The sequence below is a fragment of the Glycocaulis sp. genome, assembly GCF_051859565.1.
Classification (GTDB): domain Bacteria; phylum Pseudomonadota; class Alphaproteobacteria; order Caulobacterales; family Maricaulaceae; genus Glycocaulis.
Genome location: NZ_JBHYFK010000005.1, coordinates 114,801 through 170,926, shown reverse-complemented (window position 1 = coordinate 170,926; position 56,126 = coordinate 114,801). Strand labels below are relative to the sequence as shown.

At 64.0% G+C, this 56,126-nt stretch carries 50 protein-coding genes, 1 tRNA gene and 1 other RNA gene (1 of these 52 only partly in view); 21 read left to right on the top strand and 31 right to left on the bottom strand.

What is annotated here, in order from left to right; genetic code table 11:
- Nucleotides 1-1,067, bottom strand: partial view of a DUF2254 domain-containing protein gene (locus tag ACTIGC_RS08995; RefSeq protein ID WP_439634075.1) — the 5' portion only. The gene continues 163 nt to the left of window position 1, outside the view; 1,067 of the gene's 1,230 nt are visible here — the first part of the coding sequence; the start codon lies at nt 1,065-1,067; its stop codon lies beyond the left edge, outside the window.
- A 138-nt stretch (nt 1,068-1,205) separates the two neighbouring features.
- On the opposite strand from ACTIGC_RS08995, the gene ACTIGC_RS08990 reads away from it, so the two are divergent.
- Together ACTIGC_RS08990 and ACTIGC_RS08985 are read left to right on the top strand one after the other, a co-directional pair.
- Nucleotides 1,206-2,075: an SDR family NAD(P)-dependent oxidoreductase gene (locus ACTIGC_RS08990; RefSeq protein WP_439634074.1), complete on the top strand. Its 870-nt coding sequence runs from the start codon at nt 1,206-1,208 to the stop codon at nt 2,073-2,075.
- A gap of 107 nt (nt 2,076-2,182) precedes the next feature.
- The gene (locus tag ACTIGC_RS08985; RefSeq protein ID WP_439634073.1) at nt 2,183-3,325 is read left to right on the top strand and encodes a GNAT family N-acetyltransferase; all 1,143 of its coding nucleotides are present in this window, start codon (nt 2,183-2,185) and stop codon (nt 3,323-3,325) included.
- A gap of 80 nt (nt 3,326-3,405) precedes the next feature.
- Here ACTIGC_RS08985 and ACTIGC_RS08980 read toward each other — a convergent pair whose 3' ends face one another.
- The 3 genes from ACTIGC_RS08980 to rmuC are packed head-to-tail and all read right to left on the bottom strand — an operon-like array spanning nt 3,406 to nt 6,067.
- Entirely contained in the window at nt 3,406-4,152 is a 747-nt protein-coding gene (locus ACTIGC_RS08980) for a hypothetical protein (protein WP_439634072.1), read from the bottom strand.
- A complete protein-coding gene (gene def, locus ACTIGC_RS08975) occupies nt 4,149-4,667 on the bottom strand; it encodes a peptide deformylase (RefSeq protein WP_439634071.1) in 519 nt (172 codons plus the stop codon). The genes ACTIGC_RS08980 and def overlap by 4 nt, the downstream gene beginning before the upstream one ends.
- 32 nt (nt 4,668-4,699) lie before the next feature.
- A complete protein-coding gene (gene rmuC, locus ACTIGC_RS08970) occupies nt 4,700-6,067 on the bottom strand; it encodes a DNA recombination protein RmuC (RefSeq protein WP_439634070.1) in 1,368 nt (455 codons plus the stop codon).
- Between the two features lie 186 nt (nt 6,068-6,253).
- Here rmuC and ACTIGC_RS08965 point away from each other — a divergent pair, with 186 nt between their 5' ends.
- Nucleotides 6,254-7,399 carry a PQQ-dependent sugar dehydrogenase gene (locus tag ACTIGC_RS08965; protein ID WP_439634069.1) on the top strand — a complete coding sequence of 382 codons (1,146 nt, stop codon included), beginning with the start codon at nt 6,254-6,256 and terminating at the stop codon, nt 7,397-7,399.
- 10 nt (nt 7,400-7,409) lie between these two features.
- On the opposite strand, the gene recR is transcribed toward ACTIGC_RS08965, so the two are convergent.
- The 6 genes from recR to ACTIGC_RS08935 all read right to left on the bottom strand — a co-directional run bounded on the left by recR (nt 7,410) and on the right by ACTIGC_RS08935 (nt 11,350).
- Nucleotides 7,410-8,012: a recombination mediator RecR gene (gene recR / locus ACTIGC_RS08960; RefSeq protein ID WP_429912214.1), complete on the bottom strand. Its 603-nt coding sequence runs from the start codon at nt 8,010-8,012 to the stop codon at nt 7,410-7,412.
- Between the two features lie 99 nt (nt 8,013-8,111).
- The gene (locus ACTIGC_RS08955; RefSeq protein WP_439634068.1) at nt 8,112-8,447 is read right to left on the bottom strand and encodes a YbaB/EbfC family nucleoid-associated protein; all 336 of its coding nucleotides are present in this window, start codon (nt 8,445-8,447) and stop codon (nt 8,112-8,114) included.
- On the bottom strand, nt 8,444-10,222 hold the full coding sequence (locus tag ACTIGC_RS08950; protein WP_439634067.1) for a DNA polymerase III subunit gamma/tau: 1,779 nt from the start codon (nt 10,220-10,222) through the stop codon (nt 8,444-8,446). The genes ACTIGC_RS08955 and ACTIGC_RS08950 overlap by 4 nt, the downstream gene beginning before the upstream one ends.
- An 88-nt stretch (nt 10,223-10,310) precedes the next feature.
- Nucleotides 10,311-10,407: signal recognition particle sRNA small type (gene ffs / locus ACTIGC_RS08945), an RNA gene on the bottom strand.
- Between the two features lie 46 nt (nt 10,408-10,453).
- Nucleotides 10,454-10,687, bottom strand: a complete 234-nt coding sequence (locus ACTIGC_RS08940; protein ID WP_439634066.1) for a hypothetical protein — start codon at nt 10,685-10,687, stop codon at nt 10,454-10,456.
- Between the two features lie 144 nt (nt 10,688-10,831).
- Nucleotides 10,832-11,350, bottom strand: a complete 519-nt coding sequence (locus ACTIGC_RS08935; RefSeq protein ID WP_439634065.1) for a porin family protein — start codon at nt 11,348-11,350, stop codon at nt 10,832-10,834.
- A gap of 301 nt (nt 11,351-11,651) precedes the next feature.
- Here ACTIGC_RS08935 and nudC point away from each other — a divergent pair, with 301 nt between their 5' ends.
- Both nudC and ACTIGC_RS08925 read left to right on the top strand, forming a co-directional pair.
- The gene (gene nudC, locus ACTIGC_RS08930) at nt 11,652-12,518 is read left to right on the top strand and encodes an NAD(+) diphosphatase (RefSeq protein ID WP_439634064.1); all 867 of its coding nucleotides are present in this window, start codon (nt 11,652-11,654) and stop codon (nt 12,516-12,518) included.
- Between the two features lie 171 nt (nt 12,519-12,689).
- Nucleotides 12,690-13,427 (top strand): c-type cytochrome, encoded by a 738-nt coding sequence (locus tag ACTIGC_RS08925; RefSeq protein ID WP_439634063.1) that lies wholly within the window; start codon nt 12,690-12,692, stop codon nt 13,425-13,427.
- A gap of 75 nt (nt 13,428-13,502) precedes the next feature.
- On the opposite strand, the gene ACTIGC_RS08920 is transcribed toward ACTIGC_RS08925, so the two are convergent.
- Together ACTIGC_RS08920 and ACTIGC_RS08915 are read right to left on the bottom strand one after the other, a co-directional pair.
- Nucleotides 13,503-14,285 (bottom strand): C40 family peptidase, encoded by a 783-nt coding sequence (locus ACTIGC_RS08920; protein WP_439634062.1) that lies wholly within the window; start codon nt 14,283-14,285, stop codon nt 13,503-13,505.
- Nucleotides 14,278-15,648 carry a leucyl aminopeptidase family protein gene (locus ACTIGC_RS08915; RefSeq protein WP_439634061.1) on the bottom strand — a complete coding sequence of 457 codons (1,371 nt, stop codon included), beginning with the start codon at nt 15,646-15,648 and terminating at the stop codon, nt 14,278-14,280. The genes ACTIGC_RS08920 and ACTIGC_RS08915 overlap by 8 nt, the downstream gene beginning before the upstream one ends.
- Nucleotides 15,649-15,763: 115 nt before the next feature.
- Between ACTIGC_RS08915 and ACTIGC_RS08910 the strand changes: the two genes are divergently transcribed.
- Nucleotides 15,764-16,594, top strand: coding sequence for a tetratricopeptide repeat protein (locus ACTIGC_RS08910; protein WP_439634060.1), 831 nt, complete (start codon nt 15,764-15,766; stop codon nt 16,592-16,594).
- Nucleotides 16,595-16,610: 16 nt separating this feature from the next.
- Here ACTIGC_RS08910 and ACTIGC_RS08905 read toward each other — a convergent pair whose 3' ends face one another.
- Nucleotides 16,611-17,123, bottom strand: a complete 513-nt coding sequence (locus ACTIGC_RS08905) for a hypothetical protein (protein WP_127565663.1) — start codon at nt 17,121-17,123, stop codon at nt 16,611-16,613.
- A 233-nt stretch (nt 17,124-17,356) separates the two neighbouring features.
- On the opposite strand from ACTIGC_RS08905, the gene ACTIGC_RS08900 reads away from it, so the two are divergent.
- Both ACTIGC_RS08900 and ACTIGC_RS08895 read left to right on the top strand, forming a co-directional pair.
- Entirely contained in the window at nt 17,357-19,150 is a 1,794-nt protein-coding gene (locus ACTIGC_RS08900; RefSeq protein ID WP_439634059.1) for an SLC13 family permease, read from the top strand.
- A 148-nt stretch (nt 19,151-19,298) separates the two neighbouring features.
- The gene (locus ACTIGC_RS08895) at nt 19,299-21,224 is read left to right on the top strand and encodes an acetyl-CoA hydrolase/transferase C-terminal domain-containing protein (RefSeq protein ID WP_439634058.1); all 1,926 of its coding nucleotides are present in this window, start codon (nt 19,299-19,301) and stop codon (nt 21,222-21,224) included.
- 94 nt (nt 21,225-21,318) lie between these two features.
- Here the strand turns inward: ACTIGC_RS08895 and ACTIGC_RS08890 are convergent, their stop codons facing one another.
- From ACTIGC_RS08890 to ACTIGC_RS08850, 9 genes are all read right to left on the bottom strand, one after another.
- Entirely contained in the window at nt 21,319-21,816 is a 498-nt protein-coding gene (locus tag ACTIGC_RS08890) for a hypothetical protein (protein ID WP_439634057.1), read from the bottom strand.
- 87 nt (nt 21,817-21,903) lie between these two features.
- Nucleotides 21,904-21,980: transfer RNA gene (locus ACTIGC_RS08885), tRNA-Met, on the bottom strand.
- A gap of 115 nt (nt 21,981-22,095) precedes the next feature.
- Nucleotides 22,096-24,132, bottom strand: coding sequence for a methyl-accepting chemotaxis protein (locus tag ACTIGC_RS08880; protein WP_439634056.1), 2,037 nt, complete (start codon nt 24,130-24,132; stop codon nt 22,096-22,098).
- An 85-nt stretch (nt 24,133-24,217) separates the two neighbouring features.
- Nucleotides 24,218-24,526 carry an energy transducer TonB gene (locus ACTIGC_RS08875; protein WP_439634055.1) on the bottom strand — a complete coding sequence of 103 codons (309 nt, stop codon included), beginning with the start codon at nt 24,524-24,526 and terminating at the stop codon, nt 24,218-24,220.
- Nucleotides 24,527-24,692: 166 nt separating this feature from the next.
- Nucleotides 24,693-25,520, bottom strand: coding sequence for a tetratricopeptide repeat protein (locus ACTIGC_RS08870; RefSeq protein WP_439634054.1), 828 nt, complete (start codon nt 25,518-25,520; stop codon nt 24,693-24,695).
- A gap of 41 nt (nt 25,521-25,561) precedes the next feature.
- The gene (locus tag ACTIGC_RS08865) at nt 25,562-26,416 is read right to left on the bottom strand and encodes a hypothetical protein (RefSeq protein WP_439634053.1); all 855 of its coding nucleotides are present in this window, start codon (nt 26,414-26,416) and stop codon (nt 25,562-25,564) included.
- Between the two features lie 27 nt (nt 26,417-26,443).
- A complete protein-coding gene (locus tag ACTIGC_RS08860) occupies nt 26,444-27,646 on the bottom strand; it encodes an acetyl-CoA C-acyltransferase (protein WP_439634052.1) in 1,203 nt (400 codons plus the stop codon).
- Between the two features lie 27 nt (nt 27,647-27,673).
- Entirely contained in the window at nt 27,674-28,597 is a 924-nt protein-coding gene (locus ACTIGC_RS08855) for an SDR family NAD(P)-dependent oxidoreductase (RefSeq protein ID WP_439634051.1), read from the bottom strand.
- A 147-nt stretch (nt 28,598-28,744) separates the two neighbouring features.
- On the bottom strand, nt 28,745-29,527 hold the full coding sequence (locus ACTIGC_RS08850; protein WP_439634050.1) for an enoyl-CoA hydratase/isomerase family protein: 783 nt from the start codon (nt 29,525-29,527) through the stop codon (nt 28,745-28,747).
- 195 nt (nt 29,528-29,722) lie between these two features.
- On the opposite strand from ACTIGC_RS08850, the gene ACTIGC_RS08845 reads away from it, so the two are divergent.
- Nucleotides 29,723-30,367 (top strand): MarC family protein, encoded by a 645-nt coding sequence (locus ACTIGC_RS08845; protein WP_439634049.1) that lies wholly within the window; start codon nt 29,723-29,725, stop codon nt 30,365-30,367.
- Nucleotides 30,368-30,375: 8 nt separating this feature from the next.
- On the opposite strand, the gene ACTIGC_RS08840 is transcribed toward ACTIGC_RS08845, so the two are convergent.
- Complete coding sequence (locus ACTIGC_RS08840; protein ID WP_439634048.1) at nt 30,376-32,949, bottom strand: bifunctional aspartate kinase/diaminopimelate decarboxylase; 2,574 nt, start codon at nt 32,947-32,949, stop codon at nt 30,376-30,378.
- 171 nt (nt 32,950-33,120) lie between these two features.
- Between ACTIGC_RS08840 and ACTIGC_RS08835 the strand changes: the two genes are divergently transcribed.
- The 4 genes from ACTIGC_RS08835 (at nt 33,121) to ACTIGC_RS08820 (ending at nt 37,534) form a co-directional block, all read left to right on the top strand.
- Nucleotides 33,121-34,404 (top strand): ectonucleotide pyrophosphatase/phosphodiesterase, encoded by a 1,284-nt coding sequence (locus ACTIGC_RS08835; RefSeq protein ID WP_439634047.1) that lies wholly within the window; start codon nt 33,121-33,123, stop codon nt 34,402-34,404.
- 105 nt (nt 34,405-34,509) lie between these two features.
- Nucleotides 34,510-34,725: an AMP nucleosidase gene (locus ACTIGC_RS08830; RefSeq protein WP_127565643.1), complete on the top strand. Its 216-nt coding sequence runs from the start codon at nt 34,510-34,512 to the stop codon at nt 34,723-34,725.
- A gap of 16 nt (nt 34,726-34,741) precedes the next feature.
- The gene (locus ACTIGC_RS08825) at nt 34,742-36,241 is read left to right on the top strand and encodes an AMP nucleosidase (protein WP_439634046.1); all 1,500 of its coding nucleotides are present in this window, start codon (nt 34,742-34,744) and stop codon (nt 36,239-36,241) included.
- Between the two features lie 30 nt (nt 36,242-36,271).
- Entirely contained in the window at nt 36,272-37,534 is a 1,263-nt protein-coding gene (locus ACTIGC_RS08820) for a SulP family inorganic anion transporter (RefSeq protein ID WP_439634045.1), read from the top strand.
- Here the strand turns inward: ACTIGC_RS08820 and ACTIGC_RS08815 are convergent.
- Complete coding sequence (locus ACTIGC_RS08815) at nt 37,531-39,600, bottom strand: putative bifunctional diguanylate cyclase/phosphodiesterase (protein ID WP_439634044.1); 2,070 nt, start codon at nt 39,598-39,600, stop codon at nt 37,531-37,533. The two genes, ACTIGC_RS08820 and ACTIGC_RS08815, sit on opposite strands and share 4 nt — an antisense overlap.
- Before the next feature lie 127 nt (nt 39,601-39,727).
- On the opposite strand from ACTIGC_RS08815, the gene ACTIGC_RS08810 reads away from it, so the two are divergent.
- The 4 genes from ACTIGC_RS08810 to ACTIGC_RS08795 all read left to right on the top strand — a co-directional run bounded on the left by ACTIGC_RS08810 (nt 39,728) and on the right by ACTIGC_RS08795 (nt 43,589).
- The gene (locus ACTIGC_RS08810) at nt 39,728-40,498 is read left to right on the top strand and encodes a tyrosine-protein phosphatase (RefSeq protein ID WP_439634043.1); all 771 of its coding nucleotides are present in this window, start codon (nt 39,728-39,730) and stop codon (nt 40,496-40,498) included.
- Between the two features lie 6 nt (nt 40,499-40,504).
- On the top strand, nt 40,505-41,827 hold the full coding sequence (locus ACTIGC_RS08805) for an anthranilate synthase component I family protein (RefSeq protein WP_439634042.1): 1,323 nt from the start codon (nt 40,505-40,507) through the stop codon (nt 41,825-41,827).
- Nucleotides 41,824-42,639, top strand: coding sequence for an aminotransferase class IV (locus ACTIGC_RS08800; protein ID WP_439634041.1), 816 nt, complete (start codon nt 41,824-41,826; stop codon nt 42,637-42,639). Before ACTIGC_RS08805 ends, ACTIGC_RS08800 begins: the two co-directional genes overlap by 4 nt.
- Before the next feature lie 74 nt (nt 42,640-42,713).
- Nucleotides 42,714-43,589 (top strand): alpha/beta fold hydrolase, encoded by an 876-nt coding sequence (locus ACTIGC_RS08795; RefSeq protein ID WP_439634040.1) that lies wholly within the window; start codon nt 42,714-42,716, stop codon nt 43,587-43,589.
- A 162-nt stretch (nt 43,590-43,751) separates the two neighbouring features.
- Here ACTIGC_RS08795 and ACTIGC_RS08790 read toward each other — a convergent pair whose 3' ends face one another.
- Entirely contained in the window at nt 43,752-43,943 is a 192-nt protein-coding gene (locus tag ACTIGC_RS08790; RefSeq protein ID WP_439634039.1) for a DUF1289 domain-containing protein, read from the bottom strand.
- Between the two features lie 135 nt (nt 43,944-44,078).
- Here ACTIGC_RS08790 and ACTIGC_RS08785 point away from each other — a divergent pair, with 135 nt between their 5' ends.
- The gene (locus tag ACTIGC_RS08785) at nt 44,079-45,359 is read left to right on the top strand and encodes a NupC/NupG family nucleoside CNT transporter (RefSeq protein WP_439634038.1); all 1,281 of its coding nucleotides are present in this window, start codon (nt 44,079-44,081) and stop codon (nt 45,357-45,359) included.
- A gap of 111 nt (nt 45,360-45,470) precedes the next feature.
- Here the strand turns inward: ACTIGC_RS08785 and ACTIGC_RS08780 are convergent, their stop codons facing one another.
- A complete protein-coding gene (locus ACTIGC_RS08780; protein WP_439634037.1) occupies nt 45,471-46,193 on the bottom strand; it encodes an acyltransferase in 723 nt (240 codons plus the stop codon).
- 21 nt (nt 46,194-46,214) lie between these two features.
- On the opposite strand from ACTIGC_RS08780, the gene ACTIGC_RS08775 reads away from it, so the two are divergent.
- The 3 genes from ACTIGC_RS08775 (at nt 46,215) to ACTIGC_RS08765 (ending at nt 48,348) form a co-directional block, all read left to right on the top strand.
- On the top strand, nt 46,215-46,502 hold the full coding sequence (locus ACTIGC_RS08775) for a DUF3253 domain-containing protein (protein WP_439634036.1): 288 nt from the start codon (nt 46,215-46,217) through the stop codon (nt 46,500-46,502).
- Nucleotides 46,465-47,091, top strand: a complete 627-nt coding sequence (locus tag ACTIGC_RS08770; RefSeq protein ID WP_439634035.1) for a uracil-DNA glycosylase family protein — start codon at nt 46,465-46,467, stop codon at nt 47,089-47,091. Before ACTIGC_RS08775 ends, ACTIGC_RS08770 begins: the two co-directional genes overlap by 38 nt.
- A 180-nt stretch (nt 47,092-47,271) precedes the next feature.
- On the top strand, nt 47,272-48,348 hold the full coding sequence (locus ACTIGC_RS08765) for a Leu/Phe/Val dehydrogenase (RefSeq protein ID WP_439634034.1): 1,077 nt from the start codon (nt 47,272-47,274) through the stop codon (nt 48,346-48,348).
- Nucleotides 48,349-48,471: 123 nt separating this feature from the next.
- Here the strand turns inward: ACTIGC_RS08765 and ligA are convergent, their stop codons facing one another.
- From ligA to ftsZ, 5 genes are all read right to left on the bottom strand, one after another.
- Nucleotides 48,472-50,607 carry an NAD-dependent DNA ligase LigA gene (gene ligA, locus ACTIGC_RS08760; RefSeq protein WP_439634033.1) on the bottom strand — a complete coding sequence of 712 codons (2,136 nt, stop codon included), beginning with the start codon at nt 50,605-50,607 and terminating at the stop codon, nt 48,472-48,474.
- Nucleotides 50,604-52,307 (bottom strand): DNA repair protein RecN, encoded by a 1,704-nt coding sequence (gene recN / locus ACTIGC_RS08755; protein ID WP_439634032.1) that lies wholly within the window; start codon nt 52,305-52,307, stop codon nt 50,604-50,606. Before recN ends, ligA begins: the two co-directional genes overlap by 4 nt.
- A gap of 27 nt (nt 52,308-52,334) precedes the next feature.
- A complete protein-coding gene (locus ACTIGC_RS08750) occupies nt 52,335-53,192 on the bottom strand; it encodes an outer membrane protein assembly factor BamD (protein ID WP_439634031.1) in 858 nt (285 codons plus the stop codon).
- Nucleotides 53,193-53,287: 95 nt separating this feature from the next.
- Nucleotides 53,288-54,193, bottom strand: coding sequence for a UDP-3-O-acyl-N-acetylglucosamine deacetylase (gene lpxC / locus ACTIGC_RS08745; protein ID WP_439634030.1), 906 nt, complete (start codon nt 54,191-54,193; stop codon nt 53,288-53,290).
- A gap of 233 nt (nt 54,194-54,426) precedes the next feature.
- A complete protein-coding gene (gene ftsZ, locus ACTIGC_RS08740) occupies nt 54,427-56,025 on the bottom strand; it encodes a cell division protein FtsZ (RefSeq protein WP_439634029.1) in 1,599 nt (532 codons plus the stop codon).
- Nucleotides 56,026-56,126 lie beyond the last annotated feature (101 nt).

The following is a 56,126-nucleotide window of genomic DNA, read 5'->3' as shown; positions in this document are numbered from 1 at the left end:
TCCAGCTGGCCCGCCCCGTCACGCGCCAGCGCGATCACTGGTTCGCGCAAGGCTTCGGCTGCATCAAGGCCGGGATAGACGACGCGGGACAGAGCTTCGCGGTCTGCAGCATCGCTCAACACCTCGCACCATCCGGCAAAGCAGCGCTCCAGCGCTCGAACCGCGGAGATGGCCGTACCGGGATCATTGACGCCCGGCGACAGGGCACGTGACCCGATCTCGCTCAGGGCCGTCAGCCCAAGGCGCGGGTCAGCCTCCAGAGTGCGCACACTGCCCCGCACAAAACAGGGAAGGAGCTTTTGCGCGGTTTCAGCGCTGTCCGCGCCATACACGCGTGCAAGCTCCAGAGCCGGTCCGCACCTGTCCCCCGGAACGGCGAGTACTTCTACGTGCACATCCAGCCTCTTTGCCGTGTGGTCCAGTGCACGCAGATCGATCATCTGCACATAGGCGGGCCGCTCAGCGCGCAACGCATAAGCCCCGCCCTTGCCCAGCACAGACTGCCCGGCGGACGGCGGAAGGCAGGCAAGCGCCCTGAAAGCATCCTGCGTCGCCGCTTCGACCTTCGAGATCGCATCCTCGACATCGCCGAGCGTTGAAAGCTGGCGGATCCACTGGATGAGCACGATCACCACCATCAGGGTAGCCAGTACGGTCAGTGCGAACAGCATGGCCTCGCCGCCTTCGGCCAGTAGCCCGCTATTGAGCGCCACCAGCCCGATCATGCTGAAAATGAATGCTCCCAGGAATGTGGCAATGGCGCTCTGTGCGCCGCCGCCTTGAATGAGGATCGGCCTTGCGCGCGGTGTGGCCGCATCGCTGACAGCCTTCAGGGACGTAGCCATCGTCGTCAGCGAAAAGATCGTTACGGCCAGCAGGCTGGACGACAGAACATTGAGGATGGTGCGTATGGCGTCCTGCTCGATCGCGTCGGCCAGTACATCCGGAACGATGAATTCGGCCAGCGGAGCCGCAAAAACCAGCGCCATGGCACCGCCCGCATACAAAGCCGGCAAAAACCAGAGCGAGCCGGTGATCCGGCCTATGAGTAGTTTGATACGTTCCATGAAAACCCGCCCGATATCCCGTCTGATAACCCCTGCACGCCGTAACCGTTCCCAAACATCGTTGGCAAAGGGCTTGCCGCGATTGCCGAATGCGCCCCAGTGTACCCCCCGAATTCACTGACAAGGGACACAGCGAATATGATCGGGCGTCTGGACGGCAAGGTGGCAGTAATCACAGGCGGCGCGAGCGGCATCGGCAAAGCCAGCGTGGAGCGTTTCATCGCAGAAGGCGCCTATGTGGTAATGGGTGATCTGGAAACCGCGCGCGGCGAAGCCATCGCGCAGTTTCACGGGCCAAAACTCGCCTTCCGCACCACCGACGTGAAGAGCGCGGCCGACATCAAGGCGCTGATCAATCTGGCCATCGAACGTCACGGGCGGCTGGACGTGCTGTTCAACAATGCGGGCTCCGCCGAGCCGGACTATCCGGTGGAGAAGATCGAGGCCGGCGCATTCGATCATGTAATGCACCTGCATTTGCGCGCCGCCCTGTTCGGCATCAAGCACGCTTTGCCCCACATGCAGGCCGCTGGCGGGGGATCGATCATCTCCACCTCCAGCGTTGCCGGAATTGGTGTGAATTACGGACCCCTGCTTTACTCGGTTGCCAAGGCCGCGCTGATTCATCTGACTAAGGCAACCGCCGTCCGGCTGGCCCCGCACAAGATACGCGTGAACTGCATCAATCCGGGCATGATCGCGACGGCCGTGTTCGGCCGCGCCTTCGGGCTGGATCAGGACGCGGCAGAGGCAGCCCAGCCCAAGCTGGAAGAGCTCGGAGCCTTCGCCCAGCCCCTTCCCGTAGGCGGCAACCCGGTCGATATCGCCAATGCGGCCGTGTATCTGGCCAGTGACGAGGCGCGCTTCGTGACGGGGCAGGCACTGGTGGTTGATGGCGGCCTGACCACAGGCACCGTGCCTGATCCCAATGGCGGCACCGCGGCGATCCTTGCAGACCTGCTGGGCGTGGACCTGGCGGCATGGAAAGCAGAGCACGGCATAGGGTGATGCCGTTAACCTGCGGCTAACCTTGCGGGCAAGGCAGAGGCGGTTCAGCTCGCCTCTGGCACGATAACTGCGAGTCACCACCCGAACTGAACGTGGAGGCCCATGTCATGTTGCGCTGTGAGACGATCAAGGCAGACGCCCTGAGCAGACAAGACCGTCAGGCATGGGCCAGAATGGCGCAGGCCACCGGACTGGCCTCGCCCCTGCTCCATCCTGAGTTTGCCGAAGCGGTGGCCACGACCCGCAACGATGTGGAAATCGCCCTGTTCCGCGACGCGAATGGTCTTGCGGCGGTGTTTGCCTATCATCGCCGGCCAGGTGGCTTCGCCCGCCCGATCGGATCGGCATTCTCCGACATTCATGCCATTTTGCGCCGCGCTGACGTTTGCGCGCGCGATGAGGACTTGCTGGCACTGGCAGGCCTGTCACGGGCCCGTTTCGCCGCCCTGTTCACACCGGACAAGCCACCGGCCGCCGGGCTTGAGCCGGTGGGCCCGTCGCGGGCCGCTGTGAAACGTACGACATCGCAGGCGCTGGTGGCCGAGCTGCAGGCAGAGCACCCGAAACGTTACAAGGATTTCCGGCGCCGCCTGCGCAAGCTGGAGGCAGAGCACGGCAAGATCAGCCTCGAAGTATCCACCGATCCGGCAACGCTTGATGAGCTGATAGGCTGGAAACGCCTGCAGTATCGCCAGACGGGTCGGCATGACGTGCTGGCACCGCGCTGGACCGCGAAAATGATGCATACCCTGTTCGCCAGACAGGCCGGACCGGTCAGGGGACGGCTTTACACCCTGCGCGCCGGAGAGCGCCTGATAGCAGCGGAATACGGGCCGGAAGGCCACGGCACATTCCATCCCTGGCTGGCCGCCTACGATCCCGAGATGTCGGCCTACTCACCGGGTCATCTTCTGGTCTTTCTACTCCTGTCGCGCATGGAGGAGTTCGGCCTCACCCGCTACGAGATGGGTACCGGGCATGAGGACTATAAAAAGTACTTCACCAATCACCGCTCCGAGCTCTTCAGCGGAGTGGCGCGCGCGCCGCACCTGGAAGAACGGTTGCGCGAGGCGGCTGCGCAACTGATACGCGCAAGTCTGGCACTGTGTGGTGAACGCGTGCGTGGCTTTGGCGAGCGTATCCACAGCCGGATCGACCATATCGCGGCCGCCGAAATCAGCACAGCAGGGCGCTGGGCCGGGCTTACCCGGGCAGCCAGCACGTTGCTAGCCGGTCAACGGGGCAACTGACCCCCGCCTGCAAAGCCGCACAGAAAAAAGGCGCGGTCCAATGGGCCGCGCCTTTCTCATAGCGTCAGATGTGCGGAGGGCTACTCTTCATCCTCCCAGCCCCAGGGCGTGGGCGGCGTATCAACCGGATTGGTGAGATCAAACGTCACCTCGAACAGGCGGTTCGGACGCGTCAGCGTGTAAACGAATGTGGTATCGGTGACTTCCATGATCCAGATATTGTCCATGGAAACCGGGATACCCTCCCGCTCGAACAGATCCTTTGAGAACTGGTCAGCGGGAAATTCCACACGCGCCGATACCGGCGGGAAGACGCTCTCGCCGCCATACTGGGTGAGCGTATCTTCTGATCCATCTTCATGGCGGTGGTCATGCTTCAGCCGCAGGCGGCCATCGTCCAGACGGGTGATCAGCCATGTGCGTGAATGGTTATTGCCGACATGGAACGGTACGCGCACCTCGTCTTCGAAGCACTCGCGCACGTGCATGACGAGGCGCTGACCGGCAAAGTCTCCGTCCATTTCGACCGGCGGGCTGGTGATCTCGCCCTCGAACGACTGACCACAATACTGGGACAGGCCTTCAATCAAACCATCCGCCGCCGGGGCGGCATCGGCGCTTGCATCCAGCGGCTCAGCCGGATCACGGGCCAGCTCAGGAATGGGCTCATCATTAACAGCCCCAACGCCGTCGGACGCAGTGTGCGGCTGTGTAGCCGGATCGGGCACGGGCTGCGGATCAGGAACGGTATCGGCGGGATCACAAGCGGCTAGCAGCGCAGCCAGCGCGACTGAGCCCCCCAGAGTAGCATAGCGGGACAGGGTCATTCGGCAGCCTCCAGTCGCGACTTAACGAGCTTCTGGACCTTTTTCACCGCCCGGTCGCGTTTCAGGCGCGAGAGGTAATCGATGAAGAGCACCCCTTCGAGATGGTCCATTTCGTGCTGTATGCACACCGCGAACAGATCCTCTGCGATCTCTTCACGTTCATTGCCATCATAGTCGAGATACTTAACGCTCACCCGCGCCGGGCGTTCCACCTCGTCATAAACATCCGGGATGGACAGGCAGCCCTCGCTATAAGGCTTTGTTTCTTCTGTCAGCGGTGTGACGACCGGGTTGACGAAATAGCGCGGAGAGTCGCGCTTTTCGGACAAATCCATCACGATCACACGCTTGTCGACGCCGATCTGGATGGCTGCAAGGCCGATGCCATCGGCCTCGTACATGGTTTCCACCATGTCATCCATCAGGTCACGAAGCGCATCATCCACGCGCTCCACCGGCTTTGAAACCAGTTTCAGGCGCGGATCGGGAACAGTCAGTATAGGGTGTACAGCCATGGTCTTAGAGGTAATGGGCAAAAGGGTTTCGATCAAGCATCGCTGCCTTCACTTTCAGCCGGTGCAGCCAGCGAACGCGGCGTTTCATCGACCTGTGCGGGGCCTTCCAGCGCTTTTGAGCCGGACGCCGCGTTGAGTTCGGCCATCTTGCGCGCCGAGACCAGAACCCTCCCCTCAAGCGAGGCTACCGCGCTGTTATAATTAGTGGTTGCAGATTTGAGACCCGAACCCACACGGCCAAGATGGCCGGTAAAGGTCTGCAGCCGGTCATGAATCTCGCTGCCGAGCGCGGCAATCTTGCGTGCATTGTCTTCCAGCGCCTGCTGGCGCCAGCCATAGGCCACCGCCTTGGCCAGAGCCAACAGAGTGGAGGGCGTGACGATAATCACGTCCTGCGCGATCGCCTCATCAAACAGGCCCGGCTCTTCCTCCATCGCGGCGGAGTAGAAACTCTCGCCAGGGATGAAGAGCGCCACGAAGTCGATCGCCCCCTCCACCGACTTTGCGTATTCCTTGCTGGCGAGCTGGCGAATATGGGTTTTCACCTGCATGGCATGACGGCGCAGATGCTGCTTTCGGCTGACCTCGTCAGGCGCTTCAACCGCATCGAGATAGGCCGTCAGCGCCACCTTGGAATCGATGACGAAACGCCCGCCGCCAGGCAGGCGCACCACGAAATCCGGGCGCAGGGAAGCCCCTTCGCTATCGCGCGCCTGATACTGGCTTTCATAGTCGATGCCTTTGGTAAGCCCGGCCAGCTCCAGCACGTTCGCCACGGTACGCTCGCCCCACTGGCCGCGCGTGGTGGAGGAGCGCTGCAACGCGTTGACGAGCTTTGAGGTCTCCTGCTGCTGACCGGCGAGGCCCTGGCGCAGGGCGTTGATCTGCTCGCCCAGCTCGCCGCGATGGGCGGCGCGCTCTTTCTCGATATGGTCAACCGTCGCCTTGAACTGGTCGAGCTTCTCGCGGATTGGCGTCACCAGCTCCTTCACGCTGCCTTCGGCTTTTTCCTGGTTCTGCTTGAAGGTCTCGGCGGCGCGATCGAGGAAAGCTTTCTGGGATTTATCCAGCGCCTCGTTGGCGAGCAGCTGGAACTTCTCCTGCACGGCATTGGAAAGCTGGGTCAGGCTCTCGCGCTCGCGCTTCACCGCCTCGGCCTCGGCTTCGATTCTCGCGTTCAGGGCAGCGGCAGCCTGCTCGGCCTCGCGCCGGGCCGCGCGTTCCCCCTCCAGTTCAGCCTGGCGCTGCGCGCGTTCGGTGTCATGGCGCCGCTCGGTCTCGGCCAGACGTTCCTGCAGGGATGCGGCGCGGGCAGCGGCGCCGCGCAACCAGAGAAAGGTCAGCACGGCGCCGGCCAGAAGGCCGCCTGCAGCGATAAGGGCGATGTTCAGCATGTCCATGACGTCACTCTGACTGCAATTTTTGCGAATCGAAAGCGCAGCCTAGACCAGTGCGCCTCTGTTGCAGCCCGCCGACTTGCCAGTGTTCACATCTATGTCAGCAGGGCAACGAAGGGTGGCCAGACGCGTTGCCATCCCTATCTGAGCGTGTGAACGCTAACCGCAACAGTTTGGGGAGACCTGCCTATGTTCCGCACCACCCTTGCCGCCAGCCTTCTTCTGACCGTCAGTGCAGGCGCGCTGTCAGCACAGGACGTATATGAGACCGAGCAGGCGAACTTCCGCGTCGAAACTGTCGCTGAGGGCCTGAACATCCCGTGGTCCATCGGCTTTCTGCCGGATGGCGCGATGATCGTCACCGAACGCGATGGCGGCTCGCAAGGCCTGCGCATTATTGACGCTGACGGGCATTTGCGCGCCGAACCCGTGACCGGCATGCCGGAAGATGTTGTGGTCAATCGCCAGGGCGGGCTGTTTGATGCCATCCCGCACCCGGATTTTGCTGAGAACCGCCTTGTCTACATTTCCTATGCGCAAGGCACCCGCGAAGCCCACCGCACCGCGCTGATCCGCGCCCGGCTGAGCGATGACCTGACCGCTCTGGAGGACGTGGAAGAGCTGTTTGCCGTCAATTACGACATCGCGACCAACCGGCACCATGGCGGCAAGATTCTCTTTGACCGGAACGGTTATCTCTGGCTCTCGCTCGGCGATGGCGGCAACCACTATGACGAGGCGCAGAACCCGGAAAATCATATCGGCACGCTGATTCGCCTGAACGACGATGGCTCGGTGCCGTCAGACAATCCCTTTGCCGATGGCGATGGCGGCGCGCCGGAAGTGTGGAGCTACGGCCATCGCAACATTCAGGGGCTGGTCCAGCATCCGGAAACCGGCACGATCTGGAGCCATGAGCACGGCCCGCGCGGCGGTGACGAGGTCAACATCCACCGGGAGTCCGGCCTCAATTACGGCTGGCCGGAAATCACCTACGGCATCGAGTATGATGGCTCGATCATCACCGAGGACCGTGAACGCGAAGGCATGGAGCAGCCCATATGGTACTGGACGCCCTCCATCGCCAATTCGGGCGCCGCATTCTACACCGGCGATGCCTTCCCGCACTGGCAGAACGACCTGTTCGTGGGCGCTCTGGCCGGCATGCACGTCGCCCGGCTGGAGACCGACGGTGACCGGGTGATCGGGCAGGAACGTCTTCTGGAAGACCTTGAAGAGCGTATCCGCGATGTCCGCACCGGCCCGGATGGCTATATCTACATCACCACCGACAGCGATGAGGGCCGCGTGCTGCGGCTGGTGCCGGCGGAGTAACCTTCGACGCTTACGCTGGCCGCCGTGACCTGAACGCGGCGGCCAGCGTGCCGTCATCAAGATAATCAAGCTCGCCGCCTACCGGCACGCCACGCGCCAGCGAGGTGATCGATACGCCGGTATGGGCGAGCCTGTCCGCGATGACATGGGCCGTCGTCTGGCCATCCACCGTGGCATTGAGCGCCAGGATCACCTCGCTGACCGATCCATTGCCCGCACGTTCGATCAGGCTGGCAAGATTGAGATCGTCAGGACCGACGCCATCCAGCGCAGACAGGACCCCGCCCAGCACATGGTATTTGCCGGCAAAGGCTCCTGCCCGCTCCAGCGCCCAGAGATCACCTACCGTCTCGACCACGCAGATCACGCTGTCGCCGCGCTTGGGATCGCGGCAGACCGTGCAAGGGTCTGATACGTCCAGATTGCCGCAAATACTGCAGGGGCGGATTTTCTCCGCTGCCTCGGCCATCGCGGCGGCCAGCGGCTCCATGAGTGCCTCACGCTTCTTCATCAGATGCAGGGCAGCCCGGCGCGCAGAACGCGGCCCCAGCCCCGGGAGCTTGGCCAGAAGCTGGATGAGCCTCTCGATTTCCGGGCCTGCCGTACCTGCCATCTTGCTCTCTCGCGCGCAGCGGGCGCGAATCACGCACCCGTAATGATGGCAAGACTAGCGGTGGCTACGCCCCGCAACAGCCCCGGGATTTCAGCGCACTCAGGGCTTGATGCCGAACGGCATGTCGAAGCCCGGCGGCAGGCCGAGCCCGCCTGCAGCTTCGCGCAGAACCTTGGCTTGTGCCTCATCGGCCTTGCGGCGCGCATCGGACAGTGCCGCCAGCATGAGGTCTTCGAGAATTTCCGGTTCTGACGGGTCAATGAGCGACGGGTCGATGGAGACCTTGCGCGGTTCGCCCTTGGCTGTGGTGGTAATTTTCACCAGACCGGCACCCGCCTCACCTGTCACCTCCACGGCGTCTAGCCGGGCCTGTGCCTCGCCCATTTTCTTTTGCATTTCCTGGGCCTGTTTCATCAGGCCGGCGAAATCTTTCATGGTTTGCGCTCCTGACGCTGGGTTTCTGCGTCCGTCATCTGGGAAGGCGGGTTCTCCGGCTCAACCGTCGTCACTGCTTCCAGCTCGGCGCCGGGAAACAGCGTCATGGCGCGCACTACCATCGGATCGCGGAGCGCGCGTTCGCGCAAGGCCTCGGCCTCACGGCGGCGGCGCTCGCGCATGGTCTCACCGCCCAGCGCGCGGCCCTGACTGTCCACCAGCCAGCGTGCGCCGGTCTGCGCATGCAGGAAGCCCGCAAGACGGCTGGCGAGGTCTTCGGGCGCGCCCTTGGCCGCTTCAAATACGAGCTTGCCCTGCCCGATGGACACAAGGCGCACAAAGCGCTCCACCTGATCGCGCAGCAAGGCTTCACGCTCGCGGTCCAGAAGGGCGATCACGTCTTCCAGGCTGGATGGGTCGGAATTCGTGGCCGGCTCAGGCTCCGCGTCTGCGGGCTGGTATTCGGCTTGCGGACCTGCTGGGCCATGTCCGCCACTGGCCTGCCCTGCTGGCGCGGGCACAGGCGCGCCCGCCTCCAGCGCCGCAATCAGCCGGGCAGCGTCTTCCGGGCCGGGCAGGCTGGCGGCCGCCATCAGGCGGATTACGCTCATCTCTACGGCCGCCATCGGATCGGGCGCCGAGCGCACATCCTCAAGCCCCGAGAGCGCTGTTTTCCAGAGGCGGGTGAGGCTGGCCAGCGAATGCGTATCGGCCAGCTCACGCAGGCGCGCGGCAGTTTCCGGCGCCTCGGCAAGGTCCGCCTTGCCGTCTGTTGCCTTCACCCGGCTCATCGCGTGCAGATAATCCAGCAGGTCACGCATCAGCACTTGCGGATCAGCGCCGGCGGCGTACTGGCTTTCCAGCTCTGCGAGCGCCGCTTCGCCCTTGCCCGTCAGGGCAGCGTCAAGAAGATCGAGCACGCGTGAGCGGTCCACCAGGCCCAGCATCTCGCGCACCTGCGAGGCGGGAACCGGGCCCGTCTCACTGCCCTGAACTATCGCCTGATCGAGCAGGGAGAGCGCGTCGCGCACCGAGCCTTCGGCAGCGCGGGCGATCGCGTCGAGGCCGCCATCTTCAACCTGCGCGCCCTCAAGATCGCATATCCGCTTCAGATGGGCGCTGAGCGCATCGCGCGGCACGCGGCGCAGATCAAAGCGCTGACAGCGGCTAAGCACTGTGACCGGGACTTTGCGTATCTCGGTCGTCGCGAAGATGAACTTCACATGCGGCGGCGGCTCTTCGAGCGTTTTCAGCAATGCGTTGAACGCATTGTTGGACAGCATGTGCACTTCGTCGATGATGTAGACCTTGTAGGGTGCCGACACGGGCGCGTAGCGCACCCCGTCCAGAATTTCACGTATATCGCCGACGCCAGTGCGCGAGGCGGCGTCCATCTCCAGCACATCGACATGGGCCGAGCGGGCAATGGCATCGCAATGACGGCCCGGTGGATCAATATCCACGCTGGGGCCGGAGCGCTCGTCCGATTCGTAGTTCAGTGCGCGGGCGATGAGGCGCGCGGTCGTCGTCTTGCCGACACCGCGCACGCCGGTGAGCATATAGGCCTGCGCAATACGGCCCGACTGGAAGGCATGGGACAGCGTACGCACCATGGCGTCCTGCCCGATGAGATCGGAAAAGCGCTGCGGGCGGTATTTGCGGGCCAGAACCTGATAGGCGGCACTGGCAGGCGGCGGCTCGAAGCCCGGCAGGGCCGGTCCCGGCTCATCGGCCTCCAGCGCAGGGGCGCCGCTATCTGGATCCTGATCATCCATGGACGGGCAAGGCCCCTTCTTGCGGCGTGCTGCCCAGAGCGCCGGCATGGCGCAGCCGGGCCCTTCAGGCGAAAGCGGGTGGAAGGCGGCGGAAGACCGGACGGCGACCCGAACCGAAACTCGTTACGGCTGCTTCCTTCCGGACCTGACCGGGTTGGCGAGGGGCTCGTCCGCCGCCGGCCTTCCTGCTCCCTAGTATCGGGATCGCGGACAGGTTTCGCAAGCGCGGTGTCAGCCTTCTTCCAGCGTGTCGCGCAGGAAGGCGGCGTGCTGGCATAACACTCCGACCAGGCGTTCATCGCCATTGGCCGCGACCAGCTGGTTCAGCCAGTCCTCCACGATGACTGACTGCGTCGCCAGCCAGTCGCGCACACGCGGCTCGAGGGCACTCACAGGCTCACCACTGCGCCTGCCGCCATGGCGGGATGGTTCAAGATTGATGACCTTGCAGATTGCCGGGCTCATGGGTTGATTCCCCTGTTGCACACCCAACTTGCGAGTCATTCTCATTCGCGTCAACAGGTGGATATGAAAAAGCCCCCGCGGCCAAATGACCACGGGGGCTCTTGTAAGGCCCCGCTACAGCGGAGCCGTCACATTCATGCCAGACTAGAAGCGGCGGACGTAGGAAATGCCGAACGCGTCAGCATTGCCATTGCCGTTCACGAAGTCATAGCGGGTGTAGTCGACGCGGATGGCGTTCGGGCCGGCGAAAGCCCATTCTGCACCACCACCGAACGCCCAGCCGTCCACATCGCCGCTAAAGGCAATGCCAGCCGCCGAAGCGCTAACGTCGAAGTAGGTGTAGCCACCGCGCGCGAAGACCGAGAACTGGTCGTTCAGCGGCAGACGGGCAACGCCATAGATGCCGACGCCATAGTCGATCTCGGACGTGATGGTGGTCGCACCGAACGTGGTGGACTCATCGCCCAGACCGAACAGCAGATCACCTTCCACCGAGAACATCGGGGTGATGTCGTAGCTGCCGCGCAGGGTCAGCGTGTCATACGTAGCACCGTCGGTGTCGATGGCCTGGTAGCCAGCACCCAGACGGAACGGGCCTTCCTGAGCGGAAGCGGCACCAGCGAGAACAGCAATGGAAGACACTGCGATAAGGAGAGATTTCATCTGATTCGACCTTTCGTCTTTTTGGGACCCCCCGGGCCCGTGCGACGAGAGATGAGGGTGCCTCTCATGCATCCGCAAGAGGCCGCCAGCTGTTAATGACGCAGTGCAATACACTCCTGTGTCTTTCCGGATACGGACTAAGGCGCAAGCAAGGCAATTAAGGCAATAATGCCTTGATCTCAAACCTTTATACAGGATCCAGTAAGGTTTCTGTAATGTTCGCAGATGCGATATCCCTACGGGCTTGCCAGCCCGGCCGCATCAGGGCGCAATGAGCCGTTCGAAGAAACGAGGATGGCTGATGCATCTGACATTCACCCGTTCGCCGCTGGACCATTCCGGCGTGCAGCGGACCAATCCCGCCTTTATCGAAGCCTGCCTGTCCCACCCTGCGGCGAGAGCGATTCTGCTCACCGGCGGCGATGTGGTGCTCTCGCCAGAGGGAGAGCCCGAGATACTGCACCCGGCACAGACCAGCACCCTTGCTCTGGAGCGCCCGGGCCTCGTGTTTCTCGGGCTGGAAGGTGAGACACCCTGGTTTGCGGCGAGCATTCAGCCGGGCACGATCCCTCCCGGCCTCGACTTCCGGCGCGCCACCATGATCGCCGAACCGGACCTGGCCGCCATACTGGGAAGGGCGCGGGCCATATTGAGCTGGCACGGCCGCAGGCATTACTGCTCCAATTGCGGCGCGGAGAACGCACCCGCTGAAGGCGGCACCAAGCTGGTTTGCCCCTCCTGCGGGACCGAACACTTCCCGCGCACGGACCCCTCGGTCATCATGCTGCCCTATAGCGGGGACCGCTGCGTCATGGGCCGTCAGCCAGCCTGGCCGCCGGGCCTGTTTGCCACGCTGGCAGGCTTCATGGAGCCGGGTGAAACGATAGAGGAGGCTTGCGCACGCGAGGTCGCCGAGGAAACCGGGCTGAAGGTCATGTCTGCACGATATGTAGCCAGTCAGCCCTGGCCCTTCCCGTCCACGCTGATGATCGGCCTGTTGGCCGAGATAGAGCCGGGCGAGCCGGTGGCTGCCGACGACATTGAGGAGGCGCGCTGGTTTACCCGCGCAGAAGTGCGTGAGCTCTATGAAGGGCCCATGATGCGCTGGGGACCGCCCCACTACTCAATTTCACGCCTGCTGATTGAGACGTGGCTGAACGGCGGCTAAGGCAGGCGCGACGACCTGCCCCATGGGCAGGCTGTCACCGCATTGGTACTGCTCAAGCGTCACCAACCCTGCTATTTGCAGGGGTGCTAATCGCGTCAAGCGGTTGCACAGGGCGGCGGAGCGTGCCAAACACCGGCGCAATTACAGTCATGTCTGGTCGAGAGGACGTCGATGGGCGATCTGTTCTGGAACAAGGTAGCGGGCGCGGTTCTGGCCATCCTGCTTGTTGTCATGGGTCTACGCGAAATTGGCGATATCGCCTTCACCACGCGTGCGCCTGAAACACTGGGCTTCCCGGTGGACCCGGCTCTGCTGGAGGGGCCTGCCGGTGCCCAAGAGGAAGTGTCCGGGCCGGTTGATTTCGGCAGCCTGCTTGCCACCGCCAGCGTTGATGCGGGTGAGCGCGTCGCACGGCGCTGCGTAGCCTGCCATACGTTTGAGCAAGGCGGCGCCAACGGCACCGGCCCCAACATGTGGGGTGTGCTTGGCCGTGCTGTCGCCAGCGTCTCCAGCTTCAACTATTCCAGTGCCATGCGCGATTATGGCGCCGATGGCACCCAGTGGCTCTACCAGAACATGTACGACTATCTGGAAGCGCCGCGGCGCTATGTGCCTGGCACCTCGATGGCTTTTGCAGGCCTTCGCAGCCAGGAAGACCGTATAAACCTGATCGCCTACATGCACTCCATGGGCAGCTCCGGCCTTCCCTTCCCCGAACCGCTCCCCGAGGAGCCGGCCATTGAGGAAGAAGGCGAAACGCCCCAGGTTGCAGCAACGGAAACGCCTGGCGCACCGGATACAGCCACCGAAGCTGGCGAGGATATGGGCGAGCTGGCCCAGCCGGCTCAGGATCTGCCGGACACCGAGCCCGCCGACGATGCTGCGGAGCGTCCTGAAGGCGAGGAGTAACGCTTTCCCGCCGCCACACATTGAAAAGGGCGCTTCGATCGAAGCGCCCTTTTTGTTTGCCGAGCCTGCAGCGGCCTAACCTCTGGCGTTGGGAGCGCGGAAAATACCGCTGATCGGCGCATGATGGCGGGCAATGCGATCCACTGCGAGATGGAGCGGCTCAACCGCCGCCGCCATGTGAAATGCGTTGGCGTGCAGCAGGTGCACCGCATCCGTCATGATGCCGACATGGCCCGGCCAGAACACCAGATCTCCGCGCTGCAGCCCGGCCAGCGAATCTGCCACAGGCACCTTGCTCCAGCGCTCCTGCGCCCAGGCCTCCTGATCACCGCTATCGCGCGGGATGCGTATGCCTGCCGCCTCCATGCTCACCTGGATCAGGCCGGAGCAGTCCAGCCCCAGGCTTTCCTTGCCCCCCCACAGATAGGGTGAGTGCAGGAAGCGCTCGGCAACGGCCACCCAGTCAGGCTCGCTGGCATCCAGTGCCGTGAGATGCCCGGTGAAGACCCAGCCCTGACGCTGGCTTTCGATAAACTTCCCCTCCCGGCGGCCGGCCGCGATCTTGGCATTGAGCGAGAGCAGGAAACGCGGGGGCGATTTCAGATCCGGCTCGCTGAACACATAGGTGCGCACCGCGCTGACACGGTGGGTCGGAATCAGCACTGGCGCCGACAGCGCGGCCATATCGACATAGCCGCGATAGCCATCATGGCGCGACATGCCCCGCGCCCAGCCATCCGATTCGTCTTCGACGCAAAACACCTCTCCAGCCAGCAGCTGGCTGTCCATCATGGCGTCGTCACGCGGCTCGCGCCGGATGGCGGTTACGCCTGCGGTCACCTGGAAGTCTTCAGCCATGGGGCGCTCCATAACGGGCCTTGAGAGCCTCATAGAGAGCACGCCCCGCCAGCATCTCGCCGCCCAGCGGACGGCCCGGGCGGGCCTTGGGATTCCAGCCATAAATATCGAGATGCACCCAGGCCTTCGTATCGACGAAGCGGCGCAGGAACAATGCCGCGGTGATGGAACCTGCCATAGGTCCTGACCCAGTATTGGAGAGATCGGATATCTCGCCTTCAAGCTGGCTGTCATATCCGCTCCAGAGCGGCATGCGCCAGACCGGATCATCCACTTGGCTGGCGGCTGCGGCGATGTCTGCAGCAAGCGCCTCATCGTCGGTGTAGACCGGGGCCAGCTCCGGCCCGAGCGCGATACGCGCGGCGCCCGTCAGCGTCGCCATGTCGATGACGAGCTCCGGCTTGTCCTCGCATGCGCGCGTCAGTGCGTCGCCGAGCACCAGACGCCCTTCGGCATCGGTATTGCCGATCTCGACCGTCAGGCCTTTGCGCGACGGTAAAACATCGCCGGGACGGAAGGCATTCCCGGAAATGGCGTTCTCCACGGCTGGTACCAGCACCTGAAGGTGAACCGGCAGGCCCGCATCCATGATCATGGTGGCAAGGCCAAGAACGTTGGCCGCGCCGCCCATATCCTTCTTCATCAGCAGCATATTGCTGCCGCCCTTGATATTGAGGCCGCCAGAATCAAAACACACGCCCTTGCCGACCAGTGCGACGCGTGGATGGGACGGGTCTCCCCAGACCAGCTCGATCAGGCGCGGCGCATCGGTGGATGCGCGGCCAACAGCATGGATCATCGGATAGTTCTGCTTGAGCAGGTCGTCGCCGACAATGCTCGTCACCTTGGCACCAAAGGGCTTTGCGATGGTGCGGGCCGCATCTTCCAGATGGCTCGGCAGCATATCGCCTGCTGGCGTGTTGATCAGGTCGCGGCAAACTGTAACGCCGGCGATGATACGCAAGGCGTCCGCTTCATCAGCGCCTGCAGGCAGATGAAAGCGTGCAGGCGCACGCTGCGCGGCGCGGTAGCGGGTGAACTGGTAGCTGCCGAGGCCGAGTGCCGTGGCAAGCACTGTCGGATCCCAGTTGCGCGGCATGCCGCCAATGCGCCAGTCGCCCTCGGGCAGGCTCAGCGCGGCATTGCCTGCGTCAAACGGAGTGAGCGCGTCACCGACGCCGTAAAGCGCATCGCCGTCGCCAGGAAGGACGACCATCTCACCCAGCTTGCCGGAAAAACCGGCGGCGCGGGCGTGGCCAGCAGCCTCCTCGCCCACCCCGGACAGCACCGAATCAAGGTCAGCGCGCGCGGTGAGGTGAACGGTACGGGCCGTATCGGCGGCATCGGCGAATGCAAAACTCATCAAACTCTCCAGACAACTCACAAGGACGAACCGGCAAAGCGAAGCGTTAACGGCTTCTTGACCGGCCCACCCGAAAGATAGGGACCATAACGGTCCGCGTTAACAGGGTTAGATCATGTCCATGCGTTTGTCCGCTGCAGCCTTCACCGCCGCCAGCGCGCTGGCCCTTGGAGCATGTGCGACCACGGCCGCCCCTCCCTCTGCGCAGGAAGCCGCGCTGGTTCTGGACATGGAATCGCGCTCAATCGTGCCAGCCACAGCCGCCGAACGCCGGTCCATCGCCAATCAGGATCTGCTGACGCAGGCTGCGTTCTGGGCCGAGGCCTATGAGCTCAACCCCGCCGACCGGGAAGCCGCCACGCAGCTGGCGGGCGTTCTACGCCAGCTCGGCAGCACCCAGCGGTCCATGGAAGTCGCGCGTCAGGCGCTGGCCCTGTTTCCCGAGGATGCCGCGCTTCTGGGCGCCTACGGGCTGGCATTGGCAGCTGAAGGGCGAGGCCAGCAAGCCATCGAGCCACTGACACGGGCGGCTCAGGCAGAGCCTGGAAACTGGCGCCTCATCAATGCGCTGGGTGTCTCGCTGGAACAGGCCGGGCGCACCAGTGCGGCACGTGCCCGGTTCCAGGAAGCCATGACAATCGCGCCCGATGAACCTTCAATCCTGTCCAACCTGGCATTGTCACATGCCTTGGCAGGCGAACCGGAGCAGGCCGAAACGCTGTTGCGCCGGGCCATGGACAATGATCTTGCCTCGGCGCAAATCCGCCAGAACCTGGCGCTTGTGCTTGCCCTGCAGGGACGGTTTGATGAGGCTGAGCGCATTGCCACCATCGACACCACGCCGCAGATGGCGGCCGCCAACATGGCCTATGTCCGGGCGATGATGACCAGCCCGCGCCGCTGGGACAGCCTGAACGACGCTGCGCTACGCGGCAGTCATCCGTAAGAAGCCGCCGCTCCAGCTATTGCTCGAACGGGTCGTCTGCTCCGGCATTGGCAGGCCGGGCCATGGGCGGCGGAGCGGGCACCGCTTCTTCGGTCTTCTTGAGAGGAAATCCGACTTTCAGCTCCGGCGAAACCAGCGTGTGGTCGAATCGGAAATCTTCCACCAGGTCGCGCAATTCCTGCGGGGCCTTGCCATCCCTGGAGGCCTCGATCGCGCGGTAGAGCGCGAACAGCCGCAGATAGCCCTTGTCATCGCGTGACAGATCCGTTTCGTCGAGACGCGCGCAGATGACCGTGAGCCGGGTTGTGGCAGGCTTGCGCCGCCCTGCAGCCAGATCAAGCACGGCAGCGGTAAGTTCGACCTTCCAGCCTATGTCCGCAAAATCGACTTTCTTCGGCACAGCGGCCAGCTCCGCGCGCGCCTTGGCGACATTGCCGGCGCGCAAGGCCTCAAGCGCATTGCTGCACGCAGCCTGGGCCAGACGAATCTCGTCACGCCGACGTTCCTCGGCCTTACGTCCACCAAACATGACTTTAGCCCCTGATGGCTGGAGCAGCCCAGCCTATAGCATGCCGCCGCGCAGAAGAACCCTTGCCGCCCGCGCGCGCGGCGCACCCTCGACGCGATTGTTTACGCCATCACCTGTATCCAGAAAGAGGTTTAAGCAGTCCATTGCGGGATTTACGTATCCGCCCCTCCGTTGAAGCATTTACAGCACAGGCCAGCAGTGAATAAATCGTTCGCTGGCATGGGAGCATATCGATGATTGAATGGCTTGGCCCGAATGCGGGATGGCTGGCGCTCGCCCTTCTGGGTGTGATGCTGGCGGTGTTCGCGTCCGAGCGCTTCCCGCCGGAAATGGTGGCCATCGGGGCGGTGGCCGTGTTTCTCCTCCTCGGCTTGCTCGACAGCGCCAGCATGGTGGGGGCCCTGGCCAATGCTGCGCCGCTGACTATTGCCTGCATGTTTGTCATTTCGGCTGCGCTGGTGCGAACAGGCGCCATCCTTGAGGTCAGCCGCTTCATCCAGCGAAAGGCCGGATCCAGCAAGATTATCGTTATTGGATCGACCTTCCTGCTGACCGTCGTCGTATCTGCCTTCATGAACAACATTCCGGTTGTGATGATCCTGATCCCGGTCATCACCGGGATTGCCCGCGACCTGAACCTTGCCCCGTCAAAACTACTTCTTCCCCTGTCCTATTGCGCGATCATGGGCGGCACCTGCACGCTGATCGGCACGTCGACCAATCTCGTCGTGGACGGCGCGGCCCGCCAGGCAGGCCTGGAACCCTTCGGTATTTTCGAAATAAGCGCAGTAGGTCTGGCTGTGGCCGCCACAGGCCTCATCTATCTCGCCATTGTGGCACCGCGCATCCTGCCTGACCGCAAGGATTTCTCCCTGCTGGACGGTGCGGGTGAATCCCGCTTCATCACCGATGCCCGCATCCCGGAAGGATCGTCGCTGATCGGACGCCGCCCCGAAGACGTGCCTTTCCTGAAGCTGCGCGATCTGCGCCTCCTCGATGTGGTGCGCCACTCCCAGACCCTGCGCCACGACATCGATCAGATCGAATTGCAGGCCGGAGACCGCCTCGTCCTTGAATCGCCCATGAGCGAGGTTCTATCCCTGCACCGCGACGGAGAGGTGCGTGTCGGTTCCGACGATCTTGAAGACGTCAGTGAAAGCAGGGCGGTGCTGGTGGAGGCCGTGGTCGGGCCAGGCAGCCGGCTCACCGGCGCGCCGCTTAAGTCCTACCGTCTGCGCCGCCGGTTCGGGGTCTATGTCGTCGCGGTGCACCGCCATGGAGGCGAGATCAGCGACCATGTGGGCCGTATCCGGCTCAATCCGGGTGACAGTGTGCTGCTGGAAGGCGCGCCAGAGGATATAGAGCGCATGTCACGCGAGCTGGGCCTTGTTGATCTGGCCCGGCCCGAGGACCAGGCCTTCCGGCGGGAACGCGCACCGATTGCGATTGCGACCCTGATAGGCGTCGTAGTTCTGGCCGCTCTGAATATCATGCCAATTGTCGGCCTGGCTGTTATCGGGGTGGCCATCGTCCTGTTTTCAGGCTGCCTTGACCCTGAGGAGGCTTTTGACAGCATTGACTGGCGCATTCTGGCGCTCATCGTCGCAATGCTGGCAATCGGGGCCGCGCTGGACCGTACCGGTTCGATCGATCTACTCGTAGGGGCAGCCCGTCCGCTTCTGGCAGTGGCATCCCCGCTCGTTCTGCTCGCCCTGGTCTATGCGGTTACATCTTTCCTGACGGAGACGGTTACCAACAACGCCGTCGCCATCGTCATAACCCCGGTTGCCGCCGCCTTGGCCGTCGCGGCAGGCCTCGACCCGCGGCCCTTCGTGGTCGCCGTGATGTTTGCTGCAAGCGCCAGCTTCGCAACGCCAATCGGGTACCAGACCAACACACTCGTGTATGGGCCGGGGCATTATCGGTTTATGGATTTTGTGAAGATCGGCGTGCCGCTGAACTTCATCATGCTGATTGTGGCCGTCGTGATGATCCCGATGATCTGGCCGCTGGAAGGTGCCGGATAGAAAAAAGCGGGCCATCTGTGTGTACGATGTATGGGAGGCGGGCCGGCCTGCCCCGTATACTGGCAACAGAATTTTTGAACGATTACGCTGACCGGACGTAGCCTTTCCCATAAGGTAGAAAGGAGTTTCCACCCTGCCCGGATCCAATGTGAATACGCCCCGCCCCGCCACCGCCGAGGCCTGCGTAGACCTCGCCATTCAACGCGTCGGTAAGCGCGTCGTACTCGGCCTGCCTCTGGGCCTGGGCAAGGCCAACCATCTCGCCAACGCCTTTTATGCCCGCGCCAAGGCCGACCCGGGCATTGAGCTGACAATCTTTACCGCCCTGACGCTGGAGCGGCCCGCAGCGCCCAACGCGCTCGCTGCGCGTCTGCTCGATCCGATTTCGGAGCGTCTTTACGACGGTTATCCCGACCTTGAATATGCGCTCGACCGGCGCCGTAACGCCCTGCCCGCCAATGTGCGGGTGAAGGAGTTTTTCCTGCCGCCGGGAGGCTTGCTGAACAACGCGTCAGCGCAACGCGATTATGTCAGCGCCAACTACACCCATGCGGGACGAGCCATCCTGGAAGCCGGCGTCAACGTCGTGGCCCAGATGGTGGCCCCCGGACCGCCGGGCCGGTTAAGCCTGTCGTGCAATTCCGACCTGTCGCTGGACATGATCCCGGCCCTGCATGAGAGGCGCAAGAACGGCGCGCCGGCGGTGGTTCTGGGCGAAATCAATACCGCCCTGCCCTTCCTCGGCAAGGGCGCGGACATACCCGAAGACTGGTTCGACGCGCTTCATGATGCGGGCACGTACACGCTGTTTCCCATTCCGCGCGAGGCCGTCGGCCCGCCCGCTTGGTCCATCGGGCTGCATGTCAGCACGCTGGTGCGCGATGGCGGCACCCTGCAGACCGGTATCGGGGCGCTCTCTGACGCCGTAGCCGCAGCCCTGAAATTGCGCCATCTCGACAATGGCGCGTGGCGCACCGCAGTGGGCGCCATTGGCGCGGACATGACACTGGCCGGGCGGTGCGGCGGTCTGGACCCCTTCAAGGACGGGCTTTACGGCTGCAGCGAAATGCTCACGCTTGGCCTGCTGGACCTCTTCCAGAGCGGGCTGCTGGGGCGGCGGGTGAGCGATGATATCACCCGCCAGCAGGCATTGCTGACGGACCCGGCAAGCCTTCGTGAGGACGAGGGCATCGCGCTGCATGGCGGCTTCTTTGCCGGGCCGGGCGAGCTCTATGACCGTCTGCGCAAGCTGGGCGATACTGAACGCGCGCGCATCGACATGACGTCTGTGGCACGCGTGAACGATCTGTACGGTCACGAGGAACTGGCCCGGCTGCAGCGCCAGCACGCGCGCTTCATCAATACAGCCATGATGGTCAACGGGCGCGGAGCGGCAATATCCGACACGCTGGCAGACGGGCGCGTAGTGAGCGGTGTGGGCGGGCAGTACAATTTCTCCGCCATGGCGCACGAGCTGGAAGGAGCGAGGTCCATCATTCTGGTGCGCGCAACGCGTCAGACTGGTGGCGAGACACGATCCAACATCGTCTGGACGGGCGGCGAAGTGACCGTACCGCGCCATCTGCGCGACATTGTCGTCACCGAATACGGCGTGGCAGACCTGCGCGGGCGCACCGACCGTGAAGTCGCCATCGCCTTGGCGCAGATTGCCGACAGCCGCTTCCAGGAAGCGTTCCTGGATGAGGCGAAGTCAGCCGGCAAGGTGGATAAGGATTATGCCCTGCCGGAGCGCGCGCGGCAGAACACCCCCGAACACCTCACCGAACAGCTTCAGCCCGCCATGTCGCGCGGGACGCTGGTAAAATTCCCCTTCGGGAGCGATCTGAGCGAAACCGAGCAGGCCCTGCGCGAAGCGCTGGAATGGCTGGCGCAGCGCAATGCGGGCTGGAAGGCGCGCGCGGGCCTGATTGCGTCGGCTCTCCTGCGGGGACCTGAGCCACACCGCTTTGCCACCGAGCTCAAACGCATGAACCTGATGCAGCCTGCCGGTCTCAAGGAACGGCTGGAGCAGAAGCTGGTCTGTCTGGCACTGAGCCGCACTGCAAACAGCTGATCTTGAGAGTGTAAGGGTCCGCGCTTTTTGGCACCTGGGACGAGGCTGCGGCATGTTTGGACATTGAGGCCGATGACCCGTTTGTGCAGGCTGGCTAAGGGGCGCTGGATTCTCGCGCGGCTGACTGCAGACAGGTCATTGCGGCCCGAAGCTGAACGTTCCTCGCGTCGCCCTCACCGAATAGCGCTGTCTGTACGTCGACGTCCACCTGCTGGTCTGCAGTTGGCTGGCGGTACGTGCCCGAACCCACGCAGCTGAAAGCCAGACCACCGCCCGGCCCCGCCGCCTCGACCCGGACAATGACTGGCGCTGGCTCCTGCCAGTGCTCCCGAGCGGGCACCAGCGAACGCGCGCAGGCAGCAAAATCGGCCTCTGCAAGGCACGCCCGAAGCGGCCCGTGCTGAACCGTCAGAGGATGGCGGGAGAACGCACCCGCCGCGCTCATATACTGGATAAGCGCATCACCGATCGCGCGGGCTTCATCATCAGCAGAGACGACCAGCAAGGCATAGCGGGGCGGGATAGACGCGTGGGACAGGCTGGCGAACAAGAGGGCGGCAGCGGCAGTAAGGACAGCGGTTTTCATAGACATGACCAATCCTCCCGTGCCCCGGCAATCGACAGGCACCAGACAGCAAAGCGGAGCATACACCGCCCCAGCATTTTTCAGGAAACGTTTTGGTAGCGGGAGAGAGACTTGAACTCTCGACCTCAGGATTATGAGTCCTGCGCTCTAACCAGCTGAGCTATCCCGCCACGAGGGGGCTACCCGTTGCCGTGAACCGGCGGTTCACGGCAGAGGCAGCGGATATACGCAAAGGCCGGGGCAGAGGCAAGCGCGCGCACTCACCTGCTTTCAGCACCCTTCAGATCACGCCGCGCGAACGCCTTCCAGGAAGCGGGCGACCGCAGTGCGCAGCGTGCCTGCCTCCTGCGTGAGCCCGTGGGAGGCCTCGTTGACCTGTGCGGCGCACTGGCCGGTTTCGGACGCCGCAGCATCGACGCCCTGAATGGCCTGCGAGACCCGGCGCGCACCGCCGGCCGCTTCCTGCGCGGAGCGGGTGATCTCCTCGGCTGCGGCCCGCTGTTCTTCCATCGCCGCCGCAATCGCGGTGGAAATCTCGTTCATCTCGCGGATGACCGTGCCGATGGCGGTGATGGCGCTGACGGCCTTGCCGGTAGCACTCTGAATGCCATTGACCTGTTCGGAGATGGAGCCGGTTGCCCGCGCGGTCTGCTCGGCGAGCGTCTTCACTTCGGACGCCACCACCGCAAAGCCCTTGCCGGCCTCCCCCGCTCGCGCCGCCTCGATCGTGGCGTTGAGAGCCAGCAGATTGGTCTTCTCCGCGATATCATTGATCAGGCGCACGACGCCATCAATCCGGCCCGCCGCCTCGCTAAGCGCGGTCACATCCGCGCTGGCACCAGAGACTTCATCTGCCGCGCTGCGCGCAATGGAGGAGGAGCGCGAGATCTGCTGGGCGATCTCGGCAATCGAGGAGGTCATTTCCTCGGCTGCCGCGGCAACCGTGTCGACATTCTGGGCGGCCAGCACGCCGGCCTCGTTGACCTCGGCGGTCTGACCGGCCGCACTGTGCGAGCTTTCGGTCAGCGCGTTGGCCGCCATTTCCATCTCTCCGGCGGCCTGCGATACAGCCTCGAGAGCACGCCCGGAGGTGGATTCAAACTCCTGCACCAGAGCCTCGATCGCCTTCGTGCGCTGTTCCCTCGCGGCGCGCTCAGCCTCACTCTCGCTGGCCAGACGCAAGCGCTCGATCTCGTTCTCGCGCAGGACGGCAACGGCGCGCGCCATGTCGGCAATCTCGTCCTGGCCCTCATCGTCAAGCGCCTGTCCGGTATCGCCTGAGGCGAGCGCGGTGGTGGTGCGCGAAATACGCGTCAGCCGGCGCAGCAGATTGCCATTCACGTAGACCCAGCCGATGACGCCAGCGATGGCCACTGCGCCGATCGCCATGACGATGAGCAGGATCTGGCCCGACAGAACGGCGCTGTAACCGTTGGAACGGGCGGATTCGGCCAGCGCGTTGGCATCGGCGACAACCTGTTCGATATCGGCGGCCAGCATCGCGTGTGCGACGCGCGCATCTTCCACGGCGTTCGCTGCCGCGATCTCGGACGCGATTTCGGTCCGACGCAGCGCGAACACCCCTTGCGGGCCCTCGCCGCGCGAAATCAGTGCCTCACTGGTCTGCGTGATCTGAGGCGTTGCTGCATCGCCCAGAATGGCGAGATTGACGAGAAGCTCATCCATGGCGAGCTCGTAGCGCGCCTCCACGTCGGCCACTTCATCGGCCGACAGGGCGCCATCCAGCTCGGCATACTGGGTCAGTATCAGGTTCAGATCGATGATGAGGCGCAAGAATGTCTCAAGCTCGGCCTGACCGGCGCTCTCAAGCGCTTCCTCCAGAGCGGAGACAGCCCGGGCGCGTTCGCTGATAGCCGCGGCAATAGCGTCGAGGCGGGCATTGCGCGCATCAAGATTGGCAGCCGTCGGCGCATTCGCCGCTTCAACGCCGGCCGCAAGATCATCAAGCAGTTCGGTAAGGCTGGCCGTGCGGGCATTGTCCAGCCCCGCCCGGGAGAGCCTGGTGACAGCATCGCCTGCCTGCTGGGTAAGGGTGCGAAGGCGCGCCTCGGATGCGGCCATATCGACGGTATCAACCGAGCGCGCGAACGCGGCCAGCTCGCCCGTTATCGCACTGCTGGCTGCCTCCAGCGCACCCGCCGCCGCCGCCATCGGCGCCGCTTCGTCCACCACTTCGCTCAGCGCGCTACGTGTACTCTGCAGGGCAATGACACCAGCCAGCGCCGCCGCAACCCCCACCAGTGCTACAAGGGCAAAAGCCCCGTTCAGCCGTGTCTGCACCGAGTGAAAGTTGACCTTCATTTTTAGCCCCCGTTAAGGTTAACGCCGCAGGCGCGAATAAAGGCGGCCGGGAATCATCCCTGACGCCGCCTTTTCGTCTTAGGCGCTAGCCTGCAAACGCAAAGTTAAAGACCTGCTCCACGCCCTCGGTCGTCTCGTCAGCGGGCGCATACTGCCATTGCTCAAGCGCGCGCAGCACAGCGCGGTCGAAGACGCCGGCCGGCGTGGCCTGCACGATTTCGACATCGGCAACAGCCCCCTCCGGCGTGACGTTGTAGCGAACCGAAACTGCGCCCTCGAGATTGCGGCGCTCGGCACCACGCGGATATTCGGGAGCCACCACATTGACGGTCTCACGCTCGTTCATTGCCAGTGCGGGAGCAACAAACAGACCCGACGCCAGTACAGCAGCCATGCATACAGATTTCACGATTTTCATGATTTCACCCAACCCGTTAGTGAGCCGCTTGGATGCGGCTTTTGATGAACACCCAGCCAGGTCTGTGCCCGGCAGGACGTGTTCTAGCAGGAAGGGGTTTCTGTCAGTTTAACCGCTCAGACAAAAACGGCGCTGCCCTGGGCTAGCGTTCTTCGAGGCTTTGCGCGGCGCTGCGCGCGGCCAGTGCTTCGCCGTCTGTGCGGGCACTATCGGCTGCTGTCTGGAACAAGGCGGCAGCGGCAGCGGTATCACCTTGCGCAGCACGCAGGCGGGCCAGCCCCAGCGCCGCGCCATAATGGCCCGGCTCGAAGGCCAGCACACGCTCGTAGAGCGTTTCAGCATCGGCCGTTCTGCCGGAAGCGGCCAGACAATCACCGTGACCGGACATGGCCGCAAGATCCCAGGGGGTGTCGTCCAGCCGCGCCGCGCTCTGCTCACACGCGCCGCCCGCCGCCGTCACCACCGCCGGAGACGTGGCGGGCGTATTGGGGGCACTGGCCGTGCCTTGCGCCGTTTCCGGCGTACCTTCAGTAGCGGGCGACGCTGCCACACTCGTGTCAGGAGCCGTTCGGGCCGCGCCGGCAACCGGGCTGAGGGGGACAGGGCTGAACGCCACACCGTCAAGCGACACCAGAATGCCGCCCTCACCGAGAAAGGCCTGCGCGGCGCTCCACTGTCCTTCCAACCGGATGATACAGTCGCCTTGCCCGTTGGCTGCCATGTTCAGGCGGCTTACGGGGCGTCCGGCAGGGGGAAGGATTTCGCGGCTAGCGCAGGCAAAGCCGTGCAGCGTCAACTCCAGCGCGCCATCATCTGCCGCGGCAGAATTCATGGCCAGAGGCTGCCCCTCAAGAGCCAGCCAGAGGTCTGCCGAGCCTTCACCAGCACTGACAAGCCACGCGTCAGCGAGGCCGGCCTGCTCCGGCTCAGCCTGTGTCAGCGCGAAAAGGGCAAGGGCCAGCATCACCATGGAAAGTAAAATGGCGTGAGTCGGTCAATCAGCGCGAGCGTTCAACCGACGGGCGTGACAGCACACGCATCGTGGGCGAGCGCGCCCAGCGTCTCGCCGCGTGCATCACGGACACGTTCGTAGAGATAGCATCCTTCATTGCCAGCGGGCATCCGGCCCGGCAGGAAATAGGGATCACGTTCGCCGGGCAGGGCCGGTTCGAGGTCGGAAACCGCGCGCCAGCGCACCGCTTCATGCGCGTAGGTGCAGTCAAACCGGCCATTGCCCGGATATTCAAAGCGCACGATCTGGCTGTCGCCATCGCGGTAGGCAAGGCTCACCCGGCGCTCGCCTGCCCCGCGCACATGAGCAAGGGCGGATACGGCGCTGTCTGCGCGGCACGCCTCGATAGCGGGCAGGAACTCGCCGATCTCGTGCGTCCAGCGCACATGCGGGCCGGTTTCGCGCGCACATCCCTCATAGGCGCGTCCGCCTGCCTGCAGGCTGGCAAACAGCCCATAGCGGATATCGCCGATGGCGCACGGGCCTGCTTCCAGCGTCAGCGTAACCTCGCCATGTCGGTCCAGCCGCCCTTCATAGCGTTGCGCCCCATCTGCCAGCCAGGACTCTGCCATGGTCAGGCGGGGCATCAGAAGCGCGGCCGCGCCAGTATCAATGATGGTATCGATCTCCACCCCGCCATCGGGGGCTTCGTCGAACAGCATCTCGAGCATGAAGCCCGGCCCTTCAGCGATATAGCCGGAGAGTTCGGGGCGTGATGGCTGGCGCGGGGAGAAGTCCGAACCAGGCTGGATGGGTGAAAATGCGCTTTGCAGGCCGCCGGAAGTGGTAGGAGCGCAGGCGGACAGGCCCGCCAGCAGGCACAACGTACCTGCAAATGCCGAAATGAACCGCATGCGCCCCTCCCCGTGTTTGCCGATGGGCTAGTATACCTCGAACAGGCCCGCTGCGCCCATGCCGCCGCCCACACACATGGTGACGACAACGTATTTGGCACCGCGGCGCTTGCCCTCGATCAGCGCGTGGCCGGTCATGCGCGCACCGCTCATGCCATAGGGGTGGCCGATGGAGATGGCCCCACCATTGACGTTCAGCCGGTCATTCGGGATGCCCAGCTTGTCGCGGCAATAGAGCACCTGCACCGCGAAAGCCTCATTGAGCTCCCACAGGCCGATATCGTCCATCTTCAGCCCGTTGGCTTTCAGGAGTTTCGGCACGGCATAGACCGGGCCAATGCCCATCTCGTCCGGATCAAGACCTGCCACCGCGATACCGCGATAGGCACCGAGGGGGGTGAGGCCCCGGCGCTCGGCTTCTTTCGCTTCCATCAGCACGCTGGCCGATGCGCCATCGGACAGCTGGGAGGCGTTACCGGCGGTGATGAACTTGCCTTCCTTCACCTTCTGGCCGTTCGCGTGAACGGTGCGCAGGCCCTGCAGCCCTTCCAACGTGGTGTCGGCGCGATTGCCCTCGTCCTTCTCCAGCTTGGTGTCGACGATGGAAATCTGGCCCGTGGCCTTGTCCATCACGCCCATTTTGGAAGCGAGCGGCACGATCTCGTCATCGAACTTGCCAGCGGCTTGCGCGGCGGCGGTGCGCTGCTGGGACTGGAGCGCGTATTCGTCCTGCGCATCGCGGGAGATGTTGTAGCGCTCGGCCACGATCTCGGCGGTTTCCAGCATGGACATGTAGAGATCAGGGCGGTGTTCGTTGATCCACGGATCAAACGCGCGGTGGATGTTCATGTGCTCGTTTTGGACCAGCGAAATGGATTCCAGACCACCGCCAACCGTGACCGTCATGCCGTCAGAAATGATCTGCTTGGCGGCCATCGAGATCGCCATCAGGCCGGAGGCGCACTGACGGTCCACCGTCTGGCCGGAGACGGTCGTGGGCAGCCCGCCGCGGATGAGGCACTGGCGCGCCGTGTTCTGGAAGGTGGAGCCCTGCTGCATGGCAGCGCCCATCACCACATCGTCGACTTCCTTCGGATCGACGCCGGAACGCTTCACCGCCTCGGCGATGACATGGCCGCCCAGCTCCTGGGCCTGTGTATTGTTGAACGCGCCGCGATAGGCGCGGCCAATGGGTGTACGCGCAGTCGATACGATGACGGCTTCACGCATGATATGTCTCCTCCGGATCGCGTCGGTCTAGCCGAGCTTTACGCCGGCAGCTTCAGCCGCCTTGGCAATGAATTTCATGGTCTGCTGTCCGCCCTGTTCATAGGGCTCCTGACCTTTCGGGTCGAGGATTTGCGCAAAATGCTTTGCGACATTTTCCGGCGTCTGCTCAGCAGGCGGCAGGAAGATGCCGTCTGTCTCGTAGATGCGCGTGGCGGCATACCCGCCAGCCCCGGCGCACAGCACCGTGCGGCTCGGCGCGTCTTCGCTGACGAGATAGACCAGACCCGCCGTGACACTCTCCACCGTCATCAGCTTGAGCGCCTCTTCCGGGATCAGACCCTCGGTCATGCGGGTGCGCGCGGTGGGCGAGAGCGCGTTGACGCGGATATTGTTCTTCGCCCCTTCCAGATGCAGCACGTTCATGAAGCCAACCAGGCCCATCTTCGCCGCGCCATAGTTGGACTGGCCGAAATTGCCGTAAATGCCCGACGACGAACTGGTCATCACCACGCGGCCATAATTGGCCTCACGCATGATCTCCCATACCGCCTTGGTGCAGGTCGCCGCGCCCATGACGTGGACATCGAGAACTGCCCGGAAATCCTCCAGGCTCATCTTGGCGAAGCTCTTGTCACGCAGAATGCCGGCATTGTTCACCAGGATGTCGACCCGGCCCCATTTCTTCATGGTGCTGTCGACCATGTCGGCGACTTCATCGGCCTTGGTGACATTCGCACCGTGCGCGATGGCCTCGCCGCCCGCAGCCTCGATCTCGTTGACGACGGCTTGCGCCGCGCTGATCGAGCCGCCCGTGCCATCGACCGCGCCGCCCAGATCATTGACCACGACTTTTGCCCCGCGCGCGGCCAGCGCCAGCGCGTGAGAGCGGCCAAGCCCTGCCCCGGCGCCCGTGATAATGGCCACACGGCCGTCAAACCGGATATCGCTCATATTACGTGTTCCCCTGATTGTATTTGCAGCTTTGGCTCCGGTAACACCGGAGCGGTTATTTTGCGGCAGGTGTACCCCGCCTTTTTTCTCCGGCGAAGCGAAGCGCTTTTCTTGCTGCAATGCAACAGGGAAGGGAAGCCCCCTCCCCTACCCCTTGCCAAATTCCGGCGTACGCTTTTCCAGAAAGGCCCGGTAGCCTTCCTGAAAATCGGCGCTTGAGAACGCCTCCAGGAAGAGCGCGCGCGTCGCGTCGTCGTCCTCAGCCTGACCGGCTTCGACGAGCGCGATGAGTTGTTTGGTGATTTTTGCCGAGTTGGGTGATGTGGCCTTGAGCAGGCTGGCATAGGCCTCTACTTCCCCGCTGAGCCTGTCCGCCGGCACCAGACGGTTGATAAGGCCAATTGAGAGCGCCTCCCCGGCATCCAGAAGCCGCCCTGAGAACAACATATCCTTGGCCACCGGCACACCGACTGCGCGGATCAGGCGTGCGGTGTCATTGAGTGTGTAGACCAGCCCCAGCTTGCCCGGCGTGATGCCAAAGCGCGAGCCTTCGGCGGCGAACCGCAGGTCACAGGCGAGTGCCAGACCGCATCCGCCGCCCACACAGGCGCCCTCGATCATGGCAAGGGTGGGACGTGGAAAGGCGGCCAGAGTGTCCAGCGCCTTCGCGATGCTGCGCGAATAGGCTTCTGCCCGCTCCGGCGTGGCGTAAACCTCTTCAAACTCGGAGATGTCTGCCCCGGCCGCGAAGCTTCCGCCCGTACCGCTGACGACGAGAAGACGGACATCGTGATGAGTGAGCGCCCGCTCCAGCAGGACGGGGATCGAGCCCCACATCGCCCCATTGAGCGCATTGCGCTTGTCTGGCCGGTTGAGGATGAGGTGGGCGGTCGTGCCGCGCACCTCCAGGCGGATCGGGTCAGTTTGCATGGGCTGAGCCTTGTTGCTTGGCGTTACCGAATAACCGTGGCTGACCGCCCCGGCAATCTGCCAGCAGCCCCTCCTCCCGCTTTTTCACATAGCGGCAATGCGGTGATGATGGTGAGGCTGTCCTTGCATGGACCGGCGTGAGCGCGTAGTGGCAGGCGCATTGGAACACCCCCAGTCAGGGACGCCGCCAGGGCCATGGAAATCGAATTCTTCAGCCGGTTTATCGCCGCGCTTTTCGCGATGATAAACCCGCTTGCCGCCATGCCGGTCTTTCTGTCCCTGACGGCTGGAAACACCCCGCAGGCACAGCGCAAAATGGCCATTCAGGCAGCGATTGCCACGGTGATCGCCTGTTTCGCCATCGCTATTGCCGGCAAGTTCGTGCTTGGCCTCTTTGGCATTGCCATCGACAGCTTCCGCATTGCCGGCGGCATACTGCTCTTCACCATCGCGCTGACGATGATCTCCGGCTCGCGCCACACCTCCAGTGCCGGCACCGAGCGCGAGCGCGCCTCGCAGGAAAATATCGACAACCCTGCCATCTACCCCTTCACCATCCCGATGACGGTCGGCCCCGGCACGATCACCACGCTGATCATTTTCTCCGAGCAGGCTTCCACCAGCCCGGTGAAGATGGGGATGTTCGCAGCCGTTGTGCTGATCGTGGTCGGCCTGCTGCTGGCCGCCCTGCTGGTCGCGCCCTTCCTTGACCGGATGGTCTCACACAGCGCGCGCACCGTCTCCATCCGCATCATGGGGATCATCCTGGCTGCGCTGGCGGTAGAGTTTGTCATTACCGGCCTTCGCGGCTCCGGCCTGATCGCACTTAACGGGATATAGGCGAACGCCTATATCACCGCCTCGTCCGCCGGATCGCGCAGATTGTAGCGCGAGCTCATCACGGCGCCATAGGCGCCCGCCTCCGCGATCAGGATGACATCGCCCTCTCGCGTCTCCGGCATCAGCCGGTCGGCGCCCAGAAGGTCTGCGCTCTCGCAGATCGGGCCGACTATGGAGGCAAGACCCGCCGGGGCCTCGCCCAGCCGGGTGAGATTCACAATCTCATGGCGCGCACCATAGAGCGCCGGGCGGATGAGCGAATTCATGCCGGTGCTGATACCGATAAAGCGGGTGCCAAAGCTCATCTTCACCTGCGTGACACGTGCCAGCAGCACGCCTGCCTCGGCCACCAGATAGCGGCCCGGCTCCATCCAGAGCTCAACGCCGTCCAGCGCGCGTTTCACGCCCGCCAGCTCGCGATCCACTTCGGCAAGATCGAGAATGGGCGCGTCGGGATTGTCAGGCACGCCCAACCCGCCGCCGACATTGATGATGCTGACGCCGCCTATGCTGGATGCGGCCTCGCCCAGAATGCGGCCGATCTCGCGCCAGTGCCCGGCCTCGGTGATACCCGAACCGGCATGGGCGTGCAGGCCCTTCACATTGGCGCCTGCGGCTTTCGCCAGCTCTGCAGCATGGCCGAGCTGTTCCAGCGGGATGCCGAACTTCGCCTTCGGGCCCGCGGTGCGTACATGCTCGTGATGGCCACGCGGACGGTCAGGATTGACGCGCAGAATGATGTCCTTGCCCGCAAACAGGTCCGGCCATTCGCGAAGCGGGTGAAGCCCGTCAATCGTCAGATGCGTGCCGAGCGCAATGGCCGCTTCGTACTCGGCGCGCGGGGCAAAGTTCGGCGTGAAGAGGATGCGGGCGGCGGGCAGATCGGACAGGGTTTCGCGCACGCGCGCCACCTCGCCCATCGACACGCACTCAAATCCGATGCCGGAAGCTTCCACCGTGCGCAGCACATCCGCATGCGGGTTGGCCTTCATGGCAAACCACGCCGCATCAACGCTTCGAAGGCCCGCGACAGCGCGCGCGCGGGCCTCGACGGTGGTCAGGTCGTAGACATACCGCCCGCCCGCATCCGGCGCCTGGGCCAGCAAATCCTCGCGGCGCGTTTCCCACCACGGTGCAGGACGCGCAGTCCCGGCCGCCTTGCCGGCGGGAGCGCTGATCTCGGCCCAGCTCGGCCCGAACACGCGGTCTTCCGGCATCTGCCCGATCAAGCTTTCATGCAGGCTCTTGGCCAGCGCCGCGCCATCGGCCTCGTCCACCACGACGGTGAAATTGAGGTCGTTGGCTGCCTGACTGACCAGATGCACGGGCTTTTGCTGGAAGGCCTCAAAGGCAGGCGCGAGCTGATGGAGGATGCGGCGTATGCCATAGCCCACCATCGAGACAGCCGCCTTGCCCTCCTCGATGCGCACCCGGCAGAGCGGGGCGAGCGCTGCGCGCAGCATGTCCAGACGCGCCGCATCAAGCCCCGGATCAGGGTCCAGCGAGACGGTGACATTGGTCTCGGAGGTCGAGACCTGATCGACGGAAATCCCGCAATGCTTGAAGGCGGCAAAAATGTCAGCGAGGAAACCGGCCTGGCGCCACATGCCAGAGCCCTCCAGCACCACCAAGCGCACGCCGGTCTTCACCGACACGGCCTTCAGGCGCGGCGCGTCGTCGCCGGGCTCGCCAGTGATACGCGTGCCGGGCAGGTCCGGGCGGAACGTGTCCTTCACGAGCATGGGAATGCCCGCGCGCCGGGCCGGGCCGACCGAGCGCGGATGGAGCACCTTGCCGCCCATCGTGGCGATTTCCTGCGCTTCCTCATAGCTGAGCGCGGTCAGCATGCGCGCGCCATCGGTCAGGCGCGGATCAGCGCTGAAAAGGCCGGGCACATCGGTCCAGATTTCCACCCGCGCGGCGCCTGCGCGCGCCGCGAAATAGGCCGCAGACGTATCCGATCCGCCCCGGCCCAGCAGCACCGTGCCGCCCCCGGCGCGCGACGCGATAAAGCCCTGGGTCAGGATCACGTCATGGGGCGCAAGACGGGCAATCAGCGTCTCGTCGCGCTCCTCGCTTACCGCATTGTCGAGCCAGCTGCGCGTCTCATCGTGCGTGTTGGTGCCGGTCAGCACGTCGCGCGCATCAAGGCCTTCAGCCGCAACGCCAAGCTTCTTCAGGAGCGCAAGGCCAAGCGCGGACGCCATGAGTTCGCCGAGCGCCATGGTCTCGGCGCGCACGCGCGCGCTCGCCTCGCCCACCAGCGCCATGCCGGCGGTCAGCGCGTCAAGACGGGTGAACCACGGGGCCAGTATCGCCGCACCGTCCAGCCCTGCCTCCTGCGCAAAATCGAGATGACGCTGGCGGATCGCCGCAGCTGCCGCTTCGCCCTCGCCTGCCAGCGCCAGACCGGGGAGCGCTTCGAGCAGGTTGGAAATGCCTGACAGGGCCGAATGCACGATCAGCACGCGCTCACCATCGGCCAGGCGTTTTCGGGCCAGACGCGCAATGATTTCCCAGTTTTTCGGGCGGGCCACAGAGGTGCCGCCAAACTTCATCACGATAAGGGAACGCGCCGTCATGGGCTCTGCCTTGGTTCGACCGTCCGCAGGACGCGGACACAAACCCCTTCCTTTACCGCTTATGCTGCGCTGCGCAACGGGCAGAGGTATTTGCACTTCACACGGTGTCATGCCAGTGACACGCGGCCGCGCTACCAGCCGGGTACCATTTCCGGCCTGCATGAGGGAAACATGATGACGCCGTTCCGCACCCTGCTCATCCTTGCCACCTTCTCCGGGCTGACCGCATGCGCCAGCACGGACACGCTCCGCGAGGCCGCGTCTGCACCGTCAGATGAGCCGATTGTGCTGATGATCGGCGTGGACGGGCTGACGGCTGACGCGCTGGACCTGTTTGATGCGCCAAACATGCAGGCGCTTGCCAATCGCGGCATCCGGCCTGACGGCATGATTTCAGTGATGCCGAGCGTCACCTTCACCAATTTCTACTCCATCGCGACCGGGCTCTATCCGGAAGATCACGGCATGATCAACAACGCGCCGTTCGACCGCGAGCTGAACGAAGGCTTCGTCAACCCGGTGAGCGCGCAGGACAGCCGCTGGTGGGCGGGCGAGCCGATCTGGATCACGGCAGAGCGTCAGGGGCTGCCCACCTCGATCATGTTCTGGCTGGGCAGTGAGGTTGAGTTTGCCGGAGACCGCCCCACCCGCTGGACGCCCTACGAGCACAACAAGCCCTACGAAGAACGCGTGGAAGAGGTGCTGGCCTGGTTCGACGGGCCGCAAGAGGAGCGCCCGCGCTTTGCCGCCGTCTATTTCGACCTTGTCGACACGATCGGGCACCGTACCGGCGCCAACACGCCCGAAGTTGGCGAGGCGGTTGCGACTGTCGATCGCCATATCGGCGATCTGGTGGCCGGGCTGGAGGCGCGCGGCCTTCTGGAGCGCACCAATATCATCATCGTGTCCGACCACGGCATGGCCACCAACCCGGAAGACCAGGTGATCCATTTCGATCAGTGGATCGATCTCGATACGGTCTATATCCCCGAAATCGAGGGGCGCGGCGGCAATGGCTTCCGCCCCTTCCTGAACGTCTATGGCGAGCCGGACGCGATTGATGCCGCCCATCAGGCCCTTCAGGGCGCACACCCGCACATGCGGGCGTGGAAGCGCGGGGAGATGCCGGACCATTTCCGCTTTGACCATCCCACGCGCGGTCCGGACCTGTTCGTGCTGGCCGATCCGGGCTGGACGATGAGCGCGCGCGCTCTGCCGCTGGGCAGTCCGTGGCGTTCTCTGGGCGTGCACGGGCACGACAGCATCGACCCGCTCATGCACGCAGGCTTTGTTGCCGCTGGTCCAGCCTTCCCCGAAGGCACGCGTCCGGGCCTGTTTGAGAACATCAATGTCTATCTGCTGATCGCGTGCATTCTGGACCTCGAACCTGCCGACACGGCCGGCGATCCGGCCGTGGTGTCCGCCCTGACGGGCGGGCGCTGCGAGCTGGAGTAGTGTCGCGGGCGCAACCAGCTTTCCCACCTCCCGGCTTGGCCTTGCCCGTGCGACAGGCTATCGAAGGAGGAACGAGTCTGTTTGCCACACGGAAGGAAGCCCGGCATGTCCAACGCGCCACATCGCATCACCTTTATCGCGTCGACCTTTTCCGCTGCGGCGCTTGAGTTTCACCGCGGCCGGATGTCCGAGCGGGGCTACCGCATGGAAGGCCGTATCGAGCCGACCGTGTTCCAGCGCATCAATGATGACGGCTCGACCAGCGACGAGTTTGGCGGCGAGCCGGTATTCACCGTGACCTTCACCAAGCGCGAAGAATAGGAAGGCAGGCCACACCTTGCTGCCTGCCAGCCCCGTCCGGCCAGAAGCCGTTGCCGACACATTCGAGCCTGCCACCACCGCAGGAGAGGCCGTCGACCGGCTGAGCGCGCTTTATGCCCGCTCGGTCGCATCCCTGCGCGCGGCGCTGAAAACCTATCTGGGTGGCGGGCTGCCACCGGGCGGTGCAGACCGGGCTTGCGGGCTATTTGCCTATCCCGAGCTCCGCATCACCTACAGGCCGGACGGGCCTGTACCCCCCTTGAGCCGGGCCTTCGGCAAGTTTTCCGAAAGCGGTGTCTACACCCAGACGATTACGCACCCGGAACTGTTCCGCGATTACCTCACGACGCAGATCGGCCTGCTTCAGGGCGAGTATGATGTGCTGGTGGAAACCGGGATTTCCACCCAGGAAATTCCGTTCTCCTACGTGCTGGACGGCGCCGAGGACCTGGACATGGACGGCGCGGCGCCAGCCGAGCTGGTGCGCCATTTTCCCTATGCCGACCTGTCGCGCATTGATGATGCCCTGCCTAATGGCGAGCGGCCCTCCATCCCGGGTACGCCGCGCCCGCTCTCCCTGTTTGACGGCGCCCGCACCGATTACTCGCTCCAGCGCATCAAGCACTATACCGGCACGCCGTTCGAGGATGTTCAGGACTTCATCCTGTTCACCAACTATCACCGCTATGTCGACGCGTTTGTGGCCTGGGCGGCCGAGCAGCTCAAAGGCGACAACGAGTACGAATCCCTGTCAGCGGCGGGATTTGTCCATGTCGATGCCAACACGGATGATCCGCTTGGCGTGGTGGAAAGCGCGCCCTGGCGGCGCTTCCAGATGCCGGCCTATCACCTGAAAGCACCCGGACGGCGCGGTATCACGCTGGTCAATATCGGGGTCGGCCCGTCCAACGCGAAGAACATTACCGACCATCTGGCGGTGCTGCGGCCGGAATGCTGGCTGATGATCGGCCATTGCGGCGGGCTTCGCCACTCCCAGCGCTTGGGCGACTATGTGCTGGCCCACGCATATCTGCGCTATGACGCGGTGCTGGACCGTGACCTGCCGGTGGAAATTCCAATCCCGCCGATTGCCGAGATCCAGATCGCCCTGCAGGACGCAGTCAAGCGTGTCAGCGGCGACAAGGGTGAGGCGCTCAAACGCCGCCTGCGCACCGGCACCGTCGTCACCCATGCCGACCGGAACTGGGAGCTGCGCTATCTGCAGGAAGCCCGGCGCATCAACCAGTCGCGCTCCATCGCTGTCGACATGGAAAGCGCCACGATTGCCGCCAACGGCTTCCGCCTGCGCGTGCCTTACGGAACGCTGCTGTGCGTCTCTGACAAGCCGCTGCATGGCGAGCTGAAACTGCCGGGCGCCGCCAACCGCTTCTACAACAAGTCGGTGTCAGAACACCTGCTTGCCGGGATAGAAACGGTTCACATCCTGAAAGAGGCGGGCTCCGAAGCCCTGCACTCACGCAAGCTTAGAAGTTTTGACGAGCCGCCGTTCCGATAACAATAACGGCTCATTTTTCTGGTGAATGTCATGCAGCCCAAGATACTGACCACGCTGCGGGACTATAGCTGGAAGCAGTTTTCCGCCGATGTGATGGCCGGGATAACGGTGGCACTCATCGCGCTGCCGCTCAGCCTTGCCATTGCGATTGCGTCAGGTGCGGAACCGGCCAAGGGACTTGTCACCGCGATTGTAGGCGGGTTTTTCGTCTCGCTGCTGGGCGGCAGCCGGGTCCAGATTGGCGGACCGACCGGCGCGTTTATCGTCGTGGTGTTCGGCATTATTGCGCAGCACGGCTATGACGGGCTGGTTCTGGCGACCCTGATGGCAGGCCTTATCCTTCTGGCCGCTGGGTGGTTGCGGGTCGGCAATCTCATTGCCTACGTGCCTGAGGCCGTCATCAACGGCTTCACCATCGGCATCGCCATTATCATTGCCACCAGCCAGTTAAAGGACTTCTTCGGGCTGGAACTCGCCATGGTGCCAGCCGAGTTTGTGGAAAAGCTCGCTGCGCTCTGGAGCGCGCGCGGCAGCTTTAATCCCTGGGCGGCAGGCATCGCCGCCAGCAGCCTGGCTGTCATCGCCTTGCTGCGCTGGATGTTCCCGCGCTTTCCCGGCCTCTTGCTGGTGATGGCCACCGCCTCAGTGCTGGTTCTCAGCTTCGGCCTGCCCGTGGACACGATTGCCGCACGCTTTGGCGAATTGTCCGGCGGTTTTCCAGCGCCTTCAGTGCCGGATGTCTCGGTGGAGCGCCTGCTTGCCCTCCTGCCATCGGCCCTCATTATCGCGTTTCTCGCCGCGGTGGAGTCGCTTCTCTCGGCGCTCGTTGCCGACAAGATGATCGAGACGCGCCACCGGCCCAACGCGGAGGTGGCGGCGCAGGGCACGGCCAATCTGGCTTCGGCCCTGTTTGGCGGCATGCCGGTCACAGGTGCCATCGCGCGCACTGCGACCAACATCAAGGCAGGCGGACGCACACCCGTCGCTGGCATCGTCCACGCGCTGGCCCTGTTGCTGATCCTGCTGTTTGCCTCGAGCCTTGCCGGTTATCTGGTTCTGCCGGCGCTGGCCGCCCTGCTCATGCTGACCGCGTGGAACATGAGCGAGCCGCACAAATGGCGCGAGTATGCGAAGCTGCCACGGGCCGATCTGGCCCTGCTGGTGCTCACGCTGCTCTTGACCGTCTTCGTCGACCTGGCGGTAGCGGTCGGGGCCGGTGTGGGCATCGGGCTGGCGCTCAGGCTGCGCAAATCGAAGCCGGAGCCGAAGGACTGGACGCCGCCGAAGCGCTAGGCGCGCTTTGAAGGCTTTGCCGGAAACGGCTCCATGGCGTTCGCACCGCTAATGCGGATGCGTGTGCCGAGCTGGGCCACAACATCAATGGGTGCCGGGCGGCCGAGCAGGAAGCCTTGCCCCTCATCGCAGCTTTCCAGATGCAGAAGATCCAGCTGTTCCTGCGTCTCGATGCCTTCAGCCAGCACGGGAATGGACAGGCTCTTGGCCAGTGCCAGCACGGCGCGCACGACCGCCAGCGAACGCTGGTCGGTCTTCAGCTCGTCAGTGAAGGATTTGTCCAGCTTGATCTTGTCAAACGGGAAGGTGCGCAGCGTGTCGAGCGAGGAATAGCCGGTGCCAAAATCGTCAAGCGCAATCGACACGCCCAGCGCCTTGATCTGCCGCATGATGTGCAACGACTGGACCTTGTCCTTGATGAGCGCCGTCTCGGTCAGCTCGATCTCCAGGCGCGAAGGCGGCAGGCCCGTCTCGATCAGCACCTGATGGATCTGCTGGGGCAGGCCGATATGGGTCAGCTGAATAGCCGAGAGATTCACCGCCACCTTGTGCGGATGCGGCCATGAGACAGCATCCACGCACGCCTTGCGCAGCACCCAGTCACCCAGGGGCAGGATCAGCCCGTTGGCTTCAGCCAGCGGAATGAAGTCTGCCGGGGAGATCGGGCCCTTTGCCGGATGCGTCCAGCGCAGCAGGGCTTCATAGCCGCGCACCTCGCCCGTGCCGATGGCCGTCTGGACCTGATAGTGCAGGGCCAGCTCGTCATTATCGATGGCGTGGCGCAGATCATTGGCGAGCTGGCGGCGTTCGCGCACGATGTCGCCCAGTTCTGAATCGTAGAAACACACATTGATGAGCGGATCGGATTTGGCCCGGTACATGGCGAGGTCGGCATTGCGCACCAGAGCGTCGCGGTCCTCACCGTCGCGCGGGTAGACCGCTACACCGATACTGCCGCCGGTAGAGGTTTCCAGCGCGCCATAGGCAATGGACTCAGACAGCAGCGCCTCAAGCTGCTGGACAAGCTTTTGCAGCTCCAGCTCGTCACCCGTCTTCAGGATGACACAGAACTCGTCACCGCCCAGACGGGCCGCGAAATGACGCGCACCGTCAAACTTGCGCAGGCGTTCGGCCAGTTCGCACAGCACATGATCGCCGGCGGCGTGGCCCCAGCCATCATTGATTTCCTTGAAGCGGTTCAGATCAATCGCCGCGACGGCAGTGCTCCCCGAATACTGACCGGCCAGACGCGCATCAAGGCGCGCATAGAAGCTGGTGCGGTTGGGCAGGCCGGTCAGCGGATCGTGCAGCGCCATATGGCGCAGCTGAGCGTCCTGAGTCTCACGCATGCGCTTCTCGATATAGAAGGTGGCTAGACCGGTGCCGAGGATCAGCACGCCGGCAATCGCCACCGCCACCGCCATCACGGTGAAGGCCTCGGAGCTGGCGCCCGGCTGGTAGCCAAGGATCGGCTCGACCATGAAGGCAGCCATGCCAGTGAAATGCAGGAGCACGATGCCAGTGACCAGCGTCAGCGCTGGCACCATGCAGCGCCAGCCGCCCTGCCAGCGTATGGTCAGGTGAAGCGCGGCGGCACTGAACACGACGGCCAGCACAATGGCCACCGCAATATATCCGCCGTCCCAGGTGACGATGCCATCGACGCGGTAGGCAAACATGCCGGTAAAGTGCATCGCGCTTATCGTGAGGCCGAGCAGAGCGCCACCAAACAGCGGCGCAAACTTAAGATGGCGGTTGGTCGCCACGAGAAACGCCACGCCCGATCCGGCAATGGCGATGAGACCGGAGGCAATCGTCAGCCAGGCATCGAGCGTCACGGCCGTGCCGGGCTGGTAGCCGAGCATCGCGATGAAATGCGTAGTCCAGATCGCCGATCCCGCGCAGATCGCCGCCAAAAAAGCCCAGCCAATGCGGGCCAGCCCCTCTGCCTGCGTCACCTGCCTGTAAAGACGGATAGTGACGCTAGCCCCAACCACGCACATGATGGCCGCGAGCAGCACAAACCAGAGGTTATGCTCCGTAAAGAGGCAAGTGAACACGCGCATCGGACAACCCCACCTAATGGTGCATTCTTATATGTTTTGACGATTTGATAGGTTGCATAGGTTAAATTTCCTTGTTCAGGCGTGCGCAAGCCTTGCTGGCCGAATGCGGGCGGGCTAGGTCAGGTGCATGAGCGATCGTGTCCTGCGCCTTGAGGGCGTCCATAATTTCCGGAAGTTTGGTGCATACGACCTTGTAACAGGCGGCAAGGTGCGTGACGGGCTTTACAGGTCTGGCCAGTTTTCCCGGGCCACCCCTGCCGATATCGAAACCATGGATGGTCTGTCCGTTCGTGTCGTGGCTGATCTGCGCCGCCCGCGCGAACGCGAGGCGGAACCGTCACATTGGCCGCAGCGCGAAGGGGTTGTCGTGCTGGCCAGCGATCATGCCGGGTCGGACGAGCCGCCCCATCTGGTCTTCCTGCGCGAAAGCGACATGTCGCTGGACTCCATTCGTGGCTTCATGACGCAAACCTATCGCCGCCTGCCCTTCGATCCGGGCAATCAGTGGGTCTTCGCCAACGGGCTGCGCCAGCTCGCCGACAGCAAACCCGACGACGGTTTCATCGTGCATTGTGCCGCCGGCAAGGACCGCACCGGCCTGTTCTGCGCCTTGTTGCTGACCGCGCTGGGCGTCGATGAGGAAATGGTGCGCGAAGACTATCTGATGACCAATACGGCTGTTGATTTCGACCGCCTGGTACCGGCTGTCGGCAAGCGGCTGGAAGAGACACTCGGCAAGAAAACCGGCCATGAGGAGCTGCGCGCCTTCCTGGGTGTGGACCCGGTCTATTACGACGCCGCGATGGAGGCGATCGGCGATCAGCGCGCCTATCTGCGCGATGCGCTGGGGCTGGAAGACGCTGTCATCGAACGCCTGCGCGAGACCCTCACCGGATAATGCATCATGGCTGAACCGGCCGCCTCATCAGGGCCTGACCTGCCGCTCGCCTGGCGGGCGCCAGCGGACTATCTTGCGGCGATCGCCGATCAGCCCGGCGCTCTGCTGCTTTCAGGCGGAGACGGGACGCCGCGCGGGCGCTTCAGCTATCTGACAGCGTTTGCAGCGGACATGATGCAATCTCCGGCTCAGGGCGATCCGCTGCAGCCTTTAAAGGCGGCCCGTCTACGCTATCCGGATGCGTGGATTGGCGGGCTTCTGAGCTATGATCTCGCGGCCCGGTTCGAGGCGCTGCCATCACCGCCCGCTCCGCTGACCCCATGGCCGGTAATGGCGATGGGCGTATATCAAGCCGTGGCCGTCTTTGACCATCAGGCAGGCAGCGCGGCCGTTAGGGGTGAACCTGCCGCAGCCGCGCGCCTGCATGCGGCACTCATCTCCGCGCCCGCAACACCCGCCAGCGCGCAGCTAGTGGCACCTCTGCAGCCGGTATGGCGCGAGGAGCGCTATCTGGACGCTGCGAACGCGGCACTTGGCTATGTCCGTGCAGGCGATGTCTTCCAGGTCAATCTGTCCCACCGCTTCAACGCCCGGATCAAAGGCAGGCAGGCGCCACTGGCCGTCCTGAAAGCACTTGCCGCTACCAGCCCGGCGCCATTTGCCGTCTATGTGCGCCTTGATGAGGAGCGGGTGGTGATTTCCAACTCGCCCGAACGCTTCTGGTCACTGGGCAGCGATGGGCAGGTCGAAACACGCCCGATCAAGGGCACCCGGCCACGCGGGAGCAATCGGGAAAGCGATGCGGCACTGGCCGCCGAACTCGCAGCATCGCTCAAGGACCGGGCGGAAAACCTGATGATTGTCGATCTCATGCGCAATGACCTGTCGCGCGTCTGCACGCCCGGCAGCGTGACCGTGCCGGAACTGTTCGCGGTGGAGAGCTTTGCCAATGTCCACCATCTGGTCTCGGCGGTGACAGGCCAAATGGCGCCCGGCAAGGACGTTTTTGATCTGCTGGCCGCCAGCTTCCCGCCCGGCTCCATCACCGGCGCGCCCAAGGTGCGGGCGATGGAGATCATTGCCGAGCTTGAAAGAGAGGCGAGAGGGCCCTATTGCGGCGCAGCCGGTCTTATGTCCCCCGATGGCAGCGCAATGTTCAATGTCATGATCCGTACCGCAGGATTTGTGGCGCACGGCGATGAATGGACGGTCGAGGCGCGCTCCGGCGGTGCCATTACGGTCGACAGCCAGCCGGAGGCGGAGCTTGCCGAGACGCATGCCAAGATCGCGATGCTGAAACAGGCCATCGAAACGGCGGGGCGGCCATGATCTGGCTGAACGGCACCATCATGGAGGCCGGGCAGGCCCGCATCGGCATTGCCGACCGGGGATTTCTGCTGGGCGACGGCCTGTTTGAGACCATGCGGCTTGAAGCGGGCAGCTTGCGCCGCTGGGACCGGCATCTGGCCCGGCTGACCGAAGGCCTTGCGGCGCTGGATATTCCATTTGATGGCGGGCTGGACATACCCGGCATCGCCGCAGATCTCTCCCGGCGCAACGCGCTGGACGCCGCCACCATCCGCCTGACCGTCACGCGGGGTGAAGGCGGGCGCGGGCTGGAAGCGGATGAGGCGGCACCGACTGTCGCGATAACGGCCAGCGCGTTGCCCCCGCGCCCTGACAGTGTGCGCCTGATAACGCTCGACGCGCCGCGCCGCGCGCCGCTCACCCTCGCCGCGCATTACAAGATGATCGGCTATGGCGACAATATCCTTGCCCGGCGGATGGCAAAGGCGCGCGGCGGCGACATGGCGGTGATGCTGTCACCGGAAGGGCGTATCGCCTGCGCCGACAGTGCCAATCTGTTCTGGGTCACGGGCCGGACGATCTACACGCCCTCGCTGGACACCGGCGCTCTTAACGGCACAACGCGGGCGGCCATCCTTGATGGTTTTGCCCGGCGCGGACTGCACGTGGAGGAAGACCATTTCCGCCAGGAATCATTTGCCTCGGCTGAAGCAATCATCGTGACCAATGCCACGCTGGGCGCAGTGCCCGCCGCCATGCTGGACGGGCGATTGCTGAAAACGGACAGCACCCTTGCCGCACTGGTCTGCGATATAGAGCGCGATGCGCGCTAGGCTGCACCCGCGTCTTGATCGGCAGGCAAACAGGCGCATCTTCGCAGATGCAACAATGTTCAAGGGGCCACGCCATGGCCGATACTGCGCCTGAGACACGCCGCTTCACCTTGCCGGATGGCGAGATAAACGCTCTCGTCTGGTCCAAGCCCGGCGCCACCCGGATCATCTTCCTGCACGGCAATGGCTTCAACGCACTCTCGGGGAAGAAGCTGCTGGAGAGGCTGGCAGACCACTACGAGATCATCGCGCCGGACCTTCGTGGCCATGGTGCCACCACCCTGCCCGCTGACCCGGCGCGTCATCGTGACTGGTATGTCTACACCCGCGATATGAAGGCCATGCTGGATCAGCTGGATGACCGCCCCTTCGTGCTGGCAGGCCACTCCATGGGCGGAGTGATCGCCCTGCTGACGGCGGAAAAGCTTGAGACCAAGCCGCTGGGTCTTGCCCTCATCGATCCGGTGATCTTGCCCGGCGGCTTCTACGCCTTCAATCACACTCCGCTCTGGCACCTCACATGGCGGCGCTTCCCGCTGGTGCAGGGTGCGCTGCGGCGGGGCAATTTCTGGCCCGAGGTGCAAGCAGTGAAGGCCCGCTATGCCAGCCGTCCGCCGTTTTCCTACTGGGCGACGGGGGTGCTGGACGACTATCTGGCTGGCGGACTGAAACCCGTTGAAGGCGGCTTCGCCCTCGCCTGCGACCCGCGTTGGGAAGCGGCCAACTATGCCTCACACCGCCATGATCCTGTCCGGGCCGCCAGAAGAGCCGGTGCTCCCATCGCGGTGCTCAAGGCCGAAAAGGCCTCCACCGTGCGCGATGTGGCGGGGCTGACGCGCGCTGGCGCCGTGATCACCCCCCTGCCCGGCCATTCCCACCTCGCCCCGATGGAAAATCCGCAGGCTTGCGCGGACTGGATTGCGGACGTGGTGGAAGGTTTTGAGGGGTAGCGTCTGGACCGGTGTCATCCTCTAGCCGCTCCCAACCTGTCATGGCCCGGTTTATCCGGGCCACCCATGCCTGCAACGACCGATCAGCCGGAAACTCTGAAGGCTTGGGTCCCCCGGACCGCTACGCGGCCGGAGGATGACAATCGGGAACGTTGAGTTGATCTAAGGTCGCACCTTCGCCTCATAGGCAGCGCGGCGTTCATCCAGCACAGGTTTAACTGCCTCGCGCTCGGCCTCGCTCATCTTGGTCCAGCGGCCGAGCTCTTCCATGGTGCGGAAACAGCCGACGCAAATCCCTTCGCGCGGATCGACGAAACAGACCTTGATGCAGGGTGACCAGACGGGTGCGTTCATGGCCTTCACATAAGGCCTGCACCCACTAGCCTGCAAGCGCTTCCCCTTTGTCTGCACCCTGCCTATTGTGCGTTAACACTTGGCGGGCTAGCACCCGCGCTTTCTCGCATCACGCCTGCCGTCCGGGGGACATTCATGGAAGATATGGGCCTGCAGCTGCGCAGCCTTCTGGGCGTGTTCGCCTTTGTCGCCATCGCCTGGGCGCTGGGTCCGCGCAAGATGCCCCCCTGGGTGCTGATCCTGGGCGCGGTGATCGTGCAGTTTGCCATCGCCTTTGCCCTCTACAGCTTTGCGCCCACGCGCGCCTTCCTTGCCTCGCTGACCGGCGTGGTGGAGGTGCTGCAGGCCGCGACCACCATGGGGACGAGCTTCGTCTTCGGCTATGTCGGCGGTGGAGAAGCCCCCTTCCTCATCAACCCGGATGCCAACGCCTCCACCTTCATCTTTGCGTTCCAGGCTCTGCCCATGGTGATCGTGCTGTCGGCGATCTCGGCGCTGCTGTGGCGCTGGCGGGTGCTGGAATTTGCCGTGCGCGGCTTTGCACTCCTGTTCCGGCGTATCCTCAATCTCTCCGGTGCGGCGAGCCTCGGCGCAGCGGCGAACATCTTCCTCGGCATGACCGAGAGCCCGGTTCTCATCCGCCCGCGCCTGCCCACCATGAGCCGATCTGACCTGTTCCTGATCATGACGGTGGGCTTTTCCACCGTCGCGGGCTCGGTGATGGCGATCTATGTCAGCCAGCTCACCGGCATCGTCGCCGATGCGGCAGGTCATATCCTCACCGCCTCGCTGATCTCGGTACCGGCCGCGGTGCTGCTCGCCCGCCTCATGCACCCGCAGGACGAAACAGAGGAGCAGGCCAGCAAGGAGAAGGTGCCGGTCAATCTCTACCATTCCTCGATGGATGCGCTGACCACCGGCGTGTCGGACGGCGTGCGCCTGTTTGTGAACATCATCGCCATGCTGCTGGTGTTCACCGCCATCGTGGCGCTGATCAATTTCTCGCTGGCGACGGCTGGCGAGATCAACGGCGCGCCGATGTCGGTGGAGCGGGTGCTGGGCTGGTTCTTCGCGCCTTTGGTATGGCTGGCCGGCATTCCGTGGGCCGAAGCGCAAACCGCAGGCTCGATCATGGGGCTGAAAACCGCGCTGAACGAGATTTTCGCCTATGACGCGCTGTCCAACACCGGCGATGAGCTGTCGGCGCGCTCACGCCTGATCATGACCTATGCGGTGTGCGGCTTTGCCAATTTCTCGTCCGTCGGCATCCTGATCGGCGGCCTCATTGCGGTGGCGCCCTCACGCCGGGCAGACATTCTGTCGCTGGCCCCGCGCGCACTGATCTCCGGCACGCTGGCCACCCTGATGACCGGCGCCGTGATCGGCGCCCTGCCCGGCGGGTTGTTCGGGCTTTGAGGGCCTGAAACCCCGGGCGAGTGAAACGAGACCCGGGGCCTCTCTCCGCGCTGTTCTGCCTGAGGTCCCGGCTCTCCCTTCGGTCGGCCGGGATTTCAGCAAGGTGGAACCCTAATCGCCCGCCTTCGGCCACAGCCGGGAGCGTAGCCAGCCAAGGGTGGAATTGCCTTTGAGGGCGTCACGATAGGCGCTCTCCATGAAGGCGTTCAACCCCTTCGGATCGCCCAGCAAATCCATGCGGGTCCGATAAGGTCCGTCAGGATCGAGATCCTTTACCGGCCTTGCCGGATTGCCCGCGACGACCGTGTTGGCTGGTACATCGCGGGTCACGACGCTGCGCGCGCCAATGACGGCATTATCGCCAATGGTGATGCCCTTGCCGACAAAGGCGCCATCGCCGATCCACACATTGCGGCCAATGGTGACGGGCTTGCTTTCGGGGCGCGGATCGATCCGGTCATAAAGCCCGTGCCAGTCAGAATCGGTGATGGTGACGGATTTCGCGAGCAGCGCGCCATCGCCGATCGTGATCGACCCGCCCGCCAGCAGACGCACCCCGCCCGCGAAAAAGCAGCAATCGCCAATCGTGATGGAGCCGGGCACATCGCCGGGGGACCAGACAGTGAAGCTGACCGGCTGATCGAGGCGTGAGACCACATGCAAGGCGCGCCCGGCGCGTATATTCGGCCCGAACACCTCCATATTCCAGGGCCGCACGATTTTCGGGTCCGGCCCCAGGGCCTCGAAATGGGGTTTCACGAAATGGGACACCCAGGCGTTCTCATACGCCTCCCACGCGCGGTGCATCCAGTAGGGGCGGTGGTCACGGCGCATAATCGGCGCTATCTCCAGTCCATGAACAAGGAAACGATAGAAAGCGCGATTCTCGTCCTCGTCGAGCAACGCGGTGCCGGCAAATCGATCTGCCCGTCAGAAGCGGCGCGCGCCGTCTGGCCGGAGGAGTGGCAAAAGCGCATGCGCGAAGTGCGCGGCGTCGCCATCGGCATGGCCCGCAAGGGCGAGATTTCCATTCTGAGGAAGGGAAAGCCGGTGGATCCGGATGACTTCAAGGGCGTTTACCGTCTGTCCCTGCCCGTCACGCCTGATGACGGACCTGAAGTCACGCCCGAGGCCGATGCCTGAGGATTTCGAGAAGCTGGCAGCAGATATCCGCGCCTGCCGGGTGTGCCAGCCAGCGCTGTCTCATCCCTGCCGCCCGGTCCTGCAGGGCAGCGCACCGGCCCGCATCCGCATTATCGGTCAGGCACCCGGCACCCGTGTGCAGGCATCGGGCCAGCCCTTCACCGATCCCTCTGGCGACCGATTGCGCAGCTGGATGGGGGTGAGCGAGGCCGAGTTCTATGATCCGCGCCTCTTTGCCATCACGCCGATGGGTTTCTGTTTTCCCGGCCTTGATGCGAAGGGATCAGACCTGCCGCCCCGGCGCGAGTGCGCCCCGCTCTGGCATGACCGGGTGACGGCCAGCCTGCCCGATGTGGAGATGATTCTGCTGGTCGGGCTGCACGCCCAACGCCGCTATCTGGCCTTGCCCTCTTCAGCGACGCTCACAGGAACCGTGCTGCGCTGGCGAGAATTCTTTCCGCAGTATGTTGCGCTGCCGCATCCCAGCTGGCGCAATTCGGGCTGGCTCAAGCGGAACCCATGGTTTGAAAACGAGGTTTTGCCCTCCCTTCGCCTTCGCATCCGCGAAATTCTGCCGCGCACACTTTGACCGGACAAACTGCGTTATATTTCCGCGACTTGCGTTAACGCCGCGCGGCGAGTAAATGGCGGCCATGAAACGGGCGGATCCGGTCTTGAAGGGCATGTTTCGGGCAAAGCACCCACCCTCGCCGTTGATACCGCTGCCATCGCGCTGAACGCCAGCGCGTCTTCAAAAAGGAACTCCCCCATGAGCGTGCCTGCCAGCGTGTTTGAACACCCCGCGTTCGACAATCACGAGAAGGTGCTGTTTGCCACCGATCCGGCCACCGGGCTGCAGGCGATCCTCGCCGTGCACTCCACCGTGCGTGGCCCCGGCGTGGGCGGCTGCCGCATGTGGGCCTATGAGAGCTCTGCCGATGCCGTGACGGACGTGCTGCGCCTGTCGCAAGGGATGAGCTACAAGAACATCATGGCCGATTTGCCGATTGGCGGCGGCAAGAGCGTCATCATCAAGCCGAAGGGCGATTTCGACCGCGACGCGCTGTTCCAGGCGTTTGGCCGCGCCGTCGACTCGCTCGGCGGCCATTACATCTCGGCTGAGGATGTGGGCGTCAGCCCGGCTGACATGCTCAGCGCCCGGCGCACCACGCGCCATGTGGTCGGCCTGCCCGATGGTACGGGCGATCCCTCTCCCGTCACCGCCAAGGGCGTGTTCCTGGGTATCCAGCTCGTTGCCGAGAAGGCGCTGGGCAAATCATCGCTCGCGGGCGTGCGCATTGCCGTGCAGGGCGCAACCGGCCATGTCGGCTCCTATCTGTGCGAGCATCTGGCCAAGGCCGGCGCGGAGCTGACCCTGACCGACATCCATGAGGATACGCTGCAGGCGCTGGCCAAAAAGCTCGGCGCGAAGACCGTCGGCAAGGACGATATATACGATGTCGAGGCCGATATTTTCGCGCCTTGCGCCCTCGGCTCCATCATCAACGAGAAAACCATCGACCGGCTGAAAGTGCGCGCGGTGGCGGGCGCGGCCAACAACCAGCTCGCTACGCGCGAGATGGGCGCCGAGCTGATGAAGCGCAACATCGCCTACGCGCCGGACTATGTCATCAATGCTGGCGGCATCATCAATATCATGGGTGAGATCGACGCCCGCTTCGACAAGAAATGGGTCGAAGGCAAGCTGCAGGGTCTCAAGTCCACGCTCGGCGAAATTCTCGACACGGCAGAAAATGAAGGCCGCCCGGCCAACCTCATCGCCGACGAGATCGCCCGCCAGCGCATCGAGGATGCCCGCGCAGGCAATCTGCAGGCGGCGGAGTAGTCATCACTACGACAACATGTCATCCCCCGCTTTATGCGGGGGACCCATACCTGCAACGTTCGACAGGGCGGAAACTCTCAGGCATGGGTGGCCCGGCTAAACCGGGCCCTGACAACTTTCCCCCTAGCCGCCAATCAGTGCCAGCCACTCATCTTCGGTCAGGGTTGTCACGCCGAGCTCGGTGGCCTTTTTCAGCTTCGAGCCTGCGCCCGGCCCGGCGATGAGATAATCGGTCTTGGCCGATACCGACCCCGCCACCTTCGCGCCAAGGCTCTGCGCGCGGGCTTTCGCCTCATCGCGGGTGAAGCGCTCCAGCGCGCCGGTGAACACGACCGTTTTGCCGGCGACAGGACTGTCCGTCGCGACAGCCTCGGCGTCTTCCACATTCACCTGATCGAGCAGGCGCGCAAGCGCGGCGCGATTATGCTCTTCAGCGAAGAAGCGGCCAATCGCATCGACCGCCGTGTCGCCCAGCCCATCAACGCCCAGCATGGCCTCGCGCGCCTCGCCCTCTTCGCCCGCCCGCACGGCGGCGGCCTCGAACACGTCCCAGCTGCCATAAGTGCGCGCCAGCAGGCGGGAGGTTTCCTCGCCCACATGGCGCACGCCCAGCGCATTGATGAAGCGGGCAAGGCCGATGGAGCGCCGCGCCTCGATCGAGTCAAACAGGTTCGCGGCTGACTTCTCGCCCCAGCCTTCGCGTGTCGCAATAGGCGGAGTTATCTGGCCGTCGGCATTGCGCGCGGCGAGGGTGAAAATGTCGGCAGGCTCCTTCACAATGCCTTCCTCATAGAAGGCTTCGACCTGCTTCTCACCCAGCCCCTCAATATCGAACGCCTTGCGGGCGACGAAGTGTTTCAGGTGCTCCTTGCGCTGATAGGGGCAGGCAAACTCCCCGGTGCAGCGGGTGACGGCATTGACCTCGCCGGTTCGCGGGTTCACTTCGCGCTCGGCAGGGGTCTGCAGCGGGCAGGGGCAGACCTTCGGGAACACGAATTCCCGCTCGCTGCCATCGCGACGGTCCTTGAGCACGTCGACGATCTGCGGGATCACATCGCCCGCGCGCTGGACGATCACGGTGTCGCCGATGCGGATGTCGGTTCCGCCACGGATAGGCTCGCCGTCCTTGCCGACGCCCCTGATATAATCCTCATTGTGCAGCGTGGCGTTGGAGACCACCACGCCGCCCACGGTAACGGGTTCGAGCTTGGCTACGGGCGTGAGCGCGCCGGTGCGGCCCACTTGTATCTCGATATTGTTGAGCTTCGTCACCGCCTTTTCGGGCGAGAATTTGTGCGCGATGGCCCAGCGCGGCGCGCGCGCGACAAAGCCGAGGCGCGCCTGCCAGTCCAGCCGGTCCACCTTGTAGACGACACCGTCTATATCATAGCCCAGCTCTGCGCGGCGCGCTTCGAGATCGCGGTAATGGGCCAGCAGCGCCGCCACGCCTTCGCACACTCTCATGTCGGCATTGGTGGTGAAGCCCAGCGCCTTCAGGCGCTCAACCGCGCCGGACTGGGTGTCGGCCAGGGGTTCAGATACCTCGCCCCAGGCATAGGCGAAAAAGCGCAAAGGACGCGTGGCGGTGATAGCCGGATCGATCTGGCGCAGCGAGCCGGCAGCGGCGTTGCGGGGGTTCTTGTATGCCGATTTGCCGGCCGCCTCCTGCGCGGCGTTCAGCGCCGCGAAGTCTGCATGGCTCAAATACACCTCACCGCGCACTTCCAACACGTCTGGCACATCGCCGGTGAGCGTTTTGGGTATCTCGTCCAGCGTCTTGAGGTTTTCCGTGACGTTCTCGCCGGTCTGGCCGTCTCCGCGCGTCGCGCCCGACCGGAGCACGCCCTTCTCATAACGCAAGGATGCCGACAGACCGTCAATCTTCGGCTCGGCAGTGAAGGCGAGCACGTCTTCATCCTTCAGGTTCAGGAAGCGGCGTATGCGCGCCTCGAACGCGGCCACATCGTCTTCATCAAAGGCATTGCCCAGCGACAGCATGGGTACGGCGTGGCGCACTTCTGAAAACTTGCCCGATGGCTTGGCGCCGATGGTCTGCGTGGGGCTTTCCGCGTGGGCAAGCTCCGGGAAAGCTGCTTCCAGTGCCTCCAGCCGGGCGCGCAAGCCATCATATTCGGCGTCAGTAATAACCGGCGCATCCTCGGCATAATAGGCGCGGTCATGAGCCGCAATCTCCTCGGCGAGGCGCGCGTGCTCGGCGGCTGCGGCCTCCGGAGAAAGGTTTTCGATTTCGAGTGTCATGACGCCATCAACTCGTCGGCAGCGGCGCGTGCCGCTTCGGTCACTTCCGCGCCCGACAGCATGCGCGCGATCTCCTCGCGGCGCTCCCGCCCGTCCAGCGGCACGACGCGGGTGCGCATCGCATCGCCTTCCTCGGCCTTGGCGATTTTCCAGTGATGGCCCGCGCGGGCAGCGACCTGCGGGGAGTGGGTGACAACCAGCGCCTGCCCGCCTTCGGCGAGTCGCGCCAGCCGGTGGCCCACCGCATCGGCGACCGCGCCGCCGACCCCCTGATCGACCTCGTCAAACACCATCACAATGCCGCTGTCAGACCCGGCCAGGCACACTTTCAGCGCCAACGCGAAGCGCGACAGCTCGCCTCCCGACGCAATTCGGTCCAGCGGACCAAACGGCGCGCCGGGATTGGTGGACACCTCGAACGCCACCGAGTCCCAGCCCGACGGTCCGGCACGGCTCTCGTCGCTGGTGACGGAAATCCGGAAACGTGCCTTTTCCAGTTTGAGAGGAGCGAGTTCAGCCATCACGGCAGCGGCGAGCTTTTCGCCTTCCACCTTGCGCGCCTCGCTCAAGGCACTGGCGGCGCGCGCGTAGTCGGCCTCGGCGGCTTTCAGCGCGGCTTCGGCTTCGCGTGTGCGGCCTTCCCCGTCGGCCACCGCATCGAGCCGTTCGGCGAGTTCAGCGCGCAGGGCCGGCAGGGCGTCCACCTCCACCTGATGCTTGCGGGCGAGGGCGCGCAGGGCAAACAGGCGCTCTTCGGCACGTTCCAGTGCGCCGGGCTCCACCTCGAAGGCGGAAGCCGCATCAGTGAGCGCGCTTTCAGCCTCGTCAAACTCGATCAGCGCGCGCTCCAGTGCGCCGCTGGCCCGGTCCAGAGCGCTGACGGCATTGGCCTGCGCGCTGTCTGCGGCCGCCTCAGCGCCAAGGCTTGCGCGCACGCGTTCCAGGCCCTTGAGCGCATGATTGAGGCGGCTGGCAACGGCATTGGAACCGGAAAAGGCTTCGGACGCGGCCTGCAGGTCAGACAGTGCGGTCTCGGCCTGCTGAAGGAAGCGCCGCTCGGCGGCCAGCTGCTCTTCCTCGCCAAGGCGGGGGTGAAGCGCGTCCAGCGCCTCGACCGCGTCGCGCAGGAAGACCTCCTCCTCGGCGGCTCGGGCTTTATCGGCGTTGAGCTTTTCCAGATGCCGGCGGGCCGCGCTCAGCGTCTCCCATGCCTGCGCCACAGCGGCCATGCGCGCGCCATTGCGGGCATAATCGTCCAGAAGACGCTTGTGGGATTTGGGATCGAGCAGGCCGCGCCCGTCATGCTGACCATGGATTTCCACCAGCACATCGCCCAGCGCCCGCAAAAGGCCAACGCTTGCCGGCTGGTCGTTCACATGCGCGCGTGAGCGGCCATCTGCGGTGATGGCGCGGCGCAGAATAACCGGCTCACCCGGCTCGAAGCTGATCCCCGCCTCATCCAGCAAGGAGAAGGCCGTGTGCCCGTCTGGCAGGTCAAAGACCGCGATGGCACTGCCCTGATCAGCACCGGCGCGCACCATGGCCCGGTCCGCGCGCTCACCGCACGCAAGGCCCAGAGCGCCCAGCAGGATGGATTTGCCGGCCCCGGTTTCGCCGGTCAGCGCAGACAGGCCGGGCTGGAAGGCAAGGTCCAGCCGGTCAATGAGGACGATGTCGCGTATGGAGAGGGATGCGAGCATGGCTCCCCTCGTCTCCCGCCCGAGGGTTTAGCCGAATATCCGGCTCATGGCGCGGCGCAGCAGGCCGGGATCGCTTTCCTCAATGCCTTCGCCGGGCACATCAATGCCGCGCGAGGTCAGAAGGGTATAGCTGTCCTGATACCAGGCGGAACCGGGGAAGTTATGGCCCAGAACCGCCGCCACCTGACGCGCTTCCTCGGCAACACCCATGGCCACATAGGCCTCGACAAGGCGGTGAAGCGCTTCGGGCACATGGCTGGTGGTGCCGTACTCGCGGATAACGTTCTGGAACCGGCCAATGGCCGCCAGATGGAAGCCGTTGCGCAGATACCACCGGCCCACATCCATGTCCTTGCCGGCAAGGTGGTCGCGGGTCATGTCGATCTTCAGGCGAGCATCGCGGGCATAGGGGCTGTCCGGGAAGCGACGGACCACCTGCTGAAGCGCGTCATAGGCGGCCTGCGTGGTGGACTGGTCACGGCCTACATCATAGATGCGCTCATAGTGCGATATCGCGATGAGATAATACGCATAGGGAGCGCTGGAGCTGCCCGGGTGAAGGGCAATAAAGCGCTCCGCATTGGCAATCGCCTGCTCGTAGCGGGTGGCCTGATAATTAGCGAAAGCCGCCATCAGCATGGAGCGGCGGGCCCATTCAGAGAAGGGGTGCTGACGCTCCACCTCATCAAACAGGGCTGCCGCCTGCGTGTAGCGGCGGCGCTCCAGTTCCCGGAAAGCATTGTTGTAAAGCGTCTCTACCGGGCGGGCGACATAGGCCAGCTCGGCCCGGTTACGATTGCCCTGACAGCCCGCAAGCACGAGAGCCGAGAGGGAAATGATGAGGATAAGACGCGTGGCGTTCAACAATTCCTGGCCCCTTGGCATGGCAATAAAAAACGGACTGCCAGAGTCTTCTAACCGATCAGGGCGCAAGGAAAAAGCATTGTGTCAGCCCGGAAGGTGATTGCGCGGCTGCGAAACTAGCCGCGTGCGACCCTGCCGGGCTCGATGGCTTCTGCCATTTCGCTCATTGCCACCCATTTCCAGGCCGATGTATCGGCCATCAGGGCACGCACGGCCACATTGTTGATACCATGGCCCGGACGCGAGGCCTGATAGAGGCCAAGGATCGGCGCGCCGGCGAGATACAGGTCGCCGACCGCATCCAGAATCTTGTGGCGGACAAATTCGTCGGCGAAGCGCAGACCTTCAGGATTCGCCACGCCCTCATCGTCCAGAACGATAGCGTTTTCCATCGAGCCGCCGCGTGCGAGGCCTGCCTTGAGCAGCGATTCGTATTCACGGCGGAAGCCAAACGTGCGGGCCGCGGCGATCTCGCTGCGGAAACCGGTCGGGCTGATCTCGAAGCGGTATTGCTGGCGGCCAATGACCGCATTGTCGAAATCAATGCTGACATCGATCGCCGGCTGGAGCGAAGGCAGGAAGACGGCACTGCGCCCGCCCAGCGAAACCTCGACCGGCTTGAGAATGCGGATCGCGCGGCGCGGCGCGGGCTGGGTCTTAAGCCCCGTGTGCTCAATAAGCTCGATGAACGGCATGGAGGAGCCGTCCATGGCGGGCACTTCAGGCCCATGCAGCTCAACCAGCACATCATCCACACCCAGGCCGGCAAAAGCCGCCATCAGGTGCTCCACCGTCGAAACCGAGGCGCCATCGGCGTTGATGATGGTCGTGCCGAGATCGGTAGAACGGACAAGATCATAGCGGGCAGGTATCAGGCGGTCTGCGACATCCAGATCGGTGCGTTCAAATACAATGCCCGTTCCCGCCTGAGCCGGTTTGAGCACCATGCGCACCCGTGCGCCCGTATGCAGGCCAATGCCTGCACAAACGGCCGTCTGGGCCAGCGTCGTCCGCTCAGTCATGAAAGCTGCCCGCACCATTCTATTGTCTTTCTTCGCTTTTCAGCTGCAGTTCCGGCCACGCCCCCCGGCACAGACCGAAAACCCCTCTTCTTCGCATTTGCACACTAGAGAACAGTCGGACAGAGCGGAATTAAACGATTGTTGCGGGCTGTAACAATTGACTGCGTCAGCAACGAAAAGCCCCCGGACCGTTTCCGGTTCCGGGGGCCTGGCCTGTGGCATTGCTGGACCGTCTAATTGGCCTGACGGCGCAGGAAGGCAGGGATATCGAGATCGGCGTCGTCAAAATCCTCGCCAAACAGATCGCCTGCCGGGGATGTGCGCTGTACGGGTTCGGCCGGAGCCGGGGCGCGTTGCGCCTGAACGGGCGGGCGCGGGGCGGTGCGTGATTCCACAGGAGCGGCCGGGGTCTTCGCCCGCCGCCCGAAGATGGAAAGTCCGCGGCGCGCCGGGGCTTCCTCACGCTCTTCCTCCTGCGGGGCCGGCTCGCGGCGGATTGTCTGGGCCGCTTCTGCAAGACGTTCCTGATGACGCACCACTTCCGGTCTTGTGTCGACCGTCTGCGCCTCTTCCTCAGCCGTATAGGCATCCGGCGCCGACACAGCATCATCCAGGATGTCCGCACGGGCTGGCGCAGCCTGCTCCTCCCGCGGCGCAGCTACTGTCTGGGCTTCCTGCGCGGCGCGCCAGGCAGCCGCCTTCGCATGGATACCGCCATCAGCGACAGCCTTGGCTCGGACCGTCTCTGCTTCGTCATTGAGCCGGCGCACAAGCGGCTGGCCCGGACGGCTGACTTCACGCGGCTTGAGCGTGCTCATCAGGCTGGCAGGCTCGGTGCGGCGGCGCGGATCGGCCTGCAGCATCTGTTCGGCCTCGATGCCGGTGGCAACCACGGACACACGTATCGTACCGTTGAGGCTTTCATCAAAGGTCGAACCGACAATGATATTGGCATCGGGGTCCACCTGATCGCGGATCTCGTTGGCCGCCTCATCAACTTCGTACAGCGTCATGTCCATGCCGCCGGTGATGTTGATGAGCACGCCGCGCGCGCCCTTCATCGACACATCATCGAGCAGCGGATTATTGATCGCGGCATGGGCCGCCTCGATGGCGCGCTTTTCGCCAGAGGCTTCGCCGGTACCCATCATCGCCTTGCCCATCTCGTTCATCACGGTGCGCACATCGGCGAAGTCGAGATTGATGAGGCCAGGCATGACCATCAGGTCGGTAATGCCGCGCACGCCCGAATGGAGCACCTGATCGGCCATGGAGAAGGCTTCGGCGAAGGTCGTCTTCTCGGTGGCGATACGGAACAGGTTCTGGTTGGGAATGACAATGAGCGTATCGACATGGTTCTGGAGCTGCTCAATGCCGGCTTCGGCCAGGCGCATGCGCTTTGCGCCCTCGAAATGGAAGGGCTTGGTCACGACGCCGACGGTAAGAATGCCCTGCTCACGGGCAGCGCGCGCGATGACCGGCGCTGCGCCCGTGCCCGTTCCACCGCCCATACCGGCCGTGATGAACACCATGTGCGCGCCTTGCAGGTACTCGATAATCTCCGAGATCGAGTCTTCTGCCGACTGCATGCCGATCTCTGGACGGGCACCGGCGCCGAGGCCTTGCGTGATCTGATGACCGATCTGGATGCGATTGGGTGTGCCGGAACGCTGGAGCGCCTGGGCATCTGTGTTGGCGACAACAAAATCAACGCCTTCAAGGCTTGCGTCGATCATGTTGTTGACAGCATTGCCGCCGGCGCCGCCCACGCCGAAAACGAGAATTCTGGGTTTAAGTTCAGTCGCTTCGGGGGCAGAAATATTCAGCGCCATGGGGACAGGCTCCGTCACGCGGGCTAAGGTTAACAACGATTAGCCGTCAGTTTGAGGGCGCGTTGCTTAAGCGAGCGTTAAGCGCCACTGACATGATTGGC

Bases quoted from the DNA above. Each gene is read 5' to 3' on its own strand.
- lpxC (WP_439634030.1), bottom strand. From the start codon at position 54,193: ATGACTGAGCGGACGACGCTGGCCCAGACGGCCGTTTGTGCAGGCATT.
- ACTIGC_RS08855 (WP_439634051.1), bottom strand. From the start codon at position 28,597: ATGAGCGATATCCGGTTTGACGGCCGTGTGGCCATTATCACGGGCGCC.
- ACTIGC_RS08800 (WP_439634041.1), top strand. From the start codon at position 41,824: ATGATCTGGCTGAACGGCACCATCATGGAGGCCGGGCAGGCCCGCATC.
- ACTIGC_RS08810 (WP_439634043.1), top strand. From the start codon at position 39,728: ATGAGCGATCGTGTCCTGCGCCTTGAGGGCGTCCATAATTTCCGGAAG.
- ftsZ (WP_439634029.1), bottom strand. From the start codon at position 56,025: ATGGCGCTGAATATTTCTGCCCCCGAAGCGACTGAACTTAAACCCAGA.
- ACTIGC_RS08875 (WP_439634055.1), bottom strand. From the start codon at position 24,526: ATGGCTGCTGTACTGGCGTCGGGTCTGTTTGTTGCTCCCGCACTGGCA.
- ACTIGC_RS08840 (WP_439634048.1), bottom strand. From the start codon at position 32,949: ATGACGGCGCGTTCCCTTATCGTGATGAAGTTTGGCGGCACCTCTGTG.
- ACTIGC_RS08990 (WP_439634074.1), top strand. From the start codon at position 1,206: ATGATCGGGCGTCTGGACGGCAAGGTGGCAGTAATCACAGGCGGCGCG.
- def (WP_439634071.1), bottom strand. From the start codon at position 4,667: ATGGCTGTACACCCTATACTGACTGTTCCCGATCCGCGCCTGAAACTG.
- ACTIGC_RS08955 (WP_439634068.1), bottom strand. From the start codon at position 8,447: ATGAAAGATTTCGCCGGCCTGATGAAACAGGCCCAGGAAATGCAAAAG.
- recR (WP_429912214.1), bottom strand. From the start codon at position 8,012: ATGGCAGGTACGGCAGGCCCGGAAATCGAGAGGCTCATCCAGCTTCTG.
- ACTIGC_RS08805 (WP_439634042.1), top strand. From the start codon at position 40,505: ATGGCTGAACCGGCCGCCTCATCAGGGCCTGACCTGCCGCTCGCCTGG.
- ACTIGC_RS08905 (WP_127565663.1), bottom strand. From the start codon at position 17,123: ATGTTTGGTGGACGTAAGGCCGAGGAACGTCGGCGTGACGAGATTCGT.
- ACTIGC_RS08890 (WP_439634057.1), bottom strand. From the start codon at position 21,816: ATGTCTATGAAAACCGCTGTCCTTACTGCCGCTGCCGCCCTCTTGTTC.
- rmuC (WP_439634070.1), bottom strand. From the start codon at position 6,067: ATGGACATGCTGAACATCGCCCTTATCGCTGCAGGCGGCCTTCTGGCC.
- ACTIGC_RS08780 (WP_439634037.1), bottom strand. From the start codon at position 46,193: ATGCGCCGTGACCACCGCCCCTACTGGATGCACCGCGCGTGGGAGGCG.
- ACTIGC_RS08835 (WP_439634047.1), top strand. From the start codon at position 33,121: ATGATGACGCCGTTCCGCACCCTGCTCATCCTTGCCACCTTCTCCGGG.
- ACTIGC_RS08915 (WP_439634061.1), bottom strand. From the start codon at position 15,648: ATGAGTTTTGCATTCGCCGATGCCGCCGATACGGCCCGTACCGTTCAC.
- ACTIGC_RS08850 (WP_439634050.1), bottom strand. From the start codon at position 29,527: ATGCAAACTGACCCGATCCGCCTGGAGGTGCGCGGCACGACCGCCCAC.
- ACTIGC_RS08925 (WP_439634063.1), top strand. From the start codon at position 12,690: ATGGGCGATCTGTTCTGGAACAAGGTAGCGGGCGCGGTTCTGGCCATC.
- ACTIGC_RS08880 (WP_439634056.1), bottom strand. From the start codon at position 24,132: ATGAAGGTCAACTTTCACTCGGTGCAGACACGGCTGAACGGGGCTTTT.
- ACTIGC_RS08765 (WP_439634034.1), top strand. From the start codon at position 47,272: ATGAGCGTGCCTGCCAGCGTGTTTGAACACCCCGCGTTCGACAATCAC.
- ACTIGC_RS08820 (WP_439634045.1), top strand. From the start codon at position 36,272: ATGCAGCCCAAGATACTGACCACGCTGCGGGACTATAGCTGGAAGCAG.
- ACTIGC_RS08900 (WP_439634059.1), top strand. From the start codon at position 17,357: ATGATTGAATGGCTTGGCCCGAATGCGGGATGGCTGGCGCTCGCCCTT.
- ACTIGC_RS08940 (WP_439634066.1), bottom strand. From the start codon at position 10,687: ATGAGCCCGGCAATCTGCAAGGTCATCAATCTTGAACCATCCCGCCAT.
- ACTIGC_RS08790 (WP_439634039.1), bottom strand. From the start codon at position 43,943: ATGAACGCACCCGTCTGGTCACCCTGCATCAAGGTCTGTTTCGTCGAT.
- ACTIGC_RS08950 (WP_439634067.1), bottom strand. From the start codon at position 10,222: ATGGATGATCAGGATCCAGATAGCGGCGCCCCTGCGCTGGAGGCCGAT.
- ACTIGC_RS08830 (WP_127565643.1), top strand. From the start codon at position 34,510: ATGTCCAACGCGCCACATCGCATCACCTTTATCGCGTCGACCTTTTCC.
- ACTIGC_RS08920 (WP_439634062.1), bottom strand. From the start codon at position 14,285: ATGGCTGAAGACTTCCAGGTGACCGCAGGCGTAACCGCCATCCGGCGC.
- ACTIGC_RS08815 (WP_439634044.1), bottom strand. From the start codon at position 39,600: ATGCGCGTGTTCACTTGCCTCTTTACGGAGCATAACCTCTGGTTTGTG.
- ACTIGC_RS08865 (WP_439634053.1), bottom strand. From the start codon at position 26,416: ATGCGGTTCATTTCGGCATTTGCAGGTACGTTGTGCCTGCTGGCGGGC.
- ACTIGC_RS08985 (WP_439634073.1), top strand. From the start codon at position 2,183: ATGTTGCGCTGTGAGACGATCAAGGCAGACGCCCTGAGCAGACAAGAC.
- recN (WP_439634032.1), bottom strand. From the start codon at position 52,307: ATGCTCGCATCCCTCTCCATACGCGACATCGTCCTCATTGACCGGCTG.
- ACTIGC_RS08980 (WP_439634072.1), bottom strand. From the start codon at position 4,152: ATGACCCTGTCCCGCTATGCTACTCTGGGGGGCTCAGTCGCGCTGGCT.
- ACTIGC_RS08870 (WP_439634054.1), bottom strand. From the start codon at position 25,520: ATGGTGATGCTGGCCCTTGCCCTTTTCGCGCTGACACAGGCTGAGCCG.
- ACTIGC_RS08795 (WP_439634040.1), top strand. From the start codon at position 42,714: ATGGCCGATACTGCGCCTGAGACACGCCGCTTCACCTTGCCGGATGGC.
- ligA (WP_439634033.1), bottom strand. From the start codon at position 50,607: ATGACACTCGAAATCGAAAACCTTTCTCCGGAGGCCGCAGCCGCCGAG.
- ACTIGC_RS08935 (WP_439634065.1), bottom strand. From the start codon at position 11,350: ATGAAATCTCTCCTTATCGCAGTGTCTTCCATTGCTGTTCTCGCTGGT.
- ACTIGC_RS08775 (WP_439634036.1), top strand. From the start codon at position 46,215: ATGAACAAGGAAACGATAGAAAGCGCGATTCTCGTCCTCGTCGAGCAA.
- ACTIGC_RS08910 (WP_439634060.1), top strand. From the start codon at position 15,764: ATGTCCATGCGTTTGTCCGCTGCAGCCTTCACCGCCGCCAGCGCGCTG.
- ACTIGC_RS08785 (WP_439634038.1), top strand. From the start codon at position 44,079: ATGGAAGATATGGGCCTGCAGCTGCGCAGCCTTCTGGGCGTGTTCGCC.
- ACTIGC_RS08845 (WP_439634049.1), top strand. From the start codon at position 29,723: ATGGAAATCGAATTCTTCAGCCGGTTTATCGCCGCGCTTTTCGCGATG.
- ACTIGC_RS08965 (WP_439634069.1), top strand. From the start codon at position 6,254: ATGTTCCGCACCACCCTTGCCGCCAGCCTTCTTCTGACCGTCAGTGCA.
- nudC (WP_439634064.1), top strand. From the start codon at position 11,652: ATGCATCTGACATTCACCCGTTCGCCGCTGGACCATTCCGGCGTGCAG.
- ACTIGC_RS08770 (WP_439634035.1), top strand. From the start codon at position 46,465: ATGACGGACCTGAAGTCACGCCCGAGGCCGATGCCTGAGGATTTCGAG.
- ACTIGC_RS08860 (WP_439634052.1), bottom strand. From the start codon at position 27,646: ATGCGTGAAGCCGTCATCGTATCGACTGCGCGTACACCCATTGGCCGC.
- ACTIGC_RS08750 (WP_439634031.1), bottom strand. From the start codon at position 53,192: ATGCCAAGGGGCCAGGAATTGTTGAACGCCACGCGTCTTATCCTCATC.